Here is a 57,671-nt window from a genome sequence, read left to right as displayed (position 1 = left end):
CCGAGCACGGCGCCCCCGACCGAGCCGGCCACCCCGGCCCCCGCGCAGACGCCCGTGGACACCACGCTCCCCGTGGGGGACCTGCCCGGCTGGCGCCAGGTCCTGGCCGAGGACTTCTCGACCCCGCTCGCCGAGGGGAAGTTCCCCGGCCGCCACTACCGCGACCAGTGGCTGGCCTACGACGGGTTCACCAACCCCTCCGGGACACCGCTCTACGACCGCGACGTGACCTCGGTCCACGACGGCCTGCTCGACGTGCGGGTGCGCGAGGAGGACGGGGCCGCCCGGGGCGCCGGCATCGTGGCGCAGGTCAACGGCGACGGCACGTGGGGCGGACGCGTGTACGGGCGCTACTCGGTCCGCCTGCGCTTCGACGCGGTCCCCGAGTGGGGTGCCGCGGTCCTGCTGTGGTCGGACCGCAACGAGTGGCACGACGGGGAGATCGACTTCGCCGAGGGCGGCACCGACGCCACGATCGGTTCCTACAACCACCGCCTCGACGATCCCACGCAGAACGCCCTGGCCGTGCAGACGACGGCCCGGTGGCAGGACTGGCACGTCGCCACGGTGGAGTGGACGGCGTCGGGGGTGACCTTCCTCATGGACGGCGAGGTCACCGGGCACAGCACGGTGTCACCGTCGCAGCCCCTGCACCTCGCGATCCAGACGATCCGGACGACGGCCCCGCTCGCGGGCCGGACGGGGCACCTGCAGGTCGACTGGGTCGCGGCCTGGGAGGCCGTCTGAGGGTCCGCCCTCGCCGCGACGTGGACGGACCCCGCTCGGTGCGCCGCTCACGGCACCGGACGGGGTCCTCCGCGCGGGGTGCGAACGGGCTCTCCAGCAGGGTGTCCCGTCGTTCTCCGGCGGGTTGTGCCGTCAGGCCGCGACGGGGCGGGGCAGTTCCCGGATGCGCCGGGCGGGGACACCGGCGTAGAGGCCGTGTGCTGCGCAGTGCCCGCGGACGACGGCGCCGGCCGCGATGACGCAGTCCGACTCCACGACGCTCCCGGGCAGGAGGACCGCCCGAGCCCCGATCCACACCCGCTTCCCGATGGACACGGGAGAGCCCTCGCCCTGCGGACTGATCCGCCCGTCGTCGTCGAGCGGGTGGTTGGACGTCACGATCATGCTGTCCATCCCGAGCAGGCACCCGTCGCCGATGACCACCGGTGCGTTCGCCTCGACGAAGACGCCCTGGTTCATGAACACGCCCGCCCCCACCGTGAGGTGGGCCGGCCTGCCCGAGAACCGGAAGGACGTCCCGGGCGCGGACCGGACGCTGGCCCCGGCGAGGGCGAACAGGAGGCGACGACCGGCCCCCGGGACGAAGGCGGAACCCCCGATCGAGCTGAACAGGAGCCGGCTGCCCGCGGCCCGCGCGTCGTCCGCGACGGCGGCCAGCACGCGCCGGCCCCTCCAGGCCGCCGCGGCACCACGGCCGTCGACCGTCGTGCGGGCAGGTCGTTCGTCGAGTCGGCCCATGCCGTCGTCGTCCCTCTTCTCTCGCGTGCGGTTCGGAGCGGGCGTCCCACCGCGCGGCGGGCACCGGTGTCCGGTGCCACGACCACGCGGGGGCGTCACACCGAGCGGCGGGCCCGCCAGTACAGGGCGGGGCCCGCGACCATGCCGGCGAGCTCCCGCACGAGCAGGCCCTTCGGCGCCGGCTGGCGGGCTTCCCCGTCGGCGCCGCCTCCGGGCGCGCGCCGCGTCGCCAGCACCGTGCGGGCGAGCTTGACCACCCCCTGCGGGACGGCGCGCAGGACCCCGGCGCGGGTCGAGGGAGTCAGGAGCAGCTTGGCGTAGAACGCCGTGAGTCCCGTGCCGTAGCCGTACATCTGCGCCTGCAGGGCCGCGAGGTCGGAGCGGTGGTGGTGCCACACGACGGCGGAGGGTTCGAAGGCCAGCGCGTAGCCCTCGAGGACGACCTTGACGAAGGCGTCGAGGTCCTCGCCGCCCCGCGTCGGGGCCCCGGCGCCCAGCGCCTCGTCGAAGGCGCCCAGCTCGAGCATCACCGAGCGGCGCACCGCGAAGTTCGCCCCCGTGCCGAACACGCCGGCCGCGAAGGGGTAGAGCGCCCCGCGGTCGCGGCCCCCGGCCAGGTCGAACACGCGCGGTGCGCGCACGGTCGCCCAGGACACGCGCCCGTCGAAGTACGCCTCGAGCGGGGAGTCCAGCGAGGCGGCGGCCGCGAGCCCCGTGACGCACGCGACGTCCGCGCGGCGCGCGAAGCCCCGCACGAGCCCGTGGATCCACAGCGGGTCGACGCGCACGTCGTCGTCGGTGAAGGCCACGACGTCGCCCGTCGCCGCCCGCAGGCCGGTGTTGCGGGCGATCGAGAGGCCCGGGCGCGCCTCCAGCACGTAGCGGAAGCGCGGGTCGCGCGCGGCCAGGGCCTCGACGACCTCGCGGGTCGCCGCGCTGCGCGGGGCGTTGTCGACGACGACGACCTCGAGCCCGGGGTAGGTCAGGGCCGCGAGGTGCTCGAGGCACGCCGCGAGGGTCGCGGCGCGTTCGCGGGTGCAGACCACGACGCTGACGCGCTCGTCGGCCGGGACCGCGGACAGCGGGGCGTCGGCCGGGGCGTGGTCGAGCCCCTCGCGCGCGGGGGCGGGGAGCCCGCCGACGAGCACGTCCCGCGTCAGCGGCGTGCCGGCCGGCAGGTCGACGTAGCCGAGCGGGGTCCCCGCCCGGCGCACCAGGACCCGCACCGTGGCGGCGTCCGCGGGGACGACGGGGGTGTGCAGGGCGTCCGCGTCGAGGTCGACCTCGGTGCAGAACACCGGCAGCAGGGGAGTGCTCACGCGGCGACCCCGAACTTCGGGCCGCGGCGGGCGAGCAGGCCGTAGCCGTAGCCGAGCGCCGTGGTCGCGAACCCCAGCACGACGGCGCCGGACTGCGCGGCGCCGGCCACCTCGCCGCGGGCGGCGCGGGCCAGGCCGCGGCCCACGGCCGCCGGCAGGACCTTCGCCGTGTAGGAGCGCTCGCTGGACAGCGCGTCGTCGGAGCCCACGGCCGCCGCGACGACGGCCTTGGAGTAGCCCTCCCAGAAGCACCGGCGCGTGAAGTAGTCCAGCGTGTGCCGGTCGGCGCGCACGCGGTGGTGCACGACGGCGTCGCGGCGCAGCTCGATGCGCGCGGGGCGCGCCCCGGCGCGGGAGCGGACGCGGATGGACAGCTCCGTCTCCTCGCAGCCGACGGGGTGCTTGCCCACCCGCCCGATGCCGCTGGTGAAGCCGCCGGCCGCGACGACGTCCGCGCGCCGGAAGCCCATGGTGGCGCCGATCGGGTTGCGGATGGACGCGGTGTGCTCCGGCAGGCCCTCGTAGCTGCAGCCCACGACCCAGAGGAACGCCTCGGGGAACCACGCGGGCCGGCCGGGGGCGTCCCACGCCGGTCGCGCCCAGCCGCCGACGCCGACGACGTCGGGGTCGGCGAAGGCCTCGGCGCTGCGGCGCACCCAGTCCGGGTCCGGGCAGGCGTCGTCGTCGAGGAACAGCACGACGTCGCCGGTGCTCGCGGCGATGCCGGAGTTCCGCGCGCCGGAGAGGCCGCGGGCCTCGGTGTTCGCCACGACCCGCACCCCGGGGAACGCGGCGGCGGCCTGCGCGGCCAGCTCGTCGTTGTGGTCGGCGACGAGCACGACCTCGTCCGCCGTCCGCGTCTGGCCCTGCAGCGCAGCGACTCCCGCGATCAGGTCGTCGAAGCGGTCGAGGGTGTACGCGCAGACCACCACGGTGACGGTGCCGGTGGCGGGCACCTCCGCGAGGGGCGCCGGCTGGGGGGTCGTGAGGGTCATGAGGGCCTTCCGGTGGGGAGAACGGCCCCGCGCGAGGCGGCCGTGGCGGCGGTGCGGGACAGGCGGGCGGTCCGGCGGCGGCTGCGGGCGTACGCGGCCGGGCCGACGGGGAACCCCGACAGCTCGAGCGCGGCGAAGCGGGCGGCGGGCACGGGGACCGTGGAGGGGGCGGAGAGGACCGCCCCGCGGGCGGTGGCGACGCCGGCCGGGTCGAGCCGCCGGAGCCGGTTCACGGTGCGGACGGCGAGGCGGACGGTGGCGGCCGGGACCAGCGCCGCGAGCGCGGTGGCGTGCCGGTGGTCGCGCACCACGAGGGCGCACAGCATGGCCGTGAAGCCGATGCCGTTGCCGTGCAGCTGCCGCTCGAGGCCCGCCGCGTCGCGGCGGTGCGTGTGGTGCACGAGGGCTGCCGGTTCGTAGCCGATCGCCCCGCCGGACCACAGGACGTCGACGAGGGCGGCGAGGTCCTCGCCGCCGCAGGCCGGGGTGCCGGTGCCCAGGCTCGTGTCGAAACCCCCGCGGGCCAGGAGCTCACGACGGCGGAACGCCATGTTGGCGCCCGCCCCGTAGGCCCCGACGCCGTAGACGGGAAGGATGTGCGGGGGGCGGTCGTCGTCGTAGCGCACCACCGCGAGCCCTCGTCGGTTCGACCCGCTGATGCGGACGGCCTCGAACGTGCGGGTGCCGCCGAAACCCCCGTAGTGGGCCTCGTACTGCAGCTGGGCGGTGGTCTCGAGCTCGGCGGGCACGACGAGCCCGGTGACGGCGAGCTCGTCGGGGAACCGGGCGAACCGGTCCGCGAGGGCGCTGAGCCACCCCGGGTCCACCGCCACGTCGTCGTCGGTGAAGGCCACCACGTCGGCGTCCGTCGCGGCCGCTCCGGCGTTGCGGGCGGCGGAGATCCCGGGCCGCGGTTCACGCACGCAGCGCACCCCGGGGTGGCGGGCCAGCAGGTCCGGCAGGGGGTCGTGGAGCGTCCGCGTGGTGCGGTTGTCGACGAGCACCACGTCGACGTCGGGGTGGTCCAGGACGGCGAGGCTCGTGAGCAGCCGGTCGAGCTCGTCGACGCGGCCCACGACGGTGGGCACGACGACGGCGATCGAGGGCCGCGGTCCGGGGGCGGGTCCGGCGGGTGCGGAGACGTCCAGCACCGAAGCGGGCAGTTCCGCGAGCACCCGCTCCACGTCGGCGCGGACCAGGGGCAGCGCGACGTCCAGGACGGTGCGCGGCCGGCCGGCCAGGCGGAGCAGCACCTGCGCGCCGGTGTAGCGTCCGGGCGTCGAGGTGTGGACGAGGGCGTCCAGGACGCCGTCGACGACGGCGTCGCGGACGACGGAGCGGTCGAAGGAGGCGGTCCCGTCGGCCGGTGCGGCGGGGACCTCGGCCACGGCCACGAGCAGGGCGGGGGCAGGGCCTCGGGGACGGCTCACGGACGGACCTCTCGCGGGGGGAACTAGCGGGATGCGAGTTCCGTCGTCCGGTGCGGACCGACCTCTCGCCCTTCGACGCTAGGCAGCGGAAGGGGTCTGCGGACGGAGCGTGACCCCGTTGGCGCAACGCCCGGGCCGCTGCGGGACGAGCACGACCCGATCGGCCGTGCCGGCGCTGCGCCGGACGGGTGGCGGCCGAGCCGCGCGCCACCGCCGGGTCTGCGACGGTGAGCGGGTTCCGGCGACGTCGTCGGAGGCGAGGGGGTTCCCGGGTGGTGGTCCTGTCAGGCGCGGCCCGTCGTCGCCGGGCGCGCGACGAGCGCACGGCGTTCCTGCGGGATCTCGCCGCCGCGCGCGGGTGGTCCGAACGTCCGGCCCTGCCCTCGGTCGTGACGCGGCACCCCGTCCCGCGGCTCGCGGGACCCGACCCCGCGGCCGCCGACCTCGTCCTCGGCGGGGCGTGGCGGGGACGGGAGGTGGAACTGGCGTCGGTCCTGCTCCGGCCGGCCGGGCGCCGCGCGGCCGGCGGGCGGCGCCCCGACGACGTCCTCCTGCTGGCGGCCCTCGAGCTGCCGCCCGTGGCCGGCCGGTTGGTGGCCGTGGTCGCGGCGGGCGACCTCGACGTGTCGGGCTCCACGGCGTCCCTGGCGGCGCGGTGCCGGCCGGCGGTGCTCCAGGCGGTGCGGGACGGCGTGCTGGCCGAGGGCGACGGCCTGGCGCTGGGGGAGGGTTCGCTGGCCCTGGCGGGAGCGTGGCGCCCCGCGATCGCGCGCGAGGACGCGGTGGACGCGTGGTTCGCCCTCCTCGTCGCCGTCGCGGAGCAGCTGACGGCCCCGACGGCTGATCACTGAGCGTGAACTGTTGGGGCTCCGCGTCACAGCACTCTCGGTGACTGCTCCGGGAGAGTCACTCACTGCTGCGAACAGGTCACTACGGCTGCACAGCGTTCCGAGAGGTACCTACTGTCGAAGCACATCGAGTCGCCGGTACCGCCGGCGGCAGAACATGGGCACGTGAAGATCCGTCGGGCGTCTTGGTCGCCGTGGCCCGACGGGGAGCGAGAGGCGAAACCGGGCCCCCTGACTCAGGGAGCATCAACATGTCGGAACTCATCGTCACCCACCGCACCGCGGACGCCGTCGAGTCCGCCGCCCCGAACGTCTCCGGGGCCGGCGCAGCGCAGGCGACCACGAGCGGTGCACCGCGCATCAGCGTCATCGTCCCGACCTACAACGAGGCCGCGAACCTGCCCCACGTGTTCGCCCTCATGCCCGACGTCCACGAGGTCATCGTGGTCGACGGCCGCAGCACCGACGGGACCATCGAGACCGCCAAGGCCCTGCGCCCCGACGTCAAGATCGTCCTGCAGAACCGTCGCGGCAAGGGCAACGCCATGGCGTGCGGGTTTGCCGCCGCCACCGGCGACATCCTCGTCATGCTCGACGCGGACGGTTCCGCCGACCCGCGGGAGATCCCGCGCTTCGTCGAGGCCCTGCTGGCCGGCGCGCACTTCGCCAAGGGCACCCGCTTCGCCTTGGGCGGCGGCAGCAACGACATCACCGCTCTGCGCCGCGCCGGGAACTGGGCGCTGAACACCGCCGCGAACGTCCTGTTCGGCACCCGCTACACCGACCTCTGCTACGGCTACAACGCCTTCTGGGCGACGTGCCTGCCGGCGCTGGAGCTCGACCCCTCGGGTGAGAACCGCGACGAGAAGAACTGGGGCGACGGCTTCGAGATCGAGACCCTCATCAACACCCGCATCGCCAAGGCGAAGCTGGACATCCGCGAGGTCCCCAGCTTCGAGTTCGAGCGCATCCACGGCGAGAGCAACCTCAACACCTTCCGCGACGGGTTCCGCGTCCTGACGGCGCTGGTCGCGGAGCGCGTGCGCCCGGCCGCCGACGTCGTCATCGCCCCCGTCGTGCCCGCGGTCCCCGCCCCGGTCGCGCCGGTGGCCGTCCCCGCCCAGGTCGACGTCACGCAGGCCGACGTCACGCAGGCCGACGTCGCGCAGGTCGACGTCGCGCAGGTCGAGGCCGACGTGGTCATCGACCTCACCGCCCTCGAGCTGCGCGCCGACGCGGTCCGCATGGCGAGCTGAACCGGGTGACCGCCGTGCCCCGCCGCGCCGTCCTGGCCGCCGTCCTGACGATCGGGCTGGGCGGCGGGACCGCGGCGGTCGTGCGGACGCGCAGCCCGTCGACGGGGGAGAGCTCGCCGGCGGGTGGCGCGGCGATCGGCTCGACCGCCTACGGCCCCGCCAACGCACTGCCGTTCCGGGAGGACTTCACCCGCGACGCTGCCGAGGGCCACTTCCGTGCCGTGCACGGCGAGCGGTTCGACGTCTACCCGACGGGCTGGCGCGACACCAGCAAGGTGGGCGTCTACCGGCCCGACGACGTGCTCTCGGTGCACGACGGAGTCCTGGACTTCCGCCTGCACACGGTCGACGGGCAACCCGCCACGGCGGCCGTCGTGCCGCGCATCACCGGCTACGGGCAGACCTACGGCCGGTACTCCCTGCGGCTGCGCGCCGACGCGGTCCACGGGTTCAAGCTCGCGTTCCTGCTGTGGCCGGACTCCGAGCGGTGGCCCGACGACGGGGAGATCGACTTCCCCGACGCGGACCTGACCGGTTCGCTCGGCGCGTTCCTGCACCACGCCGATCCGGCGGGCAGCCAGGAGGAGTTCAGCAGCGACGCGACGTTCGAGGAGTGGCACACCACCACCATCGAGTGGAGCCCGGGACTGGTCCGCTTCCTCCTCGACGACGTGGTCGTCGGTTCCTCGACCACGGGTGTCCCGGACACGTCCATGCACTTCGTCCTGCAGACCGAGACGAGCCTGGCCGCGGCCGACGACCCGGCCGCGGGGCCTGCGGCCGGTGCGCAGGGCCACGTGCTCGTCGACTGGCTCACCATCGAGAGCCATCCCTGGTCCTGACCCCGGACGGGGTCGCGCGTCACCCGGCCGCCGAGCCGTCTCGGGTCGGGCCGCAGGGCCGACCGGCTGAACCACGTCCCTCGCCGCTGGAGGCTGAGTCGTTGCTGCACAGTGCCAAGACCCTGTTCGCCTGGTCGGGCCGCCACGTTCGGCCCTGTGCCTCGCGTGCGCCGGGCCGCTCTACTGGAGCCGTGCCCCCCGCCCCCGTCCCGCGTCCCGCTCCGCCCGCCGCGACCGCTGCGGCGGAGGGGGCGCTGTGAGCTCCGCGACGTCCACGCGCGCCGTGCCTCCCGACGAGGGACAGCAGGAGACCGCTGAGGAGGAGCGCTCCGCGCCCTCCGCGGGAGCCGGCGACGGCGACGGCGACCGAGCGGTCGAGGCGGCCAGCGGGAACGCCCTCTTCGGGCGCGGGATGCTCTACGTCGTCGTGGCCGGGATGCAGCTGGTCACGGGAGCCCTCGCGGCACCGGTCCTCGCGCACGTCCTGGACGACCCGGCCCAGCTCGGTTCGCTGGCCACCGCCATCGCCCTGCACCAGCTGCTGAGCGCGCTGCTGCTGGTGGGGATGAACCACGCCATCGTGCTGCGCCGCGCCCAGGACGGTCACGACCACGTCGTGCGTGCCCTGGCGTCGACGGCGATGATCCTGGTCTCGGTCCTGACGCTGGTCGCCTGGGCCGGTGCCGCGTGGTGGGCCCCCGCGCTCGGCATGGCGGACTCACCGCTGCTCACCCTCACCATCCTGTGGACGATCCCGTCGGCCGGCATCCTCGTCTGCTCCGGCCTGCTGCTGGCCGCCGACCGGTTGCGCGCCTTCACCGTCGTCGGGGCGCTGACCGCCATCGGCGGGCAGGTCGTCGGCCTCGCGTTCCTCCTCCTTCAGGAGGGCCGGACGGGGACGGCCTCGGTGACCAGCTTCGCCACCGGCCTCGTGGCCATGGACGTCCTCGGGTGCGTCCTGGGGTTCGTGCTCGTCCGGCCGCGGGTGAGAGGTGCGCTGTCGTGGCGCACCGCCGGGCCGGCCCTGGCCGTCGGTGGCGCCCTGGTCATCGACTCCGTCTCCGTCTTCGCGCTCACCGCCGGTGACCGGATCGTGCTGCAGCGCCTCGCGGGAGCCGAGGAGGTGGGTCGCTACCAGATCGCCTACACGCTCGGCTACGTGGCGGTGCAGGTCATCGGCCTGATGAGCTGGAGCTGGACCCCGCGGTTCGCCGCCATCAGCGACTCGGCTGTGCGCCGGCGCCTCATCGGCGAAGCGCGCGACACCGTGCTGCGGCTGCTCAGCCCCGTCGTCCTGGGGATGGTCCTGGGCGCACCGCTGGGTCTGCGCATCGTGGCGCCGGAGTCCTTCCGCCCCTCGACCCTGCTCCCCGTCGTCCTCCTGGTCCTGCTGAGCGCCTACCCCGTGGCGGCGAGCAGCGCGTCGGGCCGGATGCTCATCACCGAGGGCCGCAACCGGACGCTGGCCGCGTGCACGGTGGTGGCGGCCGCGGTGAACATCGGCTTCAACCTCCTGGCGATCCCCCGCTTCGGCATCGAGGGCGCGGCCGCGGCCACCCTGGTCGCCTTCGGCGTCCAGGCCGTCCTCCAGCGTGTCGTGGTCGGTGGGTGGAGCACGTTCCCGCGCACCCCGCGGCGCGTGCTGGTCGAGGCGGCCGTCGTGATCCTCCTGGCGAGCGCCTCGCTGCTGGTCCCGCAGGGGGACGTCGGCGACGCGGTGCGCTTCGCCCTCGCGGTCGCGTGCCTGCCCTGGTGCGTCGTCCGGTTCCGCCGCGCCCAGCGGTGAAGGCGCCGCCCCGGGCTTCAGGTCCCGTCCCGTCACGACGATGGACGAGGGTCAGCCGGAAGTCGTCCGGCAGGTCCACCGCCCGTGGTGGGCGTGACGTGAGCGGAGGTACCACGGTGCTCGACCAGGTCCCGGTGTCCCCGGCCCGACCCTCGTGAGCGCCCCGGACGTGACGGTGCCGCAGCGGGACCAGCCGGCGACGCCGCCCCGCCGTCGAGCGGAGGCGGGACCCGGCGGTACCGCCCCCGACCTCCGGCACGCGCGGGTCTGGACCCGGCTGCGGCCCCTGCTCCTCCTGTCCCTCGTCCTGGCCCTGACCGTCCCGGCGCTGGCTGCGCTCGACGTCGACGTCCCGGGGCGGCCGCTGCTCGCGGTCGCGTTCGCGGTCCTCGTCCCCGGACTCCCGCTCGCGATGGCCCTGCGCCTCCCGGACCTCCTGGTGACCCTCGCCCTGGCGGTCGCCACCAGCTTCACCTGGGCCCTCCTCCAGGGGACCCTCGTCCTCGAGGTGGGCTACTGGCACCCCGTGGCCTCGTCCTGGCCGGCCGTCCCGGTCGCCGCCGCCGGCGCCTTCGTGGCGTGGCGCCGCTCCCGCGCGTCGGTGCGGGAGCTGCGGGCGGCCGTGGCGCCCGGCCGTCCCCCGCGCAGCGCGCGGGACCTGCTCCGCGCCCGTGCGACGACGATCTGCGGCCTGGCCGTGCTGGCCCTCGCCGGCGGGTCGTGGTGGTGGGGCACGCGCTCGCTGCCCCTGCAGGACGCCGGCGCCCTCGGACTGCTGCCGCTCGTGGGCTGGCGCATCGCCGTGGCCGTCGTCCTGACCGCGGTGGTCGCCGTCCTCGCCCTGCGGCGCCCGCGCCCCGACCAGGTCCTGCTCGTCGGGGCCGTGGTCCTGGTGGCCCTCGTCGGCTACACCACGGCGGCCGCCGTCGACGGTCTCACCAGCGTGCCCACGGCCTGGGTGCACGTCGGCTTCATCCAGTACGTGAGCGAGAACGGGGCCGTCCCGCTCGGTGTCGACGCCCGGTTCAGCTGGCCCGCGTTCTGGGGGGCCGGCGCACAGCTCGTGGCGCTCGCCGGAGTTCCCGACGCGCGCAGCTTCCTCGTGCTCGCCCCGGTCTTCTCGGCCCTGGTCGACCTCCCGGCCCTCCTCGTGATCGGCCGTGCCGTCACGCGCACCCGCCGCGGGGCCTGGGCCGGGGTCGGCGTCCACCTGGTGGCCAACTGGTACCAGCAGGATTACTTCGCCCCCCAGACGGTCGCCTTCACCACGTACCTGGCCGTCCTCGCCACCCTGCTCTGGATGTCGCGGGCCGGTGACGAGGACGTCCGGACGGGGTGGCGGGACCTGCCGCGGCGGGTGCGGACGGCTCTGGTCCGCCTCCCCGACCTCCCCGCGGGAGTCGGGGTCGGCACGTCGCGTGCGGTGGGTGTCCTGCTCGTCGTGCTCGTCGCCGGCATCGTGGTGGGTCACCAGCTCACGCCCATCACCCTCGTGCTGGCTCTGCTCGTCTTCGCCGTCACGGGCCGCACGCGCTACCCGGTCCTGTGGCTGGTGGCGGCCCTCGCCCTCGCGGGGTGGTTCAGCTACGGAGCCACCGACTTCTGGCGCGGCCACCTCGCGGCGCTGCTCGGGGACGTCGGCCAGGTCGGCAGCTCCGTGGGTTCGGGTGTGACGCAACGCCTCACGGGCGACGTGACGTACCAGAGGTCGCAGTACGTGCGCGTCGCGTGGTCCGGCCTCCTGCTCGCCTTCGGGATGATCGGGGCCTGGAGCCTGCGCCGTCGCAGCGGGGCCGTCCTCCTCGCCGGCCTCGCCCTGGCGCCCTTCGGCATCCTCGCCGTGCAGAGCTACGGCGGTGAGGGGGTCATCCGCTGCTTCCTGTTCGCCTCACCCGTGCTCGCCCCGCTGGCCGTGGTCGCCCTCCGGGCGGTGTCGTCGACGCCGGAGCGCGGGGGGGCCGGCCGCGCCGGCGCCCGCCACGTCTCGGCCCGCACCGGTCTCGTGCGCGTCGCGGCGCTCGTGGTCGCCTTCTCCCTGGCGTGCGCGGTGCTGATCTTCACGCGAGGCCTGAACACGGCCTTCGAGCGCACGACGCCGGGCCAGGTCTCGGCGAGCGCCACCTACTACTCGCTCGTGCAGCCGGGTGACGCCATCGGCTACCCCACGGGGTTCCTCGGTCTCCTCCCGTACCAGGACGTCACCTCGACGGTCGGGACGGAACTCGACGTGGACGACTGCGTCGCCGACGGCATCGCGTCCTGCACCGACGACGACCCGCCCCGCTTCATCGTGCTGAGCGCCACCCAGGACTCCTACGGCGTGCTGGTCCAGGGCCGGTCCGCCGGCTGGGTCTGGCGCTTCGGCGACTCGCTGGTCGCCGGCGGCGACTACCGCGTCCTCGAGGCCGACTCCTCCGCGCGGCTGCTGGAGCGCACCCCGTGAGCCACCCGTCCCCGCCCGTCTCCCCGGACCCCCTGCGAGGTCATCCGTGAACAACCCGCTCGCCACCCTCGTCGTGGACGGATCGCTCGACGGCCTGCTGCCCGCCGCCCTCACGTCGGCGCTCGTGGGCTGGCTGGGCCTCGTCCTGCTGCTCGTCGCGGGTGCCCTCGGCGTGGCCGTCGACCTGCACCGGCAGGGACAGGGGAGCGGGGCCCGGCCGAGCGTGTCCGGGACGCGGGGGCGCCGGGCGGGCCTGGTCCTCGCGCTGGCCCTGGGCGCGGCCGCCGCGTTCGCGACCCTCCTGCGGTTCTCCGCCCTGACCTGACCCCTGCCGACCCGTCGGCACCCAGCCCGCCCACCAGGACCCACCCGGTCCGCCAACGCGTCAGGAGGACGATCGTGAAGGTTCTCGCCCACCTGAACGAGCTCGAGCCGCTCGGCGGCGTGGAGCTGTGCGTCCTGCAGGACAGCACGGCCCTGGCCCGGCGAGGGCACCGCGTGGACGTGGCCTTCGGCGCCGACGGATCGCTGCGCCCGGCCTTCGAGCGGATCGGGAGCCGGCTCAACGGCCCGTTCGCCTTCTCCATCGACTACCGGCGCCCGTGGAGGATGGCCGCCACCTACCCCCCGGCGGCCCGCTGGGCGGAGCGTGAGGACGTGGACGTGGTGTGGCTCAACCGGTTCGAGCACATCCTGTGGGGTCAGACCGTCGCCCGGCTGGCTCGACGCCCGCTGGTCTGCACGCTGCACGAGGTCCCGTTCCAGCGGCACCTCGCCCTCCTGGGGGCCGGCGTGCACCACTTCACGGCGGTCTCCGACCACGTGCGGGACGCCTGGATCGCCAACGGCCTCCCCGCCGCGAAGGTGACGACGATCCCCAACGCGGTGGACGGCGAGGAGTACTCGCTGACCCTCCCCGCAGGACGCGCCGAGGCCCGAGCGGCGCTCGGGCTCCCGCAGGGCGTGCCGGTCGTCCTCTGCTACGGACGCATGATCGCGGAGAAGGGCGTCGTCGACCTGGTCGACGCCTGGCGGCGCTACCGGACGCTCCGGCGGGAACGCGGTCTGGCCACGGGGCACCTCGTGCTCCTGGGCGACCCGGACCCGAGCACCGCGGCCGCCACGCGGGACGCCTTCCACGACGTCGACCGCGACGAGGTGCGCTGGTTCCCCGCCACCCGCGACGTCGTCCCCCACCTCCGCGCGAGCGACGTCGTCGTCTTCCCGTCACGGATGGACGAGGCCTTCGGGCGTGTCGTCATCGAGGGCATGTCGACCGGACGCCCGGTGCTCGCCACGCGGGCCGGTGCCGTGCCCGAACTCCTGAGCGGTGGCTTCGAGGACAACCTCGTCGCGATCGGCGACAGCGCCGCCCTGGGGGAGCGGTTGTCCTCCCTCGTCGACTGGCCGGAGTCCGACCCGCACCTCGGTGAGCGGTGTCGCGCGTGGGTGGAGCAGCGCTACCCCTACGAACGTCACGTCGACCAGCTCGAGGACGTCTTCCGGCGGGCCGTCGCGACACGGCGCTCGCCGCGCGGTCCCGTCGCGAGCGCGCGGGCTGACGCGGGGTCCTGAGCGGGACGCACGGTTCGGCCGGGAACTCCCGGACCGTCTCCGCGACCCCTCGCCCCGGCGCGTCGAGGTCCTCGTGACGTCACCGCTGCGACGGCTGTCCCCGTCCGCGCCTCGCCGTCCGGGGCGCGGGCGGGGCCAGGGTCAGGACCTGCGCTGCATCGTGATCCAGTCGATCTGGACGTGCCCGGAGGCCGAGGACGAGGGCCGCCCGGACGTCTCGGTCTGCAGCAGCAGGTGCAGCGGCCGGCTCGGCGAGACGGTGGTGCGGCCGACCTGCCGCCCGTCCAGGAAGAAGGTCACCCCGCTGGGCAGCCACTCGATGACCGCCGTGTGCCAGCCGGTGTAGGTCGCGCCGGTGTTCACCGCCAGGGCGTTCTGGGCCGGGTTGCCCGGCTGGTGGACGAACGCGTTGGCCGTCCCGTCGAGCTCGCCCTCGGGGAAGTCGATCTCCCCGTCGTTCCAGTTGTCGGAGTCCGGCCACAGCATCCACGCCGTCTTGTACCCGGGGACGGCGTCGGCGCGGTACCGGATCGCGTAGCGGCCGTACGTCCACCCGCCCCACTTGCCCGCGTTGGGCAGCGGCACGGGCGTGGCCACCAGGGGCGTGCCGCCCTCGGTGTGCAGGAACATGTCCAGGGCTCCGCCGGTCACCGAGACGACGCGCGAGGGCGTGTAGCTGCCGACCCCCGCGGTGTCGCGGAACCCCGAGTACCCCGTCCAGCGGCTCGAGTAGGCCGAGCCGGGGAAGGAGCCCGTGGCCACGGGCGTGGTGAAGTCGTCGGCGAGGACCGTGGTCCAGCCGGCGGGGGCGGCCGTGGGCATCGCCTGCCCGCTCGGGCTCGACCCGCCCGGCGCCGGGGTCGGCGTGGGGGTGGGCGTGGGGGTGGGCGTGGGCGTGGGCGAGGTGGTGGAGCCGCTCGGCACGACGACGGACTGGCGGGTCGCGAGGTCCAGCCACCGGCCGTCGACGAGGGCGCACGGCCACGCGGAGTAGGTGCCGGCCGCCAGGGTCTGGCTCGCGGTGACGGTCGTCGGGCTGGTCGTGAGGCGGACGTCGGCCCGCGGCGTGAAGTCGCGGTCGCCGCCGCGGGAGTCGCGCAGGCAGGTTCCGGCGAGGGCCGCGGTGACGGCGGGGCTGGCGGTGAAGGTGGCCGTGGCGGTCGCCGTGCTGCCCGACACCGTCACGCGGAGGCTAGGGGCCGCGACGGTCGACGTGGCCGCCGTCGCGGGCCCGGCGCTCGTCAGGGCGAGCGCAGCGGCGCACAGGGCGGCGGTGGTCAGGGCGGTCGAGCGCATGCGGAGTCCTCCGGGGGCGAGGCGGGACGGGGCTCGGCGGAACCGCGTCACGTCTGAGTCGCCCCGGACGCGGGCCAAGTAGTACAGGTCTCCACCGGTTCTCCACAAGACGTCACCGGGGACACCCGTTCGGGTGATGCCGGCCGCCGGGGCGAGCCGGTGACCGCGGCGCGCGGCCTGGTGGACGCGCTCAGGCGGCGCGCGCGTACATGACCGCCCAGTCGACGAGCAGGTGGCCCGACGCCTTCGCGGAGGTGGTGCGGCCGTCGGTCTCGGTCTGCAGGGTCCAGCGCATGGCCGTGCTCGGTGAGACGTCCGAGAAGCCCACGGCGCGGCCGTCGAGGGAGTAGCTGACGCCCGCGGGGGTCCACTCGACCGTGGCGACGTGCCAGTCGGCGTAGGAGGTCCCGGTGCCGGCCGCGAAGCAGTTGCGCGAGGGGTCACCCGGGCAGTGGTTGAAGAGGTCGATCGTCCCGGCGAGCGAACCCTCGGGGAAGTCAATCTCGCCCTTGTTCCAGTCGTCGTCCGTGGGCCAGAGCAGCCACGCCGTCTTGTACCCGGCGACCGGGTCGGACCGGAAGCGCACCGAGTAGCGGCCGTAGGTCTGCCCGTTCCACTGCCCGTCGACCAGCGGCACCGGCGCCGCCACCTGCGGGCGCCCGTTCTCGCTGTGCAGGAACATGTCGAGCGCACCGTCGTGCACCGACAGGACCTTGCCCGGCGCGTAGGTCCCGCGCTTGGCGGTGTCCAGGAAGCCGTCGTAGCCGGTCCAGCTCGCGGAGTAGCTGCGGCCCGGGAAGCTCCCGAGGGGGGCCGGGGTCGTGAAGTCCTCGGTGAAGACCTGTCGCCAGCCCGGCAGGTCGCCCTTCGGCATGGCGGTGCCCGCCGCGGGGGCGGGGGTCGCGATGGGCACGACCGGCGTGCGCCGGCCCGCGAGGGCGGCGAGGCTGGCGCCGCGCACCCCGCTGACGCGGCGCCTCGCACCGGCCGCGTGGGCGGTCGTGAGGGTGCTGCCGCCGGCGACGGCGACGGGCCCGCTGACGGACGTGGCAGCGGTCCGGGCGGGGGCGGCGGACGACGCCGCGGCGGGGACCGCGACCATCCCGGCGGCGAGGACCAGGGCCAGCAGGGGCTTCCACCGTCGCACGAGAACTCCCGGAGCTGAGGGCCGATGCGTCCGTCAGCCGTGACCAGGCTTCTCGACACCGCAGCCGGGAGCTTGAGGCCGCCACGCTGAAGGTGACGCGAATCACAGCCGCCGCTGTACGCAGTCCTTCGCCGCACACGACGACCCGAGCGGTGCTCAGTCGGCCAGGACGAGGCCGCGACCCCTGGGCGTTGCCGAGCAGGGCACCCGAGTCTGCACCGGGGGTCCACCGAGGCGCCGGTCAGACGCCTTCACGTTTCGGGTTCGCTGGCGAAGGTCGGGTGACGCGGCCGTCGGCCCCGGCGGTCTTCGAGGTTCGGCCGCTCGTCGCGGAGACGATGATTGCGGGGCTGTCGATCCTGCGCTGTCGGAGTCCTTCTCCGGATCGGTGAGGTGGTTGATCCTCGCCTCGTGGACGTGCTCGGACGGCTGGGTGAGGTGCGGTGCACGGGGGTGACGCCTCGCTCACCTCGAGGCGAGGCTGAGGCGGCGAGGCAGAGGCGGCGAGGCAGAGACGACCGACGCCCGTTCCCCGCCCTCGCCTCAGCCGGCGCCGCCGCGCCGGACCACTTCGCGGACGGTCCGGATGATGACCTTCACGTCGAGCCAGAAGGTCCAGGACTCGATGTAGTAGTTGTCGTAGAGAGCGCGGTCGTTGATGGAGGTGTTGCCCCGGAGACCGCTCACCTGAGCCAGTCCCGTGAGGCCGACGGGAACGCGGTGGCGGTGCCGGTAGCGCGGGTACTGGGCTGTGAACTGCTCCACGAAGTGAGGGCGCTCCGGCCGAGGACCCACGATGGTCATGTCACCTCGCAGGATGTTCCACAGCTGTGGCAGTTCATCGAGGCTGGTAGCGCGGAGGAAGCGGCCCACCGGACCAACGCGGGGGTCGGCGGCGATGGTCCACGTGGTGTCGCCCGCGTCTGGTGACGCCGGGGTCATCGACCGGAACTTGAACAGTTCGAAGGGCTTCCCGTCCCGCCCGATGCGGATCTGCCGAAAGATCGTTCCCGGCCCACCTTCGCAACGGACGGCGATCGCGCACGCCAGCAGGACGGGTGACAGGAGCACGAGGGCGAGCAGCGACGCCAAGACGTCGAAGCCCCGCTTGAAGCGCCAGGAAGGTCCGTCGACTGCGCGCCGCGGAAGACGGATGATCGGGACGACGCCGATGTGGTCACCCGGGCGGTGGCGGACGTCCATCTCGAACAGTCGTGGGACCAGGAAGACCTCGTGGCGAGTGAGGGCGCGACGGCGGAAGAGCTCCACCAGTTCGGACTCGCGATCAGCGCCGAAGGCGATCAGCAGGATGCCGACGTCGTGTTGGCTCATCAGCTCTTCGAGTTCCGACGTCGCACCGAGCCACTGCACGACGTTCAGGGACACGGGTGGCTGGGAGTCGACGCAACCGACGGGGAGGAGCCCGTACTCCCGGTTGCGTCGAAGAGTTTCGGTCAGCTCCCCGGCCAGCAACCCACCGCCCAGGACGACGATGCGGTGAGCGACCAGTCCTCGGCGTCGGGCTCCGCGGATGGCCCACAGGACGATGGCCCGCAGTGCCAGGTGCAGGACGGCGGCTCCAGCTGACAGGGCGAGGAAGTTTTTCGTCGGTGCGACGTCGGTGACTGCCAGGAAACCAGCCACGAAGAGGGTGGCGACCAGCATCCGCCCTATGAGAGACGGCAGGTCGTCGAGCAGGGAGAGATGGAGCTTGGGCTCGTAGAGTCGGCCGAACGCGAACAGCGCCATCGTCATCGCGGTGCTGAGGATGAACGGGGCGCGGCTCTCCACCTCGAACGGGAGGTAGAAGGCGAGGCAGGCGAAGTCGGCGAGCAGGAGTGCCGCCTTGCTGTTCAGTGAGGGTGACAACCTGTAGGCGCGCCGGTGTGTGCGCTCGACGGCGTGAGAGACGCTGACGGACGGGGCAGCGTCGATCGTCGTCACGCCCTGGTCTGCGGTGTCCGGAGTCAGGCGGTGCTTCCGCGAACCGGCTGGCTTGCGTCCTCGGTTCGAAGGGCTGGAGTCGACGGCGGTCATGAGCCCCCCTGCGGGCGTCCAAGCGAACGGTGAGCAGAAACTAGCAAGTTCTCGACTGTAGGGCGAACATTCGTTGAACAAATCGTGACGAACATCGGCCGAACGGGTCCGTGCGTGGGCAGGGTCGACCCGCGGGTCGGCAATGTACGGGCTTCCGGTACCGACGGGCCGTCGGAAGGCTCGGAACCGGCCCGCAGTCGCTGAGTGCCGAGGAGGTCACCGCGTTCCTGACGACCTTGCTAGCGACGACTCAGGCTGAGCCGACGTCCACACCGCGGTGAGTGAGGAGATCTCTTGCGCACGTGCGTGCGCACACGCCCACGCGATGGGCAGGCGGCGCTGTCGACCTCTGGTTCACCGGCCGGCTGATTCGCTCCGTCCCTTGACGGCGCGCGTCGGCAGGGTCCCGACCGGCGCGAGGACGCTCGCCGCCAGGCCTACGGCCAGCCCCACCAGAAGGCCCACCAACGTGTTTCGCACGACCGGTGGCGCGACGCGTTCGGTGCTCGTCGCGTTGCGGTTCCACTGCTCGAGAGTGAACTGCGGGCCTGTGCCGGTGACTCCCCCGAGGGACTGCACCCTCGATTGCAGAACTGGTCCGAGTGCGTCACACACCTGGCGACTGCGAACAGCTTCTTCGTCGGTGTACGCCACGGTGATGACGGAGGCGCCGGGCGGGCGGCTGACTGCGAGCGCCTCGGTGATGTCGTCCACCGACTGAGGGGCCCCGGTGATGCGCTTGAGGTCACCCGCCACCGCCTCGTCCGGGATGAGCGCGAGCATGTTCCGCACCAGCGTCTCCGTCTGGCTGGCGCTGGCGGTGCTCTCCAGGACGAAGGTGGCTCTGGACACGTAGGTGACCGGCTGCACAGCAGTCAGGAGTCCGGCGGCGACTGCCACGACGACGGTGGCGAGGATGACGAAGAGCACTCTGCGGGGGTCGACGGGGGGCCGCTTCTCGGCACGACGTCCGTGCGAGGTCGTGCGGGTCTCCGTAGCTGAAGTGCTCAAGCTGGCTCCTCGGTTGATGCGGATGAAGTTCCTGGCGCGTCTGAGCTGCCCCTTCGTGGAGCCGGCGCGGACTGGGGGCGGTCGACGCCCACTGCCGCGGCGAGACCGACGAGCATCCAGAGCAGCTTGCTGTTCGGGACGGACAGGAAGAAGGACGCGCTCGCGAAGGCGGCGAGCATCGCGGGCAGGGCCGCCAGGCGAGGATCGCGCCACCAGGTGGCAGGCCGCAGGAGCACGTAGGTGGTGGCGACGAGCAACCACGACAGGCCGACCCCGCCGAGCAGGCCCCGCTCGGCCAGGGCCTCCAGGTAGATGCTGTGCACCTCGATGCCGTCCGGGAGGAGCAGCAGGTGGCTGTCGACCAGGCGAACACCCGGATCGGTCGTCAGCATCTGCACGCTGATCCGCTTGAACCCTCCTGCGCCGACGCCTGTCCACGGGTGCTGAGTGAACGTGTGCCACGCGACGACCCAGATGTCGAAGCGTCCACTGGCGCGGTCGTTCTCGATGCGGCTGAGGTCGAAGCGGTCGCTGGTGCTGGCGCCCGCCCAACCCACCACAGCGATGGCGGCGGCGAGCGCGAGGAAGACCCGGACCCGGAGTTCGGGACGCGTGCGCTGCACGGCGAGGACGATCGCGGTCAGGACGAGAGCCACGTAACCGCCCCGGGACTCCGACGCGACGACCGACGCGGTGAGAGCGACGACCGTCGCGGCCCATGCACGTCGGCCTCTCGGTCCGTCGCTGGTGGCGGCCAGCGTGACTGCGGCCGGGACGGCTGCGACCTGGTACATCGCGTAGATGTTCGCGTCTCCCTGCAGTCCGGCGGCGCGAGCGCCGGTCAGGGCCTGAGCGCAGCCCACGACCACCGCGAACGACGCGCCGAGCACGTAGGTGCGGAGCAGTCCGCGCACCTGTCGCGGCGTTCTCACGAGGGTGGCGAAGGTGGCGAAGAAGGCGAGGGCGAGTGCCGTCTGCCCGAGGGCGAACAACCAGCCGGCGGTGTCCTGCGCCCAGAGACCCGTCGCCACCTGGACCGTGACGAGGACGGCGACCGGGATCCAGATCCGCCGGTCCAGCCGCACCCGGTCGATCGACCCGGGGCGGTAGCGGACCACGACGGCGGCGATCCCCACGACCGCGAGCATGCGTCCCACGGTCACCGACCCGACTCCCACGGACTCGAAGAAGCAGGCGAGGACGAGGAGGTGGGGGACGACCCCCACCCCGACGACGTCGGCAGCCAGGGCGGTCGCTGCGACGCAGAGCGCGGCGATGGCCGTGTGCAAGGGCTGGAGGACGAGACCTCCTGCAACACCGAGTGACAGGACGAGGACCAACAGCAACTGTCCGGCTCTCGCCCTGATCTCGGAGATCCAGGGGAACGGCGACGTGGTCGCACGTCGGCTAACAGATCTCGTCGTTACCACGTCCACCCCCCTCACGACTGGTTAGGCTAGATGAGTGAAGGGTTGACGGGATGTGAATTCTCGAAGACAGCTGCGAATTGACGGAGAGTATGAAACCGCTACGTGCAGTTACACGAGTCCTCCTCGTCGGTCAGGCTGCTCCGGCGCGCGGCGGAATCGCGAGTTTCGTGGAGAACCTCCTCGGGGACGCCGACCTCCGGGAGCATGTGGAGTTCTCCCTGGTGAACACCACGAGGCGTGCCGGACGAGCGGCCGGGCGCGCGACCTTCGAGAACGCGCGCAACGTCGTGGCAGATGCACTGCGGGTCGGCGTCGCTGCGCGCAAGGTCGATGTGGTCCACGTCCAGACGGCACTCCTGCCGAGCCTTCCGCTGCTTCGCGCCGTCCTGCTGTGCGCTGCCGCGAGGACCTCCGGAGCCGCGGTCGTCTGTCACGTGCACTCGGGACGTCTGAACTCGGGGCGAGAGGAGGCGTTCCAGCCCTCCACCACCTACCGAGTCCTGCTCCACGTCCTCGGCGCGACGGTCGACCGGATGATCGCGGTCGCCGAACCGGGACGTGTGGCTCTCCGGGCGTCGCTGCCTGCAACACCGGTGACGACGGTGCACAACGCGGTCGACGTCGCCACGTTCGACGTGGCGTCCCCGGACGCCCCCGGCGCCTGGCCGGTGTACGTGGGGACGCTGAGCCGCCGCAAGGGCCTGGAGGACCTGGTCGACGCGCTGGCCCTCGCCCGAGCGCGAGGCAACGACATCGAACTGGACGTCGTGGGAGGTGGTCACGAGGTCGGCGAGGAGGAGGCGGGACGTCTGCGGGACGTCGTCGCACGATCGGGTCTCACCGTGCGGCTGCACGGATCTCTGGATGCCGCGGGCGTGCGCGACGCCCTGCACCGCGCCAGCTGCTTCGTCCTCCCCAGCCACTGGGAGGGCCAGCCGATCGCGATCGACGAGGCGATGGCGAGCGGGCTCCCTGTCGTGGTGACGGCGGTCGGTGCGAACCCCGACGTCGTGCGTCACGGCGTCGACGGCTTCGTCGTCCCCAGCCATGACGTCTCTGCCCTGGCTGACGCCCTCGAACGCCTCCACGACGACCCTGAGCTGCGGCGCCGCATGGGGACGTCGGCGCGTCAGCGAGCCGAGGAGGAGCTGGACCTGCCGGTCCTGAGGAGTCACCTCCTCGATGAGTACGCGGCTGCCGCCCGGGCCCGTCCGCGGCGGGCGCCGCGCGTCGGGGGCTCGCCGCCCCTCCTGCCCGCCGGGCGGGACGTGTGAGGGTCTTCTGCCTCGCCGAGAGCCCTCCCAGCACGGACGCGCGGTACGGGAACGGCTCGACGATGATCTCCTGCCACCTGCTGCAGAACCTGCCAGAGGACGTGCGCATCGACCTCGCCTACTTCGACGACCGTCCGGTGCCCGTCGACCCCGGCCTGCGGGAGCGGCTGCACTCGGTCGTCAGGCTCCCCGTCCGGGGAAGGCTTCCAGCGCTGCTCCACCAGCCCTTCACCCGGCTGCCTCGGGCGACGTGGCAACGGCAGGTGTCGCGGGAGGTGGTGCGAAGCCTGAGCGCCGAAGCGGACGTCACCTACCTGCACGGCCTGCACGTCTTCGGTCAGCTCGACGCTGTCGAGGGGCCGGTGGTGGCCCACGCCGTCGACCCGTGGTCGGCGTACTGGGCAGAGCGGGCAGCTCACCGCCGCGGGTTGGCCCGCACCTACGACCTCGTCCAGTCGAGACGCGCCGCACGCCTCGAGGATCGTCTGGTCGACCGGGCCAGCTCCGTGGTCGTCGTCAACGCCGGCGACGCCCGGACCTGGGCGGAGCGGAGCGGAGCACGAGTGGTCGCGGTGCCAAACGGCACCGCTTCTCCGGGCGACGACGACGGCGCCGCGGGTCCGCCCGCGACCGTCGCCTTCGTGGGTTCCCTCGACTACCCGCCGAACGTGGAAGCCCTCGACGTGCTGGTGCACGAGGTGCTGCCGCTCGTGCGTCGAGAGGTCCCCGGCGTGCGGCTGGTCGTGGCCGGTCGGCGTCCCACCGCGGACGTCCTCTCCCTGGCGGGGGCGGGAGTCGAGGTGCGTGGCGATGTCCCCGACGTGGTCGAGGTGTTCCGCAGCGCTCACGTGGCCGTCTACCCTGGCCGGACGGGACGGGGGACGAAGAACACCGTGGCCGAGGCGCTCGGCGCCGGCCGACCCGTCGTCGCCTCTGTCGAGTCGTCCCGCGGGCACAGCCCGACGCCTGCCCTGCTCGTCCGGTCGACATCGGCGGAGGTCGCGGAAGCAGTGGTGGCGCTCCTCACCGATCCGGCCACGCGGATGGCCGCGGCTGCCGCGCTCGAGGGGGGGGCCGCGCCACGGCGGTCCTGGCAGTCCGCGGCGCAGGAGTTCGACCGCCTCCTGCGGGCGGCGGCGATCGAGACGGCGAGCCGATGACGTCCGGCCAGACGACGCTCGTACCGCCGACGTCCACGCCGCCCGTCCCGGCGGTGGAGCGACAGGAGCTCGAGCACCCAGCGCCGCAGGACCCTGAACCGGTGACCCCGAGACGCCGCGCCGTCCTGCTCGCGGGGACTGCGACCTTGGCGTCGGCGGTCGAACTCCTCCTGACGTCCGACTCGCTCCGTCCGCAGTCCGGCTCGAGGCCGGGCGGGACGACCGGGGCGACTGCCGACCAGAGGTCCGGCCGGAGGACCTTCCACGTCGCTCCCGGCGGAGACGACCGCGCCGTGGGAGCCTCCGCGGCCCCGTGGGCGACCTTGTCGGCCGCCTTCCGGCGCTTGGAACCAGGTGACCAGCTGTGCGTCTGGGGTGGCGACTACCTCGAGGACGTGGATGTGCCCCTCAACGGTGGAACGGCCGAGGCGGGCATCGTCGTCCGCGCCGCGCCGGGGGAACGGCCCGTGCTGCACGGCCTCCTGCGCCTGCACAAACCCGACTTCTGGACGGTCCGGGGGCTGAACGTCACCTGGCGCCGAGGACTGCGTCCGCGTGACCACCTCGTCAAGGTGGTCGGTGGGGCGCACTGGCAGTTCGTCGAAGCCGAGGTGTGGAACGCGCGTTCCTTCGCCGCCGTCCTGGTGGCGGGTGCTCCGGTGCGGTTCCGGCTCGCGAACCTGCACGTCCACGACACGCACCGTGCCAACGGCACGAACCAGGACCACCTCGTCTACCTGAACTGCGGGACGGGCGGTGGTGTCGTCGAGGACTGCCTCCTCGTGGGCAGCCTGAACGGGCGAGCCGTCAAGGTGGGCCCCGAGGAGCCCGGAGGTGCGGCGGTCGCGAACATCGTGCTGCGCTACAACACCATGGTGGACAACACCGGTCCGTCGAACGTGCAGCTGGCCTGGGACACCTCGAACGTCGTGGTCGAGCGGAACATCATGGTGCACGCTGCTCGTGACCGGGCGAACGTCACGAGCTTCTCCCTCACGGGGCGCGCGAACGTGGTGCGCGACAACATCGGGTGGCGATCCGCGGGCGTCCTCGAGGAGGCGACTGCGGGACTGGCGGACGGGGGAGGCAACTTCTCGTTCGACCCTCGGCTCAGGCCTTCGGCGCGGTTGCGACCGCCGAACGCTGCCCTCGTCCCTCGCAACGTCACCGCCGCTCGCTATGGCGCCGGCTGACCGGTTCACCCCGGTGGCTGCTCAGCGCGCCACCGCGTCCAGCACGGACGCCACGTTGGATCTCCACCAGCGCACGTCGGATGCGCGTTGTGGGGCGCGGTTGAGGTCTGCGGCCACCTGGGACAACCACCAGCTCGTTCCGACCGCCCGCCGGGCGTCCGCCTCGTGGGCCCACTGCGGCCACTGGGACTGGGCCGGCGCCAGGAAGGCGGCACCCTCCCAGGGCGCGGTCCGCCAGACGTCCCCCAGGGATGACCTCCGCCGCAGCCGGACGTCCGTGGCGATCAGGTGCAGCAGGTCAGCGCCAGGCAGCCCGGCCGGCGTCGAGGCGTCCCAGTCGACGACGCCGCTCAACCTCCCGCGTCGGTCGCGCAGGCAGTTGCCGAGCCAGAGATCACCATGACGGACCACGGGGTTCGCGGCGAGCGGGTGATCGGCCAACCGGTCCGCCACGTCCAGCAGCTGTGCGCGCCGGTTCGGGTGCGCGCGTGCCAGCACCTCTGCATCGGTCCGTGCGGTGAACTGCACGGTGCTCGTGGGCAGCCCGCTCAGGAAGGTGGCGATGTCTCGCACGAGCGCCTTCCCGAGCTGCCGGGGTCGGTGGCCGGGCAGGAGGGTCTCGGCCGTCCAGCCCAGCCCCTCGACCGAACCGGCGTCGACGATGCGTGGGACGCCGTCCACGCCGCAGAGCTCCAGCGACCTCAGGACGTGCTGTGCGCGGCGTGGATCGGCGGCGCTGTCCGCCTTCCCGAGCCGCAGCACGAGCCGGCGCGTGCCCGCCTCGAACGTCCAGCGCGCGGACCCGTCAGCGCCGATCGCGGGGGCGCTGACCCGACCTGCTCGGAGGTGCCGCAACACCGTCGCGACCGCAGTGCTCTCAGTGAGGTCGGTCGAGGTGATCCACCCGGCTCCGAGCGCCCGCCGAGCGCCTTCGCGGACGCCTCCGGCCAAGCGCGGGGCGCGCAGGCGCGTCGGGGCTGGGCCCGGTGCGAAGCTGGTCCGGGCCGCGACCAGCAGTGTCTCCCTCCGGAGCGTGCGCAGCAGGACGTGCGCGGGTGCGGCACCCGGGGGCAGTGGGGCGACCACGTCGGACCCGGTCCCCGGCAAGGGGACGGGCGCGTTCACGTGGCCTCCCTGCGTCGCACGGCTGCCGCCCACGACAGCTGTCGGACGCTGCGCAGGGTCGCCTCGGGACCTGGCAGCGTGTCGACGACGATGGCGCGCGGCAGCGAGCGGTAGCCCTGTCGCCACCCTTCGAGGACGGCGGGCGAGTGTTCGCCCTTGCGTTCGAAGAGGACCGCCCCTGGGGCGTCGAGCACCAGCAGCGCGTCGAGCTGCGGCCCCGTGACGCGAGCCAGGACGGCCTCCAGGGCGCCGGCGAGCGCGCCCCTCGGGGGACGCACCGCGACGGCGTCGAGCGGGTGCCGGTCACACAGGACGACGTGGCCGCGCCAGGCGGCCACGTGTGCCCTCACGAGGGGGCGTGCCAGCCGCAGGTGCTTGCGCAGGACGAAGGCGGCTTCGCGAGCGGCCCCCGCTGGGCGCGATGGCGCGCGCGCGACGTCAGTACCCGGACGTGCTGCTCCGCGTCCTGCGGTGCCTGACGACCCGCCGTGGTCGCCGAGGTACACGATCGTCACCGCCACCGGCAACGTCTGTCGCAGGCCTTCGACCACGGTGCCCTTGCCGGCGCCGTCCGGCCCGACGAGGGCGATGACGGGGCCCTGCCGCCGCAGCGAGACCGGCCCGCGCCTCCGCCACCGCTCCGGCCGTGAGACGACCTCCCGCTGTCCGTCGCGCCGCTCCTGCTGATGCCGGTCGACATCCAGCTCAGCCGCGCACCAGACCCCGTCCTTGTGAGTCCGGCGCGCCACGACACCGTCAACGGGCTCCTCCCTGCTGCCGTAGCGGAGGCGGGTGACCAGGTCGAGCTTGATCCACGTCCCCTCTGGCGTGCAGACCAGGAGGAAGTCGTGTCCCGAGTGGCCGGGCGCTCGCCAGTGCAGCCATCCGGCGGCGCGCAGGGCTTGCACCGCAGCCGCCCGGTGCCGGGCGGGAACGAGCACGTCCACGTCCTCCTGGTTGCCCAGCTGATCCGGCAGCCCACCGTTGCGCAGGCAGTGCGGAACCCCCTCCGACTCGAGGGCGGCAAGGGCTTGCTGCACGGAACGCCGGGCCTCCCCGTCGGTGTCCCCGCGAGGCTGACCCGGCCTGAACCCCGGACTCGGCGGAGTGGTTCGGGTGCTCGTGTCGCGGTCCCGGTCGATCATGTGGTCGCCACCTTCCGGCGCCGCAGCAGCGCCACGTTTCCGGGCAGGAACGTCGGAGCAGTCAGGTGCAGGGCTGCGGCGGCCGCCCCGACAGCGAGAGGAACGGCCATCGCCAGGTGCACGGCGTCTCCGACGGGGACCAGGAGCACGGCCCCGCACGTGAGGGCGACGGCTGAACCCGCGGCCAGCGACGGCGCGACGGCGCGCACCAGTTCTCCGGTGCGCAGACCCAGCAGCCTCATCGCCACGCCCTGCATGAGGACGACGAAGGCCGCTGCTGCAGCGACCTGAGCCACGGCCACGGCCACGATGCCCCACCGCGCCACGACCACGAGCACGGTCGCGAGCACGGCGAGTCGGATGCTCGCCACGACCAGGATGATCCGCGGCCGACCCATGGCCTTGTAGACGTCGTTCGTCCCGGCTCCCAGCGAGCGGAGAGCGGCGTAGATCGCCAGCAGCGCCATCGGCACCACCGCTCCTCGCCACTGGCTCCCCAGCACGATAGGAACCACCGCAGGTGACAAGACGGCCAGACCGGCGCCGGCGCAGAGCCCGTACACGCTCTGCGCACGGACGCTGCTGAGGTAGCCGCGGCGCATGCGCACCGGGTCACCGCTCGCACGGGCGTAGAGGGGGAAGGTGACGGAGGAGACGACGAAGAAGGCGTTGATGATGATGAGCTCGGGCACCCGGAAGGCCAGCGTGTACAACCCCAGCTGCTCGACGCCCTGCTGCCGTCCCACGACGAGGTAGTCGATGTCAGCGACCAGCTTGGCGAGCAGCATGCCACCGGCCACCGGAAGTCCGTAGGCGAGGACCAGGCGCAGGTCGGAGCGTCGCACTCGTGCGCCAGTGTGAGCCGCCCGAGCCCGGCAGGTCGTCCAGGCGAGACCGGCGTAGATGCAGGCCCCGACGACGCTGCCCGTGACGATGGCGGTGGGTCCCGCACCGCGCAGGGCGAGGACGACGGCGACGCCGCCCGTGCACAGGGCCTGAGCCAGAGCGAGCACGCCCAGGGTGCGGAACCGCAGGTCCCGGCGCAGCAGAGCTTGCGGCACCGAAGCTGCCGCACCCGCCAGCAGCGCGACGGAGAGCATGCGCACCAGCGGTGCGACCTGCGGGTCCCCGAAGTAGGTGGCGATCGGTGCAGCGAGCAGCAGTGCGCCGCCGCTGAGGAACAGACCGAAGAGCAGGGAGCAGGCTGTCGCCGCGCGGACCACGCCGGCCACCCCCGGACGGTAGATGACCGCCTGGGCCACCCCCAGGTCGGAGACGACGTCGGCGTAGCTGATGAAGACGGTCGCGAGCGCGACCACGCCGAAGGCCTCGGGGGCCAGCAGGCGAGCGAGGACGACGGTGCTGACCGCCACCACGGCCTTGCCGCCCACGTAGGCGGCCCCCTGCCACACGGTTCCCGAGGCTGCGGCCCGGCGGAGGTCACCACCGCCGGCGGTCTCCACGGTGGTCACCCTGCGTTCGACCGCGTCCCGCGCGAGACGGCCACGTCTCGCAGGCCTTGGTAGAAGCCGAGTCCCCAGCCGACGTGCATGGCGGCGAACGCGGCGACAAGCCGGGCTCGCTGTCCTGCACCCGAGACCTGCGGTGCCGTCCGCGCTGTGGCGACGGCGAGGGCCAGGCCGTAGGGAGCAGCCAGCCCCAGTCCGACCCGGGGGCGCACTGTTCCCGCCGCCGCGGCGGTGGCCAGCAGGAGGACGAGTGCCGGCGCTGCCAGGTGCCGAGGGCGGAGGGACCGCGGGTGCTTGGACGCCACCTTGACCTTCCCCCGGCCGTAGCGCCTGTACTGCTGGAAGAGGGCCGCCACGGTCTGCCGGTTCTCCCACTTGATGACGAGCGCCGGGTCGAACAGCAGTTGGTGGCCCGCTGAGCGCACGCGGTAGTCGAACTCGAAGTCCTGGTTGACCCTGAGGTCCTCGTCCCACCCGCCGAGCTCACGCACGACCGAGAGGGGGTAAGCGCCGAAGGGGATGTGCTCCACGGACTGCGCCACCGTCCCGTGGTGGTACGTGGAGCCACCGACCCCGAACCGCGACGCCATCGCAGCGGCGATCGCGTCGCCGGACGGGCCTCCGCCGATCCCGTCCTTGCGGCCACCCACGCCACCCCAGCGACCGGTGCTCAGGTGCGCCACCGCGGTGCGGACGTAGTCAGGGGGGACGCTGGCATGGGCGTCGATGCGCACGAGCCACCGCCCGCGCGCGTGGCGGACCGCGAGGTTGAGCGAGGCCGGGATGATGCCCCGGGGGTTCACCAGGAGCTCGACACGAGGGTCCCGGGCGGCGAGCGCGGTCACGACGGCCACCGTCGAGTCGCTGGAGGCGCCGTCGACCACGAGGACCTGCAGGTGCGGCCAGTCCTGGGCGAGCACGCTGCGCAGGCAGGCCCCGATCGCAGCCTCCTCGTCCTTCGCCGGGATCACGACGGTCACGAGGTCGCCCTCGACGTCGTGCGTGCGGGAGGGGGGCCGGCTCGTCGCCGCGGCGACGATGGCCTGGAGGTCGGTGGTGGGGGGCGGTCCGTCCATGGGCACCTGCTGCTCCTTCGTCCGGTGGGTCCAGAACACGCACGCGCCGGGGCGGTTCCGGGGACCGTCGTCGCGGATCGGTCTGCCGCATTCCGGCAACCCCACGCGTCGGCAGCTTAGGGGTGCACCCGGGCGTCGTGGGGCGTTTCAGCGGTGGAGCCTGGCGGTCCGCGTCCCCCCGCGCAGAGCGGCAGCGCGATGTGGTGGGGGTTCGAGTGGCCGATCGGCGCAACCGAGTACATCGTCCACCGTCCGCCGCGCGTTACGCGGCCCGCTGGAACGCAGGCAGAAACCGCTTAGGGCGGGTGCACCGACGTCCGAGAACCAGGGGGACAGCACAGCCCACCCGAGAGGACCACCCATGGATCTCACCACGTCCGCACCCGGCCCGACCCGGCGTCAGCTGCTCACCTTCGCACTCGCCGCCGCCTACGTCCCGGCGAGCCTCGCGCACGGCGCCGGCTCCGCGGTCGCGGCCACGGCGCGCACCCTCTCGGTCTCGCCGACGGGTTCGGACGCCAGCCCCGGAACGCTCGACCGTCCTCTCCGGACCTTCTCGCGGGCACTGTCCGCACTGCGACCCGGGGACACCCTGCTCGTTCGTGGAGGGACCTACGCGGAACGCGTCCAGAACCCCGTCCTGACCCCGGGGACGCCCGCCGCACGCATCACCGTGAGGGCTTTCCCCGGCGAGCGGCCCCTGGTCAAGGGGCTCCTGTGGTTGCGGAACCCGTCCTTCTGGGACGTGTCCGGGATCGGCGTGACGTGGTCGTCGGCGAACAGCAGAGCTGAGCACATGGTCAAGGTCACCGGCGGTTCGGGCTGGTCCCTGCGCTCGTGCGAGTTCTCCGAAGCGCACTCGTACGCCGCGCTCCTCGTCGCGGGTGCCGCCTCTGACTGGACCGTCGCGGGCAACCACATCCACGACACGCGCCCCAGCAACGGTACCAACCAGGACCACCTCGTCTACGTCAACTCCAGCGGCTCCGGCGGGGTGCTCGAGGACAACGTCCTCGTCGGCAGCGCCAACGGCCGTGCGATCAAGGTCGGCCCTCCGGCTGCGGGTGCAGGGACCGTCGAGGGACTCGTGATCCGCTACAACACGATGTCGGACAACCGAGGGCCGTCGAACGTCCAGCTGGCGTGGGGGACGTCCCACGTGGACGTCCACCACAACGTCATGCAGTTCCCGGCCACCAACCGCTCCGCCGTGACGGCGTACCAGCTCACGGGTTCGGGGAGCACCGTCCACGACAACGTCGTGTGGGCGACGCCGCGTGCCGTCGATGCGTCGTCGGGCGTCCGGGACACCGGTGGCAACCTGATCAAGAACCCGCTGCTCGCAGGCGGCGACCTCCTCGAGGCGTGTTCGGTGCTTCCCGGATACGGAGCGCACGCCTCGCGCTGAGGTCGGGAGGACGGCCGCCGGGCTCTCACGGTAGTTCCTCGCGCACGCTCCGGAGTTTTCCTGACTGCCCTTCGTCATTCTCTCCTGACGGCCCTCGCTGGCTCACCCACATGGGTTAGCGTTCGCGTCGGCCGGCAAGGCCGTCACCGGAAGGCCGGGAGGCCGTCGTGCTGTCGAAGAAGTCCACTCTGATCCGCGCCGTCCTCCTCGTCCTGTCGCTCGCCGTCGGGTCATCGCTCGCCGTGGCGGCGCCTGCCGGTGCCGCCACGGGGGACATCGGCTACGAAGGGCCGTCCTACGCGGGTGCCAAGTACCCGCCGACCCAGGACAAGCCGCAGAGCAAGCTGTGGTGGAACGACGGTTCCTGGTGGGCCGACATGTACGACGCGGCGAGTCTGCGGTGGGAGATCTTCCGGCTCGACCGGTCGACCGAGCAGTGGACCAGCACCGAGGTGCCGGTCGACGTCCGCGCGGGCTCCCTGGCCGACGTCCTGTGGGACGGCAGTCACCTCTACATCGCCTCGCACGCCGTCACGGTCTCGACGGACGAGGCGCCCGTCGCCTCCAAGCCCGGGAACCCGGCCTTCCTCTACCGCTACAGCTACGCGGGAGGCAGGTACGTCCTCGACCCCGGGTTCCCCTCCACGATCACGTCCAACTCCAGCGAGTCGATGACGATCGACGTGGACTCGACGGGTTCTGTCTGGGCCACGTGGACGCAGGTCGCCGGCAGCTCCACGTCCGGCTTCACCAATGCGGTCTTCGCGAACCGCTCGTCCCCGGGCGGTGACTCCTGGGGAGTGCCCTTCATCGTCCCGGTCACCGGATCTGCGGTCGCACCGGACGACATCTCTTCCCTCGTGCGCTTCGCCGGCAACAAGATCGGCATCCTCTGGAGCAATCAGCTGGACGAGACGGTCTACTGGGCCGTCCACGTGGACGGCTCGCCGACGCAGTCGTGGCAGGGGCGCAGCGCTTTGTCCGGGAACTCGTCCGCCGACGACCACCTGAGCATCAGGTCCCTCGACTCGGACGGTCAAGGCAGGGTGTTCGCGGCTGTGAAGACCAGCGCCAACGACGCGTCAGCGGACAAGACCCTCCCTCAGCTGATGCTGCTGGTCTACCGGCCGTCGCTGCAGAACTTCGACGTCCGCACGATCGCCACGGTGGGCGACTGCGTCACCCGGCCCAACGTGCTCCTGGACACCGTCAACTCCCTCGTCCGTGCGTACTTCACCGCGCCCACGGGCACAGGCTGCTCGTACTCCGGGCAACCCGGCACCATCTACGAGAAGACCGCCCCGCTGGACGACCCCCGATTCGTCGCGGGACGCGGTATTCCCGTGGTCCGGGACGGGGATTCCGCGAACATGAACGACGTCACCGGGACGAAGCAGGCCGTGACCTCTGCATCAGGCGTCGTCGTCCTGGCGACCAACAACGCGACCAAGCGCTACTGGCACGCGGACATCCCGTTGGGGTCAGCACAGCCTGCTGCCCCCGTGGCGCAGTTCAGCTCCTCCGCCAGCAGTGGGCAAGCGCCGCTCGCGGTGTCGTTCACCGACGCGTCGACCGGGGTGCCGACGTCGTGGAGCTGGGACTTCGGCGACGGCGCGACGTCCACGGAACGCAATCCCGTTCACAACTACGGGACCGCAGGCACCTTCACCGTGACGCTCGTCGCCACGAACGCGGCCGGATCCGGCACGTCGACCAGGCCTGGACTCGTCACGGTGACGGCAGCACCGGCTGGCGGTTCCTCGTCGGTGGCCTTCCGGGCGGCGAGCGGTGCTGCCAACACCGCGACCACCTCCGTCTCGGTCGACGTGCCCAGCGGGGCGGTGACGGGCGACCTCCTCGTGGCAGCGGTGAGCGTGCGTGGTGCCCCGACGCTCTCACCTCCCGCTGGGTGGTCGCTGGTGCGGCTCGACAGCAACGGCACGACCTCCCGGACCGCCGTCTACCAGCACCGGCTGTCGGCCGGTGACGCCCCGCTCCTCACCTGGCGTCTCTCCAGTGCCCAGGCGGCCACCCTCGGGGTCGTCGCGTACTCCGGCGTCTCGAGCGCCTCGCCCGTGGACGTCGACGCCGGGCTCGTCACCAGCGCTGCGGGACGATCGATCGCAGCGCCGTCGGTCACCACCACCACCGCAGGTGACGTCGTCGTCGGTGTCTTCAGCAGTGCGGTGGCGGCCACCTGGACCCCGCCCGCAGGAACGACGGAACGGGTCGACGTCGCGACGTCCACGACCACCTACAAGGTGAGTCAGTCCATCGTCGACCTCCTCCGCCCCGTGGCTGGCGCGACGGGCACGTGGGCGGCCACCGCCAGCGCGTCGGGTGCAGGCACGGGACAGCTGGTGGCCCTGCGCCCCGGTAGCTGACTGATGGAGGAGGCCGCCGGGGCCCTCAGCCCGGCGGCACATCGAACCCGACCGCTGGTGCTCCCCTCGGCTGACCCGACCCTCGGGCACAGCGATCAGCGACGAGGACGAGCTGCGGCTCGACGAGGCTGCTCGCTGCTGACGCAGACGTCGACTGAGGGAGCCGGACCGGCCTCGTGTCCTGTCGAGAACATCCGTCCAGCTCGGCACGGCGGTCTGGGAGACTGCCTCCGTGACCGCACCGACCACCCGGCCGCCGCTCCCGGCGCGTGCCGCCACCACCCTGGACGACCTCCCGCTGCGCGAGGACCTCCGCGGCGAGCACCCCTACGGCGCACCGCAGCTGCAGGTGCCGGTGGTGCTGAACGTCAACGAGAACCCGTACCCGGTGGCCCCGGCCGTGGTGGCGGAGATCGCCGCGGCCGTCACCGAGGCGGCGGTGGGGCTGAACCGCTACCCCGACCGCGACTTCCTCGACCTGCGGGCGGACCTGGCGCGCTTCCTCGGCGAGGAGTCCGGGGCCCGGCTGGACGCCGCGCAGCTGTGGGCGGCCAACGGGTCCAACGAGGTGATGCTGCACGTGCTGCAGGCCTTCGGCGGTCCCGGCCGCACCTGCCTGAGCTTCGCGCCGACCTACTCGATGTACCCCGAGTACGCCCGCGACACCCTGACGGGCTGGGTGACGGGGCGCCGGGCCGCGCCCGACGCGGCGGACCCGTTCACCCTCGACGTGGGGCACGCCCGCGAGCAGATCGCCCAGCACCGCCCGTCCGTGGTGCTGCTGGCCAGCCCCAACAACCCGACCGGGACGGCGCTGCCGCTGGCCACCGTCGAGGCGGTCCTGGAGGCGGCGGCCGCGGTGCCCGGCGGTGCCGTCGTCGTGGTCGACGAGGCCTACGGCGAGTTCCGCCGGGCCGGGACGCCCAGCGCCCTGGAGCTGCTGCCCGGGCACGGCCACCTCGCGGTGAGCCGGACGATGAGCAAAGCGTTCTCGCTGGCGGGCGCGCGCCTGGGCTACCTGGCGGCGGCGCCCGCCTTCGTCGACGCCCTGCGGATCGTCCGCCTGCCCTACCACCTCTCGGCCGTCACGCAGGCGGTCGCGCGCGCGGCGCTGAAGCACTCCGCGGAGCTGCTCGCCACCGTCGCGGAGCTGCGCGAGCGCCGCGACGAGACCGTCGCGTGGCTGCGCGCGCAGGGCTTCCGCGCCGCGGAGTCGGACGCGAACTTCGTCCTGTTCGGCACGCTGCCCGACCGCCACGCCGTCTGGCAGGGGCTGCTGGACCGCGGCGTCCTCATCCGGGAGACGGGGCCGGAGGGCTGGCTGCGGGTCAGCATCGGCACGGCCGCGGAGATGGACGCCTTCAGGACCGCCCTGCTCGAGGTCACGGGCCGGTCCGACACCACGGGAGAGGACGCACGATGAGCAGGACCGCACGCCTGGAGCGCGCCACGTCGGAGTCCACGGTGCTGGTCGAGCTTGACCTCGACGGCACCGGCCGGACCTCCATCGACACGTCGGTGCCCTTCTACGACCACATGCTCACGGCGCTGGGCAAGCACTCGCTCATGGACCTGACGGTCCGGGCCAGCGGCGACACCCACATCGACGTCCACCACACCGTCGAGGACACCGCGATCGTGCTGGGTCAGGCCTTCCGGCAGGCGCTGGGCGACAAGGCCGGGATCCGGCGCTTCGCCGACGCGACCGTGCCGCTGGACGAGGCGCTCGCGCACGTCGTCGTCGACGTCTCGGGCCGGCCGTACTGCGTGCACGAGGGGGAGCCGGCAGGGCAGGTGTTCCACCTCATCGGCGGCCACTTCACGGGGTCGCTGACCCGCCACGTCCTGGAGAGCTTCGCCTTCCACGCCCAGATCGCCCTGCACGTGCGCGTCCTGGCGGGCCGCGACCCGCACCACGTCGTCGAGGCGCAGTTCAAGGCGCTGGCCCGGGCGCTGCGCTACGCCGTGGAACCCGACCCCCGCGTGGTGGGCATCCCCAGCACCAAGGGTGCGTTGTGAGTGGCGTGACCCCGGCACCGAGCACCTCGGCCGCAGGAGCGGCGAAGAAGGTCGTCGTCCTGGACTACGGCTTCGGCAACGTCCGTTCCGCCGTGCGCGCCCTCGAGCGCGTCGGCGCTGACGTCGAGCTGACCTCTGACCGCAGGGCCGCCCTCGAGGCCGACGGGCTCCTCGTGCCCGGGGTGGGGGCCTTCGCGGCGGTCAACGAGGGCCTGCGGGCCATCGGCGGGGACGCGATCATCGACCGCCGCCTCGCGGGCGGGCGCCCCGTCCTCGGCATCTGCGTCGGCCTGCAGGTCATGTTCGACGCCAGCACCGAGCCCGGCGGCGGCGACCACGAGGGCCTGGGGCAGTGGCCGGGCACCGTCGAGCGGCTGCCCGCCGACGTCGTCCCGCACATGGGCTGGAGCACGGTCGAGGCCGCCCCCGGGTCCGTCCTCTTCGAGGGCGTGCGGGACGAGCGGTTCTACTTCGTGCACTCCTTCGGCGTGCAGCGGTGGGAGCTCGTGGACACCACGGGCGGCAACGTCACGCCACCGGCGGTGACGTGGGCGGAGCACGGGGCCCGGTTCGTGGCCGCCGTGGAGAACGGCCCGCTGACGGCCACCCAGTTCCACCCCGAGAAGTCGGGCGACGCCGGCGCGCGGCTGCTGCGCAACTGGGTCGACTCGCTGAGCTGACCTGTGGACGGCCGCCGCAGCGGGGGTCGCCGCGGCACTAGCGTCGCGCCGTGCCCTCGACCCCGGTGCGGACCCCGGCCGCGAAGCGCTGGGCCGTGCGGGTCCTGGCCGCCCCCTACCCGCGGCGGCACCTGTCCCGCTTCCGGGTGCCGGAGTTCCCCGACCTCCCCGACGGCGACGACCCGCTCTCGGCGGCCGTCTTCCTCGTGATCTGCGTCCCGCTCATCCTCCTCCGGTCCCCGCTGTGGCTGGCCAAGCTCGTGGCGCTGCTGCTGGACCTGCTCGTCGTCGTGGTCCTGGCCCCGGTCCGCGGGGTGGCGCGGATCCTGCTCTGGGCCTAGCCCCGGCGCTGCGCCGCGGCGGCCCGGCGCCCTCGTAGACTCCCGGACCGTGACCACCGAGACCGCCTCCACCGCCCCCGCCACGAGGCTGGAGCTGCTGCCCGCCGTGGACGTGGCCGACGCCCAGGCCGTCCGGCTCGTGCAGGGCGAGGCCGGCAGCGAGACCTTCTACGGCTCTCCGCTCGACGCGGCGCTCGCGTGGCAGGAGGCGGGCGCGGAGTGGGTGCACCTGGTCGACCTCGACGCCGCCTTCGGCCGCGGGTCCAACCGCGAGCTGCTCGCGGAGGTCGTCGGGCGCCTCGACGTCGCGGTCGAGCTCTCCGGCGGCATCCGCGACGACGCGTCCCTGGAGGCCGCGCTCGCCACGGGCTGCCGCCGCGTGAACCTCGGCACCGCCGCGCTGGAGGACCCCGACTGGACCCGCTCGGCCATCGCCCGCCACGGCGACCGGATCGCCGTCGGCCTCGACGTGCGCGGGACGACGCTCGCGGCGCGCGGCTGGACCCGCGAGGGCGGTGACCTCTGGGAGGTCCTGGCCCGCCTGGACGCCGACGGGTGCGCCCGCTACGTCGTCACCGACGTCACCAAGGACGGCACGCTGAGGGGCCCGAACACCGAGCTGCTGCGGGAGGTGTGCGCCCGCACCAGCGCGCCCGTCGTGGCCTCGGGCGGCATCTCCAGCCTCGAGGACCTGCGGGCCCTGCGGGCGCTCGTGGGCGAGGGCGTCGAGGGCGCGATCGTCGGCAAGGCGCTGTACGCGGGCGCCTTCACGCTGCCCGAGGCGCTCGACGTGGCGGGCCGGCCCTGACCAGCACGCGCGGAGCGGCGGGACGCGGCCGCGGAGCGCCCGCGTGAGCGGGACGACCGACTCCGCCGGGGTGCCGTGGGCCGGTCGGGTGCTGCAGCCCAGCCTCTTCGCGGGCGACGAGGGCGGCACGCCCCCGGCCCTGGCCGAGGCCCTGGCCGCGTGGAGCGCCACCCCCGGCGACGCGCTGGACGAGCGGCTGCGGGCCGAGGTCGCCGTCGTGGCGGCGCTGAGCGGCAGCCGCGTGTTCGCGCCGGTCGTGGCGGTGCTGGGGGAGACCGAGGTGGTGGCCGCCGGCCTCGCGGGCGACAAGAGCGCCGACATGGCGCTCGCCGTGATGACCCGGCCGGACGGCGGGCGCGCGCTGCCCCTGTTCACCTCGCTCGCCTCCCTCACGGCCTGGCGCCCCGACGCGCGCCCGGTGCCGGTGCCGGCGGCGACGGCGGCCCTCGCCGCGGGCCAGGAGGAGTGCGAGGCGGCCGTGCTGGACCCGGCCGGTCCCGTCCGCTTCGTCGTGCGCCGCGCGGGCCTGGCCGCGCTCGCGACGGAGACCGCGTGGACGCCCGCGGCGCTGGACCCGGCGGTGCACGACGCCGTCGGCGACGCGCTGGCCGGCCTGCCGGGGCTGCTGCGGCTGCGCTGCGGTGCGGGCGCGCAGGCCGAGGTCCGGGTCTCCCTCGGGCTGGCGGCCGGGCTGGACCGCGAGGCGCTCGACGCGCTGACCGCGGCGGTCGGCGAGCGGCTCGCGGCGTCGCAGGTCGTGGCCGACCGCGTCGCCTCGCTCGAGCTGCGCCTGCTGCCGGCCTGACGCACGACGAGCCCGCCCCCGGGAGGGGAGGGGCTCGTCGTGGGCGGTGCCGAGGGTCAGGAGGGGGACTCGCCCACCTCGGCGTCGCCGGCGGCCTCGGACGCGGACTGCTGCGAGGCCGAGGCGTCGGCGGCCACGGCCTTCTGGCGCTGGGAGATGCTGACGCCCGCGCCGACGCCCGCCGCGACGAGCGCGACGACGGTGACCCACGGCGCGGTGAGCTTGTGGCCCAGCGCGGCGTCGAGGGAGTAGCGGCCCGGGCCCGACAGCGCCAGGGACGCGGCGTTGAGGCCGAGGACGCCGGGCAGCTCGAAGCCGCCGCCCATCGCGAAGAAGCCGTTGGGGCGGTGCACGGTGACCGCGGCGGCCATGGCCGCGGCGACCGCGGCACCGCCGACGGGGGTGGCCAGGCCGAGGGCGAGCAGCGCGCCGCCGCCGGTCTCGGACAGGCCGGCCAGGACGGCGCTCTGCTTGCCGGGGCGGAAGCCCATGGCGTCCATGGCGCCGGCCGTGCCCTCGATACCGCCGCCGCCGAAGGCGCCGAAGAGCTTCTGCGCGCCGTGCGCGACGAGCGTGCCGCCGATGCCGAGGCGGAGGGCCAGGAGCCCCAGGTCCTTGCTGCGGGAATCGCTCACGGGAGTCCTCCTGTGTCGCGGCCCGCCCGGTGGCGGACCCTCATGTCGTAGAACATTCAAGCAGATGGGCGGGGGACCCCGCCGCGGTCGATCGTGCCGGACCTCAGACCACGCTGCCCGTCAGGCGCTCCCCGGGCCCCTTGCCGGGTGCGTCGGGGACCGCGGAGGCCTCGCGGAAGGCCAGCTGCAGGGACCGGAGGCCGTCGCGCAGCGAGCGGGCGTGCTGGCCGCCGACGTCGGGCGCCGACGCGGTGACCAGGCCGGCGAGGGCGGTGATGAGGATGCGCGCCTCGGCGAGGTCGAGGTGGTCCTCGGCGTCGGGTCCCTCCGCGAGGCCGCACTTCACGGCGGCCGCGCTCATGAGGTGCACGGCGGCGGTCGTGATGAGCTCGGCGGCCGGCACCTCGGCGATGTCGCGCGCCGCGGAGGCGGCGCTCTCGGCGACCAGCTCGGCGACGGGGTCCACCGCGCGGTCGTCGGGCTGGGCGCCCTGATGGCCGTCGTGGTGGCCCTCGGGGTGGGCGGCGGGGTGGGCGGCGGGGGACGCGGGGTCGGACGCGGACGTGGGCTCGGACGGCATGCTGATACCCTTTCAGGTGACCGACCGGCCCACGCCACCGGTCCGCGGACGACGCGGACGGGCGACCGAGGGGCCGGAGCGTGAAGCGGAGGCCTACCTCCCACCCTCGGTGCGCGAGCACCACGGGTCCCGGTCCCTCTCCCGTCCGCGGGGGAGTCAGGCGTTGCCGTCGACGGCACCGCCGGATCAGGCAGGCCTCCGTGCGCGTCCGCGCGCGGGGGCCTTCTCCGTGTCCGGCGGCCCCGACGACGTCAGAAGGAGCAGCACATCAGCGAGCCCCGCATCAACGACCGCATCCGTGTTCCCGAGGTGCGGCTCGTCGGCCCCAACGGTGAACAGGTCGGGATCGTGCGCGTCGAGGACGCGCTGCGGCTGGCGGACGAGGCTGGTCTCGACCTGGTCGAGGTCGCCCCCACGGCCCGGCCCCCGGTCTGCAAGCTGATGGACTTCGGCAAGTACAAGTACGAAGCCGACATGAAGGCCCGCGAAGCCCGCAAGAACCAGTCGAACACGATCCTCAAGGAGATCCGCTTCCGCCTGAAGATCGACCCGCACGACTACGCCACCAAGAAGGGGCACGTCGTCCGGTTCCTCTCGGCGGGGGACAAGGTCAAGGTGATGATCATGTTCCGCGGTCGCGAGCAGTCCCGCCCCGAGATGGGCTTCCGGCTGCTGCAGCGACTCGCGGAGGACGTCTCCGACCTGGGTGGCGTCGAGAGCTCGCCGCGCCAGGACGGCCGCAACATGGTGATGGTCATCGGGCCGCACAAGAAGAAGGCCGAGGCCAAGGCCGAGGAGCGTCGCCGCAAGGACATCGAGGCCGCCGAGGCCGCGGAGCCCACCGCGATCGACGCGCCCGCCGCCCAGGTCGACGCCCCAGGTGACCCGGTCGACGCCCCCGCCGACCAGGTCGAGGGGCCCAGCGAGGCTCCCGCCACCGACGAGACGGCCGCCAGCACCACCGCGTCCTGACGCCAGGCGCCCGCCGGCGCCCGGTCCACCGGGCGCCGCGGGCACCAGTCCGCCAGACCCAGCACACAGAGCAGGAGACACCCGTGCCCAAGAACAAGACCCACTCCGGGGCCAAGAAGCGCTTCCGCATCACCGGCACCGGCAAGGTCATGCGCGAGAAGGCCAACAAGCGCCACCTGCTGGAGGTCAAGTCCAGCACGCGCACCCGTCGCCTCTCGATGGACGCCGTGGTGGACCCCGCGGACGTCAAGAAGATCAAGAAGCTCCTCGGCCGCTGAGCGCCTCCCCGGCGCCGGCACCTCCCGCTCGACCTCCCACCCCGCGGACCTCGCGGCCGTCGTCCCGACGGCTCGCTGACCGAAGAGTCCGCGCACTGACAGCAAGGAGCACCCCGTGGCACGCGTGAAGCGCGCAGTCAACGCCCACAAGAAGCGTCGCGTCGTCCTCGAGCAGGCCAGCGGCTACCGCGGCCAGCGCTCGCGGCTGTACCGCAAGGCGAAGGAGCAGGTCACCCACTCCCTCGTCTACGCCTACCGCGACCGCAAGGCGCGCAAGGGCGACTTCCGCCGCCTGTGGATCCAGCGGATCAACGCCGCGGCCCGTGCCGAGGGCATGACCTACAACCGGTTCATCCAGGGCCTGAAGGCCGCGGAGATCGAGGTCGACCGCCGCATGCTCGCCGAGCTGGCCGTCTCCGACGCCCCGGCGTTCGCGGCCCTGGTCGCCCTCTCCAAGGCGGCCCTGCCGGCGCAGACCCCCGCTGCCGCCGAGGGCACCGCAGCCTGAGCACGAACCGTGCCGTCGAACGCCCGGACGCTCCCGTGCTGACCAACCCCCGCGCTGAGCGGGTGCGGTCGGTGCGGGCGCTGTCCGGGCGTTCCGCACGTCAGCGCAGCGGCCGCTTCGTCGCGGAGGGCCCGCAGTCGGTGCGCGAGGCCGTCGCGGCGCACGTCGCCGCGACCGCTGCGGGCGGCCCGGCGGTGGTCCTCGACCTGTACACGACCGACGACGCCGCGGAGCGCCACGGCGACCTGCTCATGACGGCCCACGCCGGCGGGGTGCGGATCACCACCGTCGCTGACGACGTCCTGGCCGCCATGACCGACACCGTGACGCCGCAGGGCCTCCTCGCGGTGTGCCCCGTCGTCACCTCCTCGCTCGCCGACGTCGCGGCGACCCGGCCGCGGCTCGTGGCCGTCCAGGACCACGTGGCCGACCCGGGCAACGCGGGCACCGTGCTGCGCGCCGCCGACGCCGCCGGTGCGGACGCCGTCGTGCTCACCGCGGGCAGCGTCGACCCGTTCAACCCCAAGTGCGTGCGCTCCACCGCGGGCAGCCTCTTCCACCTCCCGGTCGTCGTCGGGGAGACGCTGGAGGCGGTCGTCGCGGCGCTGCGCGGAGCCGGCAGCACCGTCCTGGCCGCCGACGGCACGGGCGAGCACGACCTCGACGACCTGGCCGACGCCGCGGTCGCGGGCGTCGACCGGCCCGGCGTCCCGGACCTGCGGGCGCCCACCGCGTGGGTCTTCGGCAACGAGGCCGCGGGGCTGGACGACGCGGGCCGCGCGGCCGCCGACGCGGTCGTGCGGGTCCCGCTGCACGGCCGGGCCGAGAGCCTCAACCTCGCCACGGCCGCCGTCGTCTGCCTCTACGCCAGCGCCCGCGCGCAGCGCCGCGCCCGCTCCTGACGCGTCGCCGCATCCGCGCCGGCCGCGCCGCGCCGCCGGGCTCGAGGGGCGCGACCGCCGCCATGGCCTAGCCTCCGACCATGTCCGAGGTCCGGGGGGACGCTGGCACCGCCGTCGAGGTGTCCTCCGGCGTCGCGTCCCGGCGCCGGTCGTGACGGCCGCGGACGGCGCCGGCGTGGCGCTCGACGACCTCCCCGACGGCCTCCTGGTCCTCGACGCGACGGGTTGCATCACGGCGGTCAACGCCGCGGCCGAGCAGCTGCTGGGGCGCACCCGCACCGACCTGGTGGGCACCGATGTGCGCCGCGCGCTGCCCCTGCAGGACACCTCCGGTCGCCGCTGGTGGGACGCCACCAACCCCTTCGCCGCCACCGCGGGCCCCGGGCCGGCGGACACGACGGCGGGTGCGCCCGCCGCGGGCCACCCCGAGCGCATGCTCCTGCTGCCCGGGGGCTCCGAGCTCCTCGTCACGGCGCGCTACGTGCGCCTCGAGACCGGCGCGCTGCACCGGGTCGTGGTGGCCCTGCGGGGCACGGAGGAGCGCCAGCGGGCGGAGTCGGACGCCGCGAGCCTCATCGCCACCGTGGCGCACGAGCTGCGCTCGCCCCTGACGTCGGTCAAGCAGTTCACCGCGACCCTGCTGCGCCGCTGGGACAAGTTCAGCGACGCCCAGAAGCGGCTGATGCTGTCCACGGTCGAGGCGGACGCGGACCGGGTCACGCGCCTGGTGGGCGACCTGCTGGACGTCTCGCGCGTCGACGCCGGCCGGCTGCAGGTGCACCGGCGCCCGTTCGACCTGGCGACCCTGGTCCGCGAGCACGTCGAGCGCCTCGTGCTCGCGGGCTACGACGACGACCGCTTCGAGCTCGTGGTCGCCGACGGCCTGCCCGAGCTGTGGGCGGACCCCGACCGCATGGCGCAGGTCGTCACCAACCTCGTCGAGAACGCCGTCCGCCACGGCGCGGGGACGGTGTCCCTGGCGATCGTCCACGTCCCGGGCCCGGACGGCACCGACGGCGACGTCGTCCTGACGGTGGACGACGCGGGGGAGGGCATCTCCGAGGAGAACCGCCCCTACGTGTTCTCGAAGTTCTGGCACGGCGGCCAGCGCAGCGGCACGGGACTCGGTCTCTACGTCGTGCGCGGGCTGCTCGAGGCGCACGGCGGCGGCATCGAGGTCTCCCGCTCCAGCGCCGGGGGCGCGCGCTTCCGCGTGCGGCTGCCCGCGGGCGAACCCGCCGCGGACTGAACGCGGTCGAGGTCCCGGGCCGGCGTCTGGGAGGATCGCCCGCGGGTCCGCCCGGGCCCGGACACGACGGATCGACCGCGGTGAGGAACCATCCCGATGCCTGCTGACCCCGACGCCCCCGGCACGGCACCCGGCGGGAGCGACGCCGACCTCGTCGCGCCGGCCGCGGTGCAGGCCGCCCTCGACGCCGCGCTGGCCGCGATCGCCGCCGCGGGCGACCTCGAGGAGCTGAAGGCCGCCCGCCTGGCGCACGCCGGCGACCGCAGCCCCCTGGCGCTGGCGAACCGGGCGATCGGTGCCCTGCCCGGTCCCGAGAAGGCCGCCGCGGGCAAGCTCGTCGGCTCCGCCCGCGGGCGCCTCGGCCAGGCCGTCGCCGCGCGGCAGGCCGTGCTCGCCGCCGAGCACGAGGAGCGGGTGCTGCGCGAGGAGGTCGTCGACGTCACGCTGCCGGGCCGCCGCCCCGAGCCGGGCGCCCGCCACCCCCTGCCGCTGCTCGTGGAGCGCGTCGCCGACGTGTTCACCGCGATGGGCTGGGAGGTCGCGGAGGGCCCCGAGGTCGAGGCCGAGTGGTTCAACTTCGACGCCCTGAACTTCGACGTCGACCACCCGGCGCGGCAGATGCAGGACACGTTCTTCGTCGCCGACGCCGACGGCGGGGCCGACTCGGGTCTCGTGCTGCGCACGCACACCTCACCGGTGCAGGCGCGCTCGCTGCTGACCCGCGGGGTGCCGCTGTACGTGGTGTGCCCCGGGAAGGTGTTCCGCACCGACGAGCTCGACGCGACGCACACGCCCGTCTTCCACCAGCTGGAGGGCATCGCGATCGACGAGGGCCTGACGATGGCGCACCTGAAGGGGACCCTGGACCACTTCGCGCGGGCCATGTTCGGCTCGTCGGTCGAGACGCGCTGGCGCCCGGCGTTCTTCCCGTTCACCGAGCCCAGCGCCGAGCTGGACCTGCGGTTCTCCCTCGGCCGCGACGCCGAGCGGGGCTGGATCGAGTGGGGCGGCTGCGGCATGGTCAACCCGAACGTGCTGCGCGCGTGCGGGATCGACCCGGACCGCTACACGGGTTTCGCCTTCGGGATGGGCATCGAGCGGACGCTGATGTTCCGCAACGGGGTGACGGACATGCGCGACATGGTGGAGGGCGACGTGAGGTTCTCGAGGGCGTTCGGCGTGGAGGACCTCTCGGCGTCCACGGTCGCCGAGGTGGCCCCGGCCGCCGCCGCGACGGCGGAGGTCGGTCTCTGATGCGCGTCCCGCTGCGCTGGCTCGCCGAGCACGTCGACCTGCTGCCGGGCACCACCGGCCTCGACGTCGCCGCCGCGCTCGTGCGCGTCGGCCTCGAGGAGGAGGGCATCCACCGCGCCGACCTCACGGGGCCGGTCGTCGTCGGGCGCGTCCTGGACCTGGTGGCCGAGCCGCAGAAGAACGGCAAGACCATCAACTGGTGCCACGTCGACGTGGGCCCGGAGCACAACGACGCCGACGGCTCGCGCGGCATCGTCTGCGGCGCGCACAACTTCGCGGCCGGTGACGAGGTCGTCGTCGCGCTGCCGGGCGCCGTCCTGCCGGGCGGGTTCGCCATCGCCGCCCGCAAGACCTACGGGCACGTCTCCGACGGCATGATCTGCTCCGCGAAGGAGCTCGGCCTGGGCCTGGACGGCGAGGGCATCGTGGTGCTCGCGCAGCTGCTCCCGGGCACGGGCGTCACGCCGGGGCAGGACGCCACGGCCCTGCTGGGCCTGGACGAGGAGACCGTCGAGGTCAACGTCACGCCCGACCGCGGGTACTGCTTCAGCGTCCGCGGCATCGCCCGCGAGTACGCGCACGGCACCCGGCGCCCGGTGGCCGACGTCGTGCGCGACCCGGCCGCCGTCGAGGTCGCGGCGGCCTCGGGGCCCGGGTTCCCCGTCCGCCTCGCCGACGAGGCGCCCCTGCGCGGCCAGGCCGGCTGCGACCGCTTCGTCGCCCGCACGGTGCGGGGGATCGACCCCGCGGCCGCCACCCCGCGCCACGTGGAGGACCGGCTGCGCCAGGCCGGGATGCGCCCGGTGTCCCTCGTCGTCGACGTCACCAACTACGTGATGCTGGCGACCGGGCAGCCGCTGCACGCCTACGACCTCGCGACCCTGCAGGACGAGCTCGTCGTCCGCCGCGCGCGCCGCGGCGAGACCCTGACGACGCTCGACGGCACCGTGCGGACGCTGCACCCCGAGGACCTCGTCATCACCGACGAGGCCGTGGGTGACCCGGCGTCCTCGCGCGTCGTCGGGCTCGCGGGCGCCATGGGCGGTCAGGCCACCGAGGTCACGGCGGGCACCACGACCGACGTCCTCGTCGAGGCCGCGCACTTCGGGGCCGTGGGCATCGCCCGCACGGCCCGGCGGCACCGCCTGCCGTCGGAGGCGTCCAAGCGCTTCGAGCGCGGCACCGACCCGCAGGTCTGCGCGGCCGCGGCGGAGCTCGCGGTCCGGATGCTCGTCGAGCTCGGCGGGGGCGTGGCCGACCCCACGGCCACCGACGTCGGTACGCCCGCGCCGCCGGCGGCGCTGCCCCTGCCGCTGGGCTTCCCGGAGCGCATCGTCGGGCGGCCCTTCTCCGAGGACGAGGTCGTCGGGGCGCTGACCGAGATCGGCTGCGCCGTCACCCGCGACGGCGACGAGCTGACCGTCGTCCCGCCGTCCTGGCGGCCCGACCTGGCCCAGCCCGTGGACCTCGTCGAGGAGGTCGCCCGGCTGGCCGGCTACGACACCATCCCCTCGGTGCTGCCCACGGCCCCCGCGGGCCGCGGCCTCACGCCGCAGCAGCGGGCGCGCCGCTCGCTGGCCCGCGCGCTCGCCGACGACGGCTTCGTCGAGGTGCTCTCCTACCCCTTCGTCGCCGCCTCCGTGCACGACGTCCAGCGGATCCCGGCCGACGACCCGCGCCGCCGGGCCGTGCGCCTGGCCAACCCGCTGTCCGAGCAGCAGCCGCTGATGCGCACCAGCATCCTCGACTCCCTCGTGGAGGTGGTGCGCCGCAACGTGAGTCGCGGGCTGCGCGACCTCGCGCTCGTCGAGATCGGCTCGGTCACCCACCCGGTGGCCGGCGCCCCCCGGGCCGCGGTCCTCGGCACCGCCCAGCGGCCCTCGCCGGAGGAGCTCGAGGGCCTGCTGGCCGCCGTGCCCCCGCAGCCGCTGCACGTCGCGGGGATCCTCACCGGCACCCGCCGCGGGCCCGGCGCGAGCGCGGACGGCTTCGCCCGCACGGGCGAGCCGGTCCTCTGGGCCGACGCCGTCGAGGCCGCCCGCACCGCGGCCGCGGCCGCCGGTGTGCGCGTCCACGTCGAGGCGGCCGACCACGCCCCCTGGCACCCGGGCCGCTGCGCCCGCCTGGTCACGGAGCAGGGCCACACGCTCGGCCACGCGGGGGAGCTGCACCCGAGCGTCCTCGCGGCCGCGGAGCTCCCGGCCCGCGCCGCGGCTTTCGAGCTGGACCTCGACGTCCTGCTCGCGCAGGTCGGCGCCTCGGTGCAGGTGGGGGAGCTCTCGGGGTTCCCCGCCGCGACCCAGGACGTCGCCCTGGTCGTCGACGCGGCCGTCCCGGCGGGCGACGTCGAGGCGGCGCTGCGCGCGGGGGCGGGCGAGCTGCTCGAGGACGTCCGGCTCTTCGACGTCTACACGGGCGAGCAGGTCGGCGAGGGCCGCAAGTCCCTCGCCTACGGCCTGCGCTTCCGCTCGGGGGAGCGGACGCTCACCGCCGAGGAGGCCAGCGCGGCTCGCTCGGCCGCGGTCGACGAGGCCGCCCGGCGCACCGGGGCGGTGCAGCGTGCCTGAGCCCACGGGGTCCGGCTCCACCGAGAGGCCCGTCCCCGGCCCCGCCCGCACCGCCCTGGTCACCGGGGCCTCGCGGGGCATCGGCCGGGCCCTGGTGCTCGGCCTCGCCGACGCGGGCCTGGCCGTGGGGGCCGTGGCGCGCGACGCCCTGGCGCTGGACGAGCTCGTCGACGACGTCACCGACCGCGGGGGCCGCGCGGTCGCCACGGCGCTGGACGTCACCGACGACGCCGCCACCCGGGCCGGTGTGCGGGCGCTCGCGGCCGAGCTCGGCGGGATCGACCTGCTGGTCAACTGCGCCGGGCGCATCGAGGCGGACGAGGTCCCCCCGTGGGAGGCCGACCTCGACGAGGTCCGCGCCGTCCTGGAGCTCAACGTCGTGGGCGCCTTCTCGCTCGTGCGCGCGGCGGTGCCCGGGATGATCGCGCGCGGCGGCGGCCGCGTCGTGGACCTCAGCTCGGGCTCGGCGCACCGCGACACCGGCGTGAACGCGGCCTACGGCGCGAGCAAGGCGGCGCTGTTCCGCCTGGGCGGCACCCTCGCCGTCGCGGGCGCGCCGCACGGCGTCCTGGCGTTCGAGGTCTCCCCGGGCGTCGTGCGCACCGACATGACCCTGTCGATGGCCTCGCACGAGGGCCGCACCGAGTGGACCGACCCGGCGGACGTCGTGGCGCTCGTCCTCGCCGTCGCCCGCGGCGAGCTCGACGCGTTCTCGGGCCGCTACGTGCGCGCCGGCGTCGACACCCCCGCGTCCCTGCGGGCGCTCGCGGCGGCCGGTCTGCCGGCCGCGGCCCGCCGCCTCGACGTGGTCCGGCACGGCGCGGACGACCCGCTGGGCTGAGGCGGAGGGCCCCGTCGCGGCCCTGCATGACCACGCCCTGCGGTGTATGGTCATGCACATGACGACGGGAGCGCGGTTCACGGCCGCGGTGGCGGGCGCGAGCGGGTACGCGGGCGGTGAGCTCCTGCGGCTCCTGCTGCAGCACCCCGCGTTCGAGATCGGCGCCCTCACGGGCGCGTCCAACGCGGGGTCGCCGTTGGGGGAGCTGCAGCCGCACCTGCTGCCGCTGGCCGACCGGGTGCTGCAGCCCACCACGCCGGAGGTGCTCGCGGGCCACGACGTCGTGTTCCTGGCCCTGCCGCACGGCGCCTCGGCCGGGCTCGCGGCCCAGCTGGGCGACGACGTCCTCGTCGTCGACCTCGGCGCGGACCACCGGCTCACCGACCCCGCGGCGTGGGAGACCTTCTACGGCAGCCCGCACGCCGGGTCGTGGCCCTACGGGCTCCCGGAGCTCCCCCTGGCCGAGGGCGGACGCCAGCGCAGCCGCCTCGCCGGCACCCGGCGCATCGCGGTCCCCGGCTGCTACCCGACGGCCGTGAGCCTCGCGCTCGCCCCCGGGGTCGCGGCGGGCGTCGTGAGCGCGGACGACGTCGTCGTCGTGGCCGCCTCCGGCACCTCGGGCGCCGGCAAGAGCCTCAAGCCGCACCTGCTGGGCTCGGAGGTCATGGGCTCGATGAGCCCCTACGGCGTGGGCGGCGGCCACCGCCACACCCCCGAGATCGAGCAGAACCTCGCCCTCGCGGGCGCCGCGTCGGTGAGCGTCTCGTTCACCCCGACGCTGGCGCCGATGCCGCGGGGCATCCTCGCCACCTGCACCGCGCGGCTGACGCCGGGCACGGACGCGGCCGACGTGCGGGCGGCCTGGGAGAAGGCCTACGCGGGCGAGGAGTTCGTGCACGTCCTGCCCGAGGGCCGCTGGCCCACGACGGCCGCGGTGGCGGGCTCCAACGCCGCCGTGCTGCAGGTGGCCGTCGACCCGCACGCGGGCCGGGTCGTGGTCGTCGCCGCGATCGACAACCTCGTCAAGGGCACCGCGGGCGGCGCGCTGCAGAGCGTGAACCTGGCGCTGGGCCTGCCCGAGGGCACCGGGCTGAGCGCGGCGGGGGTCGCGCCGTGAGCGTCACCGCCCCCGCGGGCTTCCGCGCCGCCGGCGTCACCGCGGGCCTCAAGCCCAGCGGGAAGCCGGACGTCGCCCTGGTCGTCAACGACGGCCCCCTCGACGCCGCCGCGGCCGTCTACACGTCCAACCGCTGCAAGGCCCACCCCGTCCTGTGGAGCGAGCGCGCGAGCGCCGACGGCCACGTCGGCGCGGTCGTCCTGAACTCCGGCGGCGCGAACTGCTTCACCGGCCCCGAGGGGTTCCAGACCACCCACGCCACCGCGGAGCTCGTCGGTGAGCTGAGCGGTTGCGGCGCAGGCGACGTCGTCGTCTGCTCGACGGGGTTGATCGGCGTGCAGTTCTCCCGGGAGCGGTTGCTCGCGGGGGTCCGGGCGGCGCACGCGCAGCTCGACGCCGAGGGCGGGTCGGTCGCGGCCACGGCCATCATGACGACGGACACCGTCGCCAAGCAGGCCGTGGCCCGGGGTGCGGGGTTCACGGTCGGGGCGATGGCCAAGGGTGCCGGGATGCTGGCGCCGGGCCTCGCGACGATGCTCGTCGTCGTGACCACCGACGCGGTCGCGGAACCCGCCGACCTGGACCGCGCGCTGCGGGCCGCGACGCGCACGACGTTCGACCGCGTCGACTCCGACGGCTGCATGTCCACCAACGACACCGTGGTCCTGCTGGCCAGCGGCGCCTCGGGCGTGACCCCGCCGGCCGCCGAGCTGGACGCCGCGGTGCACGAGGTGTGCGCCCAGCTCGCCCGGATGCTCGTGGCCGACGCCGAGGGCGCCGAGCACGACATCGCCGTCGAGGTCGTCGGCGCGGCCAGCGAGGCCGACGCGGTCGAGGTCGGCCGCTCGGTGGCGCGCAACAACCTCTTCAAGGCCGCGGTGTTCGGCCGGGACCCGAACTGGGGCCGCGTGCTGGCTGCCGTGGGCACGACGAGCGCGGCCTTCGACCCGCAGGAGCTCGACGTGACGCTGAACGGCGTCCCGGTCTGCGTGGGCGGGGCCCCGGGCGCCGACCCCGCCGCGGTCGACCTGGCCCCGCGGGAGGTGCGCGTGCGCATCGACCTGCACGCGGGGACGCAGGAGGCGACGGTGTGGACGAACGACCTCACGCACGCCTACGTCCACGAGAACAGCGCGTACTCGACGTGAGCACCGCCGGGGTGGACGGCCTGGACGCCGCCGACAAGGCCACCGTCCTCGTCGAGGCGCTGCCGTGGCTGCAGCGCTGGCACGGAGCCCTCGTGGTCCTGAAGTACGGCGGCAACGCCATGGTCGACGACGACCTCAAGCGCGCCTTCGCCGAGGACGTCATGTTCCTGCGCACGGCCGGCCTGCGGCCCGTCGTGGTGCACGGCGGCGGCCCGCAGATCTCCGCGATGCTCGCCCGCCTCGGCATCGCCAGCGAGTTCCGCGGCGGCCTGCGCGTCACGACGCGCGAGGCGATGGACGTCGTCCGGATGGTCCTCACGGGCCAGGTCGGCCGCGAGCTCGTCGGCCTGCTGAACGCGCACGGGCCGCTCGCGGTCGGGCTCTCGGGCGAGGACGCGGGCCTGCTGCGCGCGCGCCGCCGTCCCGCGGTCGTGGACGGCGAGGAGGTGGACGTCGGCCTCGTCGGCGACGTCGTCTCGGTCGACCCGGCCGCCGTGAACGACCTGCTCGACGCGGGCCGGATCCCGGTCATCTCCACGATCGCCCCCGAGGTGGACGCCGACGGCGTGCCCGTGGACGGCCAGGTCCTCAACGTGAACGCCGACACCGCGGCGTCGGCGATCGCCGTGGCGCTGGGCGCGCAGAAGTTCGTCGTGATGACCGACGTGGCGGGCCTGTACGCCGACTGGCCCGACACCTCCTCGCTGGTGCGCGAGATCGGGGCGTCGGCGCTGGAGGAGCTGCTGCCGCGGCTGGAGTCGGGGATGGTGCCGAAGATGGAGGCGTGCCTGCGGGCCGTGCGCGGCGGGGTCCCGCGCGCCACGGTCATCGACGGCCGCCTCGCGCACTCGGTGCTGCTGGAGGTCTTCACGTCCTCCGGCGTCGGAACGATGGTCGTGCCGTGAGCGCGGGAGCAGCTCCCGCGCCGGAGCAGAGGGAGGGCCTGGTGGCTGGGGAACTGGACGTGCGGGGCGCCGCGGAGGCGCTGCCGGTCACCGAGGGCAGCGGGCAGGCGTGGCTGCAGCGCTACACCTCCGCGGTGATGGGCACCTACGGTGCGCCGCAGCGGGTCCTGGTCCGTGGTGAGGGCTGCTACGTCTGGGACGCCGACGGCCGCCGCTACCTCGACCTGCTCGCGGGCATCGCGACGAACGCCCTCGGGCACGCCCACCCGCTGCTCGTCGCGGCGGTGACGGCGCAGCTCACGACGCTCGGGCACGTGTCGAACTTCTTCGCCACGGCCCCGCAGGTCGCGCTCGCCGAGCAGCTGCTCGCGGTCAGCCGCGCACCGGCGGGATCGCGGGTGTTCTTCTGCAACTCCGGCGCCGAGGCGAACGAGGCGGCGTTCAAGATGGCGCGCCGCACCGGCCGCCCGAAGGTCGTCGCGGCCGTCGACGGCTTCCACGGCCGGACGATGGGCGCCCTGGCCCTGACCCACAAGCCGCAGTACCGCGCGCCGTTCGAACCGCTGCCGGGCGGCGTCGAGCACGTGCCCTTCGGCGACGTCGGGGCGCTCGGCCGGGCGGTCGACGGCGCCACGGCCGCGGTGTTCCTGGAACCCGTGCAGGGCGAGGGCGGCGTGCGCCCGGCACCGCCCGGCTACCTGGAGGCCGCGCGGCGCATCACGCGCGAGCACGGCGCCCTGCTGGTCCTGGACGAGGTCCAGTCCGGGATCGGGCGCACGGGAGCCTGGTTCGCCCACCAGCTGCCCGGTCAGGGCGACGTGGTCCCCGACGTCGTGACGACGGCCAAGGGCCTCGGCGGCGGCATCCCCATCGGCGCGACGGTCGCCTTCGGCGAGCACAACGCCGCGCTGCTCGGCGCCGGGCAGCACGGCACGACGTTCGGCGGGAACCCCGTCGCCTCCGCCGCGGCGCTCGCGACCCTGCACGCCATCGAGCGCGACGACGTCCTGGCCAACGTCCGGGCGGTGGGCGCCCGGCTGCGCGACGGCATCACCGGTCTCGGCCACCCGCTGGTGGCCGGCGTGCGCGGCGAGGGCCTCCTGCTCGGCATCGAGCTCACCGCCCCCGTCGGGCCCGCCGTGGTGGCCGCCGCCCTCGAGCGGGGGTTCATCGTCAACGCGGTGCGCCCGGACACGATCCGCCTGGCCCCGCCCCTCGTCCTCACGCCCGCGCAGGCCGACTCCTTCGTCCGCGCCCTGCCCGGCGTCCTCGACGCCGCGACCACCCCGGGAGACCCGACATGACCAGCCCCACGACGTCCGCCGGCGGACGGGGCACGGGCGTGCGCCACTTCACGGCCGACGACAGCCTCAGCCCGTCGGAGCAGGCCGAGGTCCTGGCCCTGGCCGCGCAGCTGAAGGCGGACCGGTTCTCCCAGCGCCCGCTCGCGGGCCCGGAGACGGTCGCGCTGCTCTTCGACAAGCCCTCGACGCGCACCCGGGTGTCCTTCAGCGTGGGCGTGGCCGACCTCGGCGGCGCGCCGCTCGTCATCGACGCGGGGTCCTCGCAGCTCGGCCGCGGCGAGCCGGTCGCCGACACGGCCCGCGTCCTCGAGCGGCAGGTCGCGGCGATCGTCTGGCGCACGTTCGAGCAGGCGCGTCTGGAGGAGATGGCCGCGGTCTCCTCGGTCCCCGTGGTCAACGCGCTCACCGACGAGTTCCACCCGTGCCAGATCCTCGCCGACCTGCAGACCGTGGCGGAGCACAAGGGCGTGCTGCCCGGGCTGACGCTCGCCTACCTCGGCGACGGCGCGAACAACATGGCCCACTCCTACGCCCTCGGCGGCGCGACCGCGGGCCTGCACGTCCGCATCGCCACGCCCGCGAGCGACCTGCCCTCGCCCGCCGTCCTCGAGCGGGCCGCGGCCGTCGCCGCGGCGACCGGGGGGTCGGTCACGGTGACGCAGGACCCGGAGGCCGCGGTCGCGGGCGCCGACGTCGTCGCCACCGACACCTGGGTGAGCATGGGCCAGGAGGACCGGGCCGACGACGCGTCCGCCCGCTTCGCGCCCTACAGCGTGACCAGCCGGCTGCTGGCCCTCGCGGACCCGGCCGCCGTCGTCCTGCACTGCCTGCCCGCCTACCGCGGCAAGGAGATCGAGGCCGCGGTCATCGACGGCCCGCAGTCGGTGGTGTGGGACGAGGCGGAGAACCGGCTGCACGCCCAGAAGGCGCTGCTCGTGTGGTTGCTGGCCGCGTCCCGGACCGGGGGGTGAGCTCCCCGTGACGGACCCCGTCGCGCCGCGGGAGACGCCCTCGGCCGCGGGCACCGGCACGAAGGCGTACCGCCACGACCGCATCGCCGCCGTGCTCGGCCGGTTCCCGGTGCGCTCGCAGACCGAGCTCGCGACGCACCTGGCTGCCGAGGGCGTGGTCGTCACGCAGGCGACGCTCTCGCGCGACCTCGTCGAGCTCGGTGCCGTCAAGGTCCGCGACGGCGCCGGCGGCCTGGTCTACGCCCTGCCCGCCGAGGGCGGGGACCGCACGCCCCGCACAGGCACATCGCAGGAGGTCCTCGACGCGCGCCTCAGCCGCTGGTGCGAGGAGCTGCTCGTCTCGGCCGAGGCGTCCGCCAACTTCGTCGTGCTGCGCACCCCGCCGGGCGCCGCCCAGCTGCTGGCCTCCGCGGTCGACCACTCCGTGCTGCCCTCCGTGCTGGGCACGATCGCGGGCGACGACACCGTGGTCGTCATCTGCCGCGAGCCCGACGGCGGCGCCGTCGTCGCCGACCGGTTCCTGGCGCTGGCCCGCCGCACCGAGACCCCCGGCCCGGGTGCGGCAGACTCCGCCCCGACCGGCTGAACACCCTCCGCCCGACCGTCCCACCGCACCCGAGGAGCACCTCCGTGACCGCACCCGCCGACCCGACTCCCGCACCCGGACAGGCGGAGAAGGGCCTCTGGGGCGCCCGGTTCGCGAGCGGCCCCGCCGAGGCGATGGCGGCCCTGTCGAAGTCCACGCACTTCGACTTCCGCCTCGCCCGCCACGACCTCGCGGGCTCCCGCGCCCACGCCCGGGCCCTGCACCGCGCGGGCCTCCTGGACGACGCCCTCCTGCAGGCCCTGCTCGACGGCATCGACGCGCTCGACGCCGACGTCGTCTCGGGTTCCTTCGTGCCCGCGCCCGACGACGAGGACGTGCACTCCGCGCTGGAGCGCGCGCTGGTCGAGCGCCTCGGCGCCGACGTCGGCGGCCGGCTGCGGGCCGGCCGCTCGCGCAACGACCAGATCGCCACGCTCCTGCGGATGTTCCTGCGCGAGCACGCACGGGTCGTCGGCTCGCTCGTCCTGGACGTCGTGCAGTCGCTCGTCGACCAGGCCGGCGCCCACCCGGGCGCGGCGATGCCGGGGCGCACGCACCTGCAGCACGCCCAGCCCGTCCTGCTGGCCCACCACCTGCTGGCGCACGCCTGGCCGCTGCTGCGCGACGTGCAGCGGCTGCGCGACTGGGACGTCCGGGCGGCGGTCTCGCCCTACGGCTCGGGGGCGCTCGCGGGTTCCTCGCTCGGGCTCGACCCGGCGGCCGTCGCGGCCGACCTCGGCTTCGACTCCAGCGTCGAGAACTCCATCGACGGCACGGCCTCGCGCGACGTGGCGGCGGAGTTCGCCTTCGTCGCGGCCATGGTCGGCATCGACCTCTCGCGGATCTCGGAGGAGGTCATCGCCTGGGCGACCAAGGAGTTCTCCTTCGTCACCCTCGACGACGCCTGGTCCACGGGGTCGAGCATCATGCCGCAGAAGAAGAACCCCGACGTCGCCGAGCTCGCGCGCGGCAAGGCGGGGCGGCTGATCGGCGACCTCACGGGGCTGCTGGCGACGCTGAAGGGGCTGCCGCTGGCGTACAACCGCGACCTGCAGGAGGACAAGGAACCCGTCTTCGACGCCGTCGACACCCTCGAGCTCCTGCTGCCCGCGGTCGCCGGCATGGTCGGGACGCTGACGTTCCACACCGACCGGATGGCCGCGCTCGCCCCCCAGGGCTTCGCGCTGGCCACCGACGTCGCGGAGTGGCTCGTGCGCCAGGGGGTGCCGTTCCGCACGGCGCACGTGGTCTCGGGGGCGTGCGTGCGGCGCTGCGAGGAGCGCAGCGCGGCCGAGGGGCGCAGCGTGGAGCTGTGGGACCTCACCGACGAGGACCTGGCAGCCGTCTCGCCGCTCCTGACGCCCGCCGTCCGGGAGGTCCTCAGCCTCGAGGGTTCGCTGGCCTCGCGCGACGGCGCCGGGGGCACCGCGCCCGTGCGCGTCGCCGAGCAGCTCGAGGTGGCCCGCGCCGCGGTCGCCGGGCACCGGGCGTGGACGGAGCGCTGACCGGCGCGGCCGACGCGCTGCCCCGCAGCTTCTTCGCGCGCCCGGTCCTCGACGTGGCCCGGGACCTCCTGGGCTGCGTCGTGCAGCACCGCAGCGAGCAGGGGACCGTCGCCGTGCGCCTGACGGAGGTGGAGGCGTACGCGGGGGAGGACGACCCGGGTTCCCACGCCTTCCGGGGCCGCACGCCGCGCACCGAGGTGATGTTCGGCCCGGCGGGGCACGCCTACGTCTACTTCAGCTACGGCATGCACTGGTGCACGAACCTCGTGTGCGGGACCGAGGGCAGCGCGAGCGCGGTGCTGCTGCGCGCCGGCGAGGTCGTCGAGGGCGTCGAGCTGGCCCGCTCCCGGCGTGTGGCCGCGCGCCGCGACGTCGACCTCGCGCGGGGCCCGGCGCGGCTGGCGCAGGCGCTCGGGCTCGCCCGCGCCCAGGACGGCGCCGACGTCTGTGCCGGCGGCCCGCTGCAGGTGCTCCCCGGCGCTCCCGTCGGGGACGACCGGGTCGCGTGGGGTCCCCGGGTCGGCGTCGCGGGCGCCGGGGCACCGACCCCCTGGCGCGCGTGGGTCGACGGGGAGCCCACGGTGTCGCCGTACCGGGCCGCCGCGGTGCGCGCGCGCCCACCGCGTCGCCCGCCGACCGCCTGATCGGGCAGGCTGTGCGCGGGCGGCGGGCGCCCACCCGGGCTCCGGACCGGGCACGACGAGGAGTGGACACCACGTGAGCGACGTCTGGGACGAACTGCAGTGGCGGGGCCTGGTGGCGCAGTCCACCGACGAGGCCGCGCTGCGGGAGGCGCTGGCGTCAGGACCGCTGACCTTCTACGTGGGCTTCGACCCGACCGCGGCGAGCCTGCACGTGGGGCACCTCGTGCAGGTGCTGACGGCCCGGCGCCTGCAGGACGCCGGCCACCGGCCCCTGGTCCTCGTCGGAGGCGCCACCGGCCTGATCGGTGACCCGCGCCCCTCGTCGGAGCGGACGATGAACGACCCCGCGACGGTGGCCGGCTGGGTGAGCGGTCTGCAGCGCCAGATCGAGCCCTTCCTGGACTTCGCGGGGCCGGCGGCCGCGACGATGGTCGACAACCTCGACTGGACCCAGCCGATGTCGGCGATCGACTTCCTGCGCGACGTGGGCAAGCACTTCAGCGTCAACCGCATGCTCGACCGCGAGGCCGTGAGCAAGCGCCTGGCCACGACGGGCATCAGCTTCACCGAGTTCAGCTACGTCCTGCTGCAGAGCAACGACTTCCTGCAGCTGCACCGCCTGCACGGGTGCGGGCTGCAGCTGGGCGGCTCGGACCAGTGGGGCAACATCACCGCCGGCTGCGAGCTGGTGCGCCGGGTGGACGGGGACACCGTCCACGCGCTCGCGACGCCGCTGCTGACGAAGGCGGACGGGACCAAGTTCGGCAAGACCGAGTCGGGTGCCGTGTGGCTCGACCCGGAGCTGACGTCGCCCTACGCCTTCTTCCAGTTCTGGCTCAACGCCGAGGACACGACGGTGGAGGGGTACCTGCGCGCCTTCTCCTTCCGCGGCCGCGAGGAGATCGAGGAGCTGGGTCGCCAGGCCCGCGAGCAGCCGCGCGCCCGGGCGGCGCAGCGCGCCCTCGCCCACGACGTCACGGCGCTGGTGCACGGGGAGGCCGCGGCCCGCGCCGTCGAGGACGCGTCCTCGGCGCTCTTCGGGGGTGCCGACCTGTCGAGCATCGACGCGGTGACCCTGGCCGGTGCGCTGGAGGAGCTGCCCACGGTGGTGCCCGAGACGGCCGACGTGCCGCTGGTGCAGCTGTTCGCCGACACGGGTCTGGCGCCCAGCCGCTCGGGGGCGCGACGGACCATCGGGGAGGGCGGCGCCTACGTGAACAACGTCAAGGTGGTCGACCCCGACGCGACGCTCGCGGACGTGACCCTGCTGCACGGCCGCTTCGCCGTGCTGCGGCGCGGGCGCAAGTCGCTCGCCGCGGTGGCACTCCCGTTGCCGCACTAGGGGATCGGGCCCCGCGACCGAGCGGATTTGCCAGCGGTCGCGGGGCCGTCTAATGTTCTCGATGTCGCCACGACGGGGCGGACGGACTGGGGCAAGCGACCAGGGTCCACCGGCGAGGCGGTAGAGCTGATCGGGTGAGTGGTTTGCACGATGTCCACTCTCGCGATTACGGTAGGAAGGTTGCCCCTTCCACCAACAACTCGCAAGGGTTCGCGGTGAGGGTGCGTCCGGTTCTTGAGAACTCAACAGTGTGCCAAGTGTTGATGCCAATTTGTTAACCCTGGGCATCTGGTGGTCTGGTCCTGCGTTGTGTGGGGTTGGGTTGTCGGGTGTTGAGGATTCCTTTGGTGTTGTGCCTTCCCTGGTTCGTCAGTGGGCTGGGGAGGTTATGATGCCGGGTGAAATGGTTCTCTAATGATTTTTCAACGGAGAGTTTGATCCTGGCTCAGGACGAACGCTGGCGGCGTGCTTAACACATGCAAGTCGAACGGTGAAGCCCTTCGGGGTGGATCAGTGGCGAACGGGTGAGTAACACGTGAGCAACCTGCCCCTGGCTCTGGGATAACCATCGGAAAC

At 74.2% G+C, this 57,671-nt stretch carries 51 protein-coding genes and 1 rRNA gene (1 of these 52 running past the window's edge); 37 read left to right on the top strand and 15 right to left on the bottom strand.

The window, feature by feature from the left end; all coding sequences use genetic code 11:
- A protein-coding gene (locus F1544_RS25865; protein ID WP_167586316.1) for a glycoside hydrolase family 16 protein crosses the window boundary here: on the top strand, positions 1 to 747 show its 3' portion. Its footprint begins 507 nt before the window's first position; the window shows 747 of its 1,254 coding nt (coding positions 508–1,254); its start codon lies beyond the left edge, outside the window; the stop codon is at positions 745 to 747.
- A 132-nt stretch (positions 748 to 879) separates the two neighbouring features.
- Here the strand turns inward: F1544_RS25865 and F1544_RS13845 are convergent, their stop codons facing one another.
- The 4 genes from F1544_RS13845 to F1544_RS13830 all read right to left on the bottom strand — a co-directional run bounded on the left by F1544_RS13845 (position 880) and on the right by F1544_RS13830 (position 5,229).
- The gene (locus F1544_RS13845) at positions 880 to 1,407 is read right to left on the bottom strand and encodes an acyltransferase (protein ID WP_167586314.1); all 528 of its coding nucleotides are present in this window, start codon (positions 1,405 to 1,407) and stop codon (positions 880 to 882) included.
- A 173-nt stretch (positions 1,408 to 1,580) separates the two neighbouring features.
- Complete coding sequence (locus tag F1544_RS13840) at positions 1,581 to 2,804, bottom strand: glycosyltransferase family 2 protein (protein WP_167586312.1); 1,224 nt, start codon at positions 2,802 to 2,804, stop codon at positions 1,581 to 1,583.
- Positions 2,801 to 3,799, bottom strand: a complete 999-nt coding sequence (locus F1544_RS13835; RefSeq protein WP_167586310.1) for a glycosyltransferase family 2 protein — start codon at positions 3,797 to 3,799, stop codon at positions 2,801 to 2,803. Before F1544_RS13835 ends, F1544_RS13840 begins: the two co-directional genes overlap by 4 nt.
- Complete coding sequence (locus F1544_RS13830; protein WP_167586308.1) at positions 3,796 to 5,229, bottom strand: glycosyltransferase; 1,434 nt, start codon at positions 5,227 to 5,229, stop codon at positions 3,796 to 3,798. Before F1544_RS13830 ends, F1544_RS13835 begins: the two co-directional genes overlap by 4 nt.
- 272 nt (positions 5,230 to 5,501) lie before the next feature.
- Between F1544_RS13830 and F1544_RS13825 the strand changes: the two genes are divergently transcribed.
- The 7 genes from F1544_RS13825 to F1544_RS13795 all read left to right on the top strand — a co-directional run bounded on the left by F1544_RS13825 (position 5,502) and on the right by F1544_RS13795 (position 13,979).
- Positions 5,502 to 6,080: a hypothetical protein gene (locus F1544_RS13825; protein ID WP_167586306.1), complete on the top strand. Its 579-nt coding sequence runs from the start codon at positions 5,502 to 5,504 to the stop codon at positions 6,078 to 6,080.
- Positions 6,081 to 6,328: 248 nt separating this feature from the next.
- Positions 6,329 to 7,333, top strand: a complete 1,005-nt coding sequence (locus tag F1544_RS13820) for a glycosyltransferase family 2 protein (protein WP_167586304.1) — start codon at positions 6,329 to 6,331, stop codon at positions 7,331 to 7,333.
- Positions 7,334 to 7,338: 5 nt separating this feature from the next.
- Entirely contained in the window at positions 7,339 to 8,175 is an 837-nt protein-coding gene (locus F1544_RS25860; RefSeq protein ID WP_167586302.1) for a glycoside hydrolase family 16 protein, read from the top strand.
- 256 nt (positions 8,176 to 8,431) lie between these two features.
- Positions 8,432 to 9,961 carry a lipopolysaccharide biosynthesis protein gene (locus F1544_RS13810; protein WP_167586300.1) on the top strand — a complete coding sequence of 510 codons (1,530 nt, stop codon included), beginning with the start codon at positions 8,432 to 8,434 and terminating at the stop codon, positions 9,959 to 9,961.
- Between the two features lie 154 nt (positions 9,962 to 10,115).
- Entirely contained in the window at positions 10,116 to 12,404 is a 2,289-nt protein-coding gene (locus F1544_RS13805) for a serine/threonine protein kinase (RefSeq protein ID WP_167586298.1), read from the top strand.
- A gap of 46 nt (positions 12,405 to 12,450) precedes the next feature.
- Positions 12,451 to 12,729, top strand: a complete 279-nt coding sequence (locus tag F1544_RS26390; RefSeq protein ID WP_167586296.1) for a hypothetical protein — start codon at positions 12,451 to 12,453, stop codon at positions 12,727 to 12,729.
- A gap of 74 nt (positions 12,730 to 12,803) precedes the next feature.
- Positions 12,804 to 13,979, top strand: a complete 1,176-nt coding sequence (locus F1544_RS13795) for a glycosyltransferase family 4 protein (protein WP_167586294.1) — start codon at positions 12,804 to 12,806, stop codon at positions 13,977 to 13,979.
- Positions 13,980 to 14,120: 141 nt separating this feature from the next.
- Here the strand turns inward: F1544_RS13795 and F1544_RS13790 are convergent, their stop codons facing one another.
- The 5 genes from F1544_RS13790 to F1544_RS13770 all read right to left on the bottom strand — a co-directional run bounded on the left by F1544_RS13790 (position 14,121) and on the right by F1544_RS13770 (position 20,759).
- Entirely contained in the window at positions 14,121 to 15,275 is a 1,155-nt protein-coding gene (locus tag F1544_RS13790; protein WP_167586292.1) for a glycoside hydrolase family 16 protein, read from the bottom strand.
- A 190-nt stretch (positions 15,276 to 15,465) separates the two neighbouring features.
- Positions 15,466 to 16,422: a glycoside hydrolase family 16 protein gene (locus F1544_RS26385; protein WP_208971851.1), complete on the bottom strand. Its 957-nt coding sequence runs from the start codon at positions 16,420 to 16,422 to the stop codon at positions 15,466 to 15,468.
- 543 nt (positions 16,423 to 16,965) lie between these two features.
- Positions 16,966 to 18,459: a sugar transferase gene (locus F1544_RS13780; RefSeq protein WP_167586290.1), complete on the bottom strand. Its 1,494-nt coding sequence runs from the start codon at positions 18,457 to 18,459 to the stop codon at positions 16,966 to 16,968.
- 354 nt (positions 18,460 to 18,813) lie between these two features.
- Positions 18,814 to 19,389: a YveK family protein gene (locus F1544_RS13775; RefSeq protein WP_167586288.1), complete on the bottom strand. Its 576-nt coding sequence runs from the start codon at positions 19,387 to 19,389 to the stop codon at positions 18,814 to 18,816.
- Positions 19,390 to 19,466: 77 nt separating this feature from the next.
- Positions 19,467 to 20,759, bottom strand: a complete 1,293-nt coding sequence (locus F1544_RS13770) for an O-antigen ligase family protein (RefSeq protein ID WP_167586286.1) — start codon at positions 20,757 to 20,759, stop codon at positions 19,467 to 19,469.
- Between the two features lie 308 nt (positions 20,760 to 21,067).
- Here F1544_RS13770 and F1544_RS13765 point away from each other — a divergent pair, with 308 nt between their 5' ends.
- From F1544_RS13765 to F1544_RS13755, 3 genes are all read left to right on the top strand, one after another.
- Entirely contained in the window at positions 21,068 to 22,174 is a 1,107-nt protein-coding gene (locus F1544_RS13765; RefSeq protein WP_167586285.1) for a glycosyltransferase family 4 protein, read from the top strand.
- Positions 22,171 to 23,334: a glycosyltransferase gene (locus tag F1544_RS13760; protein ID WP_167586283.1), complete on the top strand. Its 1,164-nt coding sequence runs from the start codon at positions 22,171 to 22,173 to the stop codon at positions 23,332 to 23,334. The genes F1544_RS13765 and F1544_RS13760 overlap by 4 nt, the downstream gene beginning before the upstream one ends.
- 323 nt (positions 23,335 to 23,657) lie before the next feature.
- Entirely contained in the window at positions 23,658 to 24,527 is an 870-nt protein-coding gene (locus tag F1544_RS13755; protein ID WP_167586281.1) for a hypothetical protein, read from the top strand.
- Positions 24,528 to 24,548: 21 nt separating this feature from the next.
- Here F1544_RS13755 and F1544_RS13750 read toward each other — a convergent pair whose 3' ends face one another.
- The 4 genes from F1544_RS13750 to F1544_RS13735 all read right to left on the bottom strand — a co-directional run bounded on the left by F1544_RS13750 (position 24,549) and on the right by F1544_RS13735 (position 29,342).
- Positions 24,549 to 25,385 carry an aminoglycoside phosphotransferase family protein gene (locus F1544_RS13750; RefSeq protein ID WP_373368081.1) on the bottom strand — a complete coding sequence of 279 codons (837 nt, stop codon included), beginning with the start codon at positions 25,383 to 25,385 and terminating at the stop codon, positions 24,549 to 24,551.
- A gap of 263 nt (positions 25,386 to 25,648) precedes the next feature.
- Positions 25,649 to 26,692 (bottom strand): nucleoside/nucleotide kinase family protein, encoded by a 1,044-nt coding sequence (locus F1544_RS13745; RefSeq protein ID WP_167586277.1) that lies wholly within the window; start codon positions 26,690 to 26,692, stop codon positions 25,649 to 25,651.
- A 101-nt stretch (positions 26,693 to 26,793) separates the two neighbouring features.
- Complete coding sequence (locus F1544_RS13740) at positions 26,794 to 28,269, bottom strand: lipopolysaccharide biosynthesis protein (RefSeq protein ID WP_167586275.1); 1,476 nt, start codon at positions 28,267 to 28,269, stop codon at positions 26,794 to 26,796.
- The gene (locus tag F1544_RS13735) at positions 28,266 to 29,342 is read right to left on the bottom strand and encodes a glycosyltransferase family 2 protein (RefSeq protein WP_167586273.1); all 1,077 of its coding nucleotides are present in this window, start codon (positions 29,340 to 29,342) and stop codon (positions 28,266 to 28,268) included. The genes F1544_RS13740 and F1544_RS13735 overlap by 4 nt, the downstream gene beginning before the upstream one ends.
- Before the next feature lie 361 nt (positions 29,343 to 29,703).
- Between F1544_RS13735 and F1544_RS13730 the strand changes: the two genes are divergently transcribed.
- The 8 genes from F1544_RS13730 to F1544_RS13695 all read left to right on the top strand — a co-directional run bounded on the left by F1544_RS13730 (position 29,704) and on the right by F1544_RS13695 (position 37,787).
- Complete coding sequence (locus F1544_RS13730) at positions 29,704 to 30,750, top strand: right-handed parallel beta-helix repeat-containing protein (RefSeq protein ID WP_167586271.1); 1,047 nt, start codon at positions 29,704 to 29,706, stop codon at positions 30,748 to 30,750.
- 167 nt (positions 30,751 to 30,917) lie between these two features.
- Positions 30,918 to 33,134, top strand: a complete 2,217-nt coding sequence (locus tag F1544_RS25430; RefSeq protein ID WP_308470068.1) for a PKD domain-containing protein — start codon at positions 30,918 to 30,920, stop codon at positions 33,132 to 33,134.
- Between the two features lie 232 nt (positions 33,135 to 33,366).
- On the top strand, positions 33,367 to 34,557 hold the full coding sequence (locus tag F1544_RS13720) for a histidinol-phosphate transaminase (RefSeq protein ID WP_167586269.1): 1,191 nt from the start codon (positions 33,367 to 33,369) through the stop codon (positions 34,555 to 34,557).
- Positions 34,554 to 35,153: an imidazoleglycerol-phosphate dehydratase HisB gene (gene hisB, locus F1544_RS13715; RefSeq protein ID WP_167586267.1), complete on the top strand. Its 600-nt coding sequence runs from the start codon at positions 34,554 to 34,556 to the stop codon at positions 35,151 to 35,153. The genes F1544_RS13720 and hisB overlap by 4 nt, the downstream gene beginning before the upstream one ends.
- Positions 35,150 to 35,833 (top strand): imidazole glycerol phosphate synthase subunit HisH, encoded by a 684-nt coding sequence (hisH, locus tag F1544_RS13710; protein ID WP_167586265.1) that lies wholly within the window; start codon positions 35,150 to 35,152, stop codon positions 35,831 to 35,833. Before hisB ends, hisH begins: the two co-directional genes overlap by 4 nt.
- A 50-nt stretch (positions 35,834 to 35,883) precedes the next feature.
- Complete coding sequence (locus tag F1544_RS13705; protein ID WP_167586263.1) at positions 35,884 to 36,174, top strand: hypothetical protein; 291 nt, start codon at positions 35,884 to 35,886, stop codon at positions 36,172 to 36,174.
- Between the two features lie 49 nt (positions 36,175 to 36,223).
- Positions 36,224 to 36,982: a bifunctional 1-(5-phosphoribosyl)-5-((5-phosphoribosylamino)methylideneamino)imidazole-4-carboxamide isomerase/phosphoribosylanthranilate isomerase PriA gene (priA, locus tag F1544_RS13700; RefSeq protein ID WP_167586261.1), complete on the top strand. Its 759-nt coding sequence runs from the start codon at positions 36,224 to 36,226 to the stop codon at positions 36,980 to 36,982.
- Between the two features lie 43 nt (positions 36,983 to 37,025).
- Positions 37,026 to 37,787, top strand: coding sequence for an SseB family protein (locus tag F1544_RS13695; RefSeq protein WP_167586259.1), 762 nt, complete (start codon positions 37,026 to 37,028; stop codon positions 37,785 to 37,787).
- A gap of 56 nt (positions 37,788 to 37,843) precedes the next feature.
- Here F1544_RS13695 and F1544_RS13690 read toward each other — a convergent pair whose 3' ends face one another.
- Positions 37,844 to 38,422, bottom strand: coding sequence for a DoxX family protein (locus tag F1544_RS13690; RefSeq protein WP_167586257.1), 579 nt, complete (start codon positions 38,420 to 38,422; stop codon positions 37,844 to 37,846).
- A 103-nt stretch (positions 38,423 to 38,525) separates the two neighbouring features.
- Positions 38,526 to 39,002: a DUF1844 domain-containing protein gene (locus F1544_RS13685; protein ID WP_244308593.1), complete on the bottom strand. Its 477-nt coding sequence runs from the start codon at positions 39,000 to 39,002 to the stop codon at positions 38,526 to 38,528.
- A gap of 267 nt (positions 39,003 to 39,269) precedes the next feature.
- Between F1544_RS13685 and infC the strand changes: the two genes are divergently transcribed.
- The 18 genes from infC to F1544_RS13595 all read left to right on the top strand — a co-directional run.
- A complete protein-coding gene (infC, locus tag F1544_RS13680) occupies positions 39,270 to 39,974 on the top strand; it encodes a translation initiation factor IF-3 (RefSeq protein WP_167586326.1) in 705 nt (234 codons plus the stop codon).
- 83 nt (positions 39,975 to 40,057) lie between these two features.
- A complete protein-coding gene (gene rpmI / locus F1544_RS13675) occupies positions 40,058 to 40,252 on the top strand; it encodes a 50S ribosomal protein L35 (RefSeq protein ID WP_167586255.1) in 195 nt (64 codons plus the stop codon).
- A gap of 115 nt (positions 40,253 to 40,367) precedes the next feature.
- Complete coding sequence (gene rplT, locus F1544_RS13670) at positions 40,368 to 40,760, top strand: 50S ribosomal protein L20 (RefSeq protein ID WP_166606266.1); 393 nt, start codon at positions 40,368 to 40,370, stop codon at positions 40,758 to 40,760.
- A gap of 38 nt (positions 40,761 to 40,798) precedes the next feature.
- Positions 40,799 to 41,662 carry a TrmH family RNA methyltransferase gene (locus tag F1544_RS13665; RefSeq protein ID WP_167586324.1) on the top strand — a complete coding sequence of 288 codons (864 nt, stop codon included), beginning with the start codon at positions 40,799 to 40,801 and terminating at the stop codon, positions 41,660 to 41,662.
- Between the two features lie 151 nt (positions 41,663 to 41,813).
- Positions 41,814 to 42,911: a sensor histidine kinase gene (locus F1544_RS13660; RefSeq protein ID WP_167586253.1), complete on the top strand. Its 1,098-nt coding sequence runs from the start codon at positions 41,814 to 41,816 to the stop codon at positions 42,909 to 42,911.
- Between the two features lie 96 nt (positions 42,912 to 43,007).
- On the top strand, positions 43,008 to 44,165 hold the full coding sequence (gene pheS, locus F1544_RS13655; RefSeq protein ID WP_167586251.1) for a phenylalanine--tRNA ligase subunit alpha: 1,158 nt from the start codon (positions 43,008 to 43,010) through the stop codon (positions 44,163 to 44,165).
- Positions 44,165 to 46,732, top strand: coding sequence for a phenylalanine--tRNA ligase subunit beta (gene pheT, locus F1544_RS13650; RefSeq protein ID WP_167586249.1), 2,568 nt, complete (start codon positions 44,165 to 44,167; stop codon positions 46,730 to 46,732). The genes pheS and pheT overlap by 1 nt, the downstream gene beginning before the upstream one ends.
- Positions 46,725 to 47,573, top strand: a complete 849-nt coding sequence (locus F1544_RS13645) for an SDR family NAD(P)-dependent oxidoreductase (RefSeq protein WP_167586247.1) — start codon at positions 46,725 to 46,727, stop codon at positions 47,571 to 47,573. The genes pheT and F1544_RS13645 overlap by 8 nt, the downstream gene beginning before the upstream one ends.
- Before the next feature lie 52 nt (positions 47,574 to 47,625).
- Positions 47,626 to 48,690 carry an N-acetyl-gamma-glutamyl-phosphate reductase gene (gene argC / locus F1544_RS13640; protein ID WP_373368080.1) on the top strand — a complete coding sequence of 355 codons (1,065 nt, stop codon included), beginning with the start codon at positions 47,626 to 47,628 and terminating at the stop codon, positions 48,688 to 48,690.
- Positions 48,687 to 49,838, top strand: coding sequence for a bifunctional glutamate N-acetyltransferase/amino-acid acetyltransferase ArgJ (gene argJ / locus F1544_RS13635; RefSeq protein ID WP_167586243.1), 1,152 nt, complete (start codon positions 48,687 to 48,689; stop codon positions 49,836 to 49,838). The genes argC and argJ overlap by 4 nt, the downstream gene beginning before the upstream one ends.
- Positions 49,835 to 50,743, top strand: coding sequence for an acetylglutamate kinase (gene argB / locus F1544_RS13630; RefSeq protein ID WP_167586241.1), 909 nt, complete (start codon positions 49,835 to 49,837; stop codon positions 50,741 to 50,743). The genes argJ and argB overlap by 4 nt, the downstream gene beginning before the upstream one ends.
- Positions 50,744 to 50,784: 41 nt before the next feature.
- Complete coding sequence (locus F1544_RS13625; protein WP_308470066.1) at positions 50,785 to 52,047, top strand: acetylornithine transaminase; 1,263 nt, start codon at positions 50,785 to 50,787, stop codon at positions 52,045 to 52,047.
- Complete coding sequence (argF, locus tag F1544_RS13620) at positions 52,044 to 53,018, top strand: ornithine carbamoyltransferase (RefSeq protein WP_167586239.1); 975 nt, start codon at positions 52,044 to 52,046, stop codon at positions 53,016 to 53,018. The genes F1544_RS13625 and argF overlap by 4 nt, the downstream gene beginning before the upstream one ends.
- A gap of 7 nt (positions 53,019 to 53,025) precedes the next feature.
- Positions 53,026 to 53,604: an arginine repressor gene (locus F1544_RS13615; protein WP_167586237.1), complete on the top strand. Its 579-nt coding sequence runs from the start codon at positions 53,026 to 53,028 to the stop codon at positions 53,602 to 53,604.
- A gap of 44 nt (positions 53,605 to 53,648) precedes the next feature.
- Positions 53,649 to 55,109 carry an argininosuccinate lyase gene (gene argH / locus F1544_RS13610; protein WP_308470065.1) on the top strand — a complete coding sequence of 487 codons (1,461 nt, stop codon included), beginning with the start codon at positions 53,649 to 53,651 and terminating at the stop codon, positions 55,107 to 55,109.
- Complete coding sequence (locus F1544_RS13605) at positions 55,094 to 55,753, top strand: DNA-3-methyladenine glycosylase (RefSeq protein WP_308470064.1); 660 nt, start codon at positions 55,094 to 55,096, stop codon at positions 55,751 to 55,753. The genes argH and F1544_RS13605 overlap by 16 nt, the downstream gene beginning before the upstream one ends.
- Before the next feature lie 73 nt (positions 55,754 to 55,826).
- Complete coding sequence (gene tyrS / locus F1544_RS13600; protein WP_167586235.1) at positions 55,827 to 57,095, top strand: tyrosine--tRNA ligase; 1,269 nt, start codon at positions 55,827 to 55,829, stop codon at positions 57,093 to 57,095.
- A 422-nt stretch (positions 57,096 to 57,517) separates the two neighbouring features.
- Positions 57,518 to 57,671: ribosomal RNA gene (locus F1544_RS13595) — 16S ribosomal RNA — on the top strand; the annotation flags it as partial.

The sequence above is a fragment of the Kineococcus rubinsiae genome, from assembly GCF_011839805.1.
GTDB classification, from domain to species: domain Bacteria; phylum Actinomycetota; class Actinomycetes; order Actinomycetales; family Kineococcaceae; genus Kineococcus; species Kineococcus rubinsiae.
Note: the sequence above shows the minus strand (reverse complement) of the source record. Positions and strands in the feature narration are given on the sequence as shown.

Excerpts from the sequence above, each read along its gene's own strand:
- F1544_RS13835 (WP_167586310.1), bottom strand. The coding sequence starts at position 3,799 with ATGACCCTCACGACCCCCCAGCCGGCGCCCCTCGCGGAGGTGCCCGCC.
- F1544_RS13820 (WP_167586304.1), top strand. The coding sequence starts at position 6,329 with ATGTCGGAACTCATCGTCACCCACCGCACCGCGGACGCCGTCGAGTCC.
- F1544_RS13790 (WP_167586292.1), bottom strand. The coding sequence starts at position 15,275 with ATGCGCTCGACCGCCCTGACCACCGCCGCCCTGTGCGCCGCTGCGCTC.
- F1544_RS13780 (WP_167586290.1), bottom strand. The coding sequence starts at position 18,459 with ATGACCGCCGTCGACTCCAGCCCTTCGAACCGAGGACGCAAGCCAGCC.
- F1544_RS13735 (WP_167586273.1), bottom strand. The coding sequence starts at position 29,342 with ATGGACGGACCGCCCCCCACCACCGACCTCCAGGCCATCGTCGCCGCG.
- F1544_RS13730 (WP_167586271.1), top strand. The coding sequence starts at position 29,704 with ATGGATCTCACCACGTCCGCACCCGGCCCGACCCGGCGTCAGCTGCTC.
- hisB (WP_167586267.1), top strand. The coding sequence starts at position 34,554 with ATGAGCAGGACCGCACGCCTGGAGCGCGCCACGTCGGAGTCCACGGTG.
- F1544_RS13685 (WP_244308593.1), bottom strand. The coding sequence starts at position 39,002 with ATGCCGTCCGAGCCCACGTCCGCGTCCGACCCCGCGTCCCCCGCCGCC.
- pheS (WP_167586251.1), top strand. The coding sequence starts at position 43,008 with ATGCCTGCTGACCCCGACGCCCCCGGCACGGCACCCGGCGGGAGCGAC.
- pheT (WP_167586249.1), top strand. The coding sequence starts at position 44,165 with ATGCGCGTCCCGCTGCGCTGGCTCGCCGAGCACGTCGACCTGCTGCCG.
- argC (WP_373368080.1), top strand. The coding sequence starts at position 47,626 with ATGCACATGACGACGGGAGCGCGGTTCACGGCCGCGGTGGCGGGCGCG.
- argF (WP_167586239.1), top strand. The coding sequence starts at position 52,044 with ATGACCAGCCCCACGACGTCCGCCGGCGGACGGGGCACGGGCGTGCGC.